Origin of the sequence: Candidatus Pantoea formicae, from assembly GCF_011752625.1 — a bacterium.
Taxonomy (GTDB): domain Bacteria; phylum Pseudomonadota; class Gammaproteobacteria; order Enterobacterales; family Enterobacteriaceae; genus Pantoea; species Pantoea formicae.
In genome coordinates this window covers 57,672-115,342 of the sequence record NZ_VWXD01000011.1, presented here as the reverse complement: position 1 = coordinate 115,342, position 57,671 = coordinate 57,672, and the positions used below count along the sequence as shown (strand labels likewise).

Genomic DNA, 57,671 nt, shown 5'->3' with positions numbered 1-57,671 from the left:
CCTTGAAGCGCTGCAACTCAGTGCTGCTGCACTAGCAGAGTTGGATGTGCTGGCAAACCTCGCGGAGAGGGCTTGGACATTAAATTATTGCCGTCCTGTATTGCAGGAAAAAGCTGGAATCCGCATTACGGCTGGGCGCCATCCGGTGGTAGAGCAGGTGTTAAAAGAACCGTTCATTGCCAACCCATTGTCGCTTTCGCAACAGCGTCGCATGCTGATCATTACTGGTCCTAACATGGGCGGTAAAAGTACCTATATGCGCCAAACTGCGCTCATCGCGCTTATGGCATGGATTGGCAGTTATGTGCCAGCAGAAGAGACGGTGATTGGCCCCATTGACCGTATTTTCACGCGCGTGGGCGCGGCCGATGACCTGGCTTCTGGACGTTCAACCTTTATGGTTGAGATGACGGAAACGGCCAATATTCTGCATAACGCCACTGAAAATAGTCTGGTGTTGATGGATGAGATTGGACGCGGTACGTCAACCTATGACGGCCTCTCGCTGGCATGGGCCTGTGCGGAAAGCTTGGCCAATCGCATCAAAGCCATGACGCTGTTTGCTACCCATTACTTCGAACTCACCACTCTGCCAGAGAAAATGGAAGGCGTGGTGAATGTTCATCTGGATGCCGTCGAACATGGCGACACCATTGCCTTTATGCACAGCGTACAAGATGGTGCAGCCAGCAAGAGTTACGGCCTGGCTGTCGCTGCACTGGCGGGGGTGCCAAAGGATGTCATCAAGCGTGCGCGTAATAAGCTGAAGGAATTGGAGGCATTGTCTGGCAGCTCTGCCGCTTCCACCGTGGAAGGCTCGCAAATGCAGCTGTTGGTTGCAGAGACCTCACCCGCGGTTGATGCGCTGGAAGCGCTTGACCCAGATAGCCTGACGCCAAAACAAGCCCTGGAATGGATTTACCGCCTTAAAACATTGGTCTAGTTCAGTACTGATGAGCGGCGGGCTATGATGCCGCTCATTAGCGCAACAACCAGATAACGCACATAAAAAAACGGTGACCCAAGGGCCACCGTTTTTTTATTGCCGGTTAAGGCTTATTCACGAAACAGTGCTTCAATATTGAGGCCCTGAGTCTGCAAAATCTCACGCAGACGACGCAGACCTTCAACCTGAATCTGACGGACACGTTCACGGGTCAACCCGATTTCACGGCCTACATCTTCCAGCGTTGCCGCTTCATAGCCTAACAGGCCGAAACGACGCGCCAGCACTTCACGCTGCTTGGCATTCAATTCAAACAACCACTTAACGATGCTTTGTTTCATATCATCGTCCTGCGTGGTGTCTTCCGGGCCGTTGTCTTTCTCATCGGCCAGGATATCCAGCAGCGCTTTTTCGGAATCTCCACCCAGCGGTGTATCAACCGAGGTAATACGCTCGTTGAGACGCAGCATACGGCTAACGTCATCAACCGGCTTGTCTAACTGCTCAGCGATCTCTTCCGCACTAGGCTCATGGTCAAGCTTGTGTGAAAGCTCACGCGCGGTACGCAGGTAAACATTCAACTCTTTAACGATGTGGATAGGCAGACGAATGGTTCGGGTTTGATTCATGATCGCCCGTTCAATCGTTTGACGAATCCACCAGGTAGCATAAGTCGAGAAACGGAACCCACGTTCTGGGTCAAACTTCTCCACGGCACGAATCAGGCCGAGATTACCCTCTTCAATCAGATCCAGCAGTGCCAGACCACGATTGCTGTAGCGGCGGGCAATCTTTACTACCAAGCGTAAATTACTTTCAATCATGCGGCGGCGAGAAGGAATATCACCACGTAGTGCACGACGAGCGAAGAACACTTCTTCTTCCGCCGTCAGTAGTGGAGAGTAACCGATCTCACCAAGGTAAAGCTGCGTCGCATCCAAAACGCGTTGCGTCGCACCCTGTGACAACAGCTCTTCTTCAGCTACTTCGCTATCACTAGGTTCGTTCTCAACGAGAGCCTTCTCATCAAAAACCTCAGCTCCGTTCTCCTCGAATTCCGCATCTTCATGTAACTCGTTAACTTTCAGCGTATTCTGGTTCATAAGCGGCTCCTACCCGTGATCCAAGGGCAGAACACCAAGGTTCTGCCGGATTATCGCTGCGGTAAATAACGCAACGGGTTTACGGATTTCCCCTTGTAACGAATTTCAAAATGTAATCTTACCGAACTGGTTCCGGTACTACCCATGGTAGCGATTTTTTGCCCCGCCTTAACTTCCTGTTGTTCCCGGACCAGCATGGAATCGTTATGGGCGTAAGCACTCAGGTAATCATCATTGTGTTTGATGATGATTAAATTACCGTACCCACGGAGCGCGTTGCCTGCGTATACCACCCTTCCTGAAGCAGTGGCGACAACAGGTTGTCCACGCGAACCGGCGATATCGATCCCTTTGTTTCCGCCTTCCGCAGCGGAGAAGTTATCGATGATCTTCCCATCAGTCGGCCAACGCCAGCTTCCCACTGGGGTTGTGCTGTTAGTCGTGCTGCTGACTGTAGGCGGTGCGGTAACCGGAGCTGTGGTCGTTGCCACATTATTTGCCCCTTTCGACGGCAGCATTTTACCGCCTGTCGAACCCGAATCATCAGAATACGTAATAACAGGTTGCTGTGCAACAGGGGCAGATTTAATTTGCGTTTGGTTGGAGGCAACTGGCACTCCGCCCTGCGTGGCGTCCGCTGCGGTTATCGCATTACCGCCGGTGATAGTCTGGCCATTTCCATTACCCACCTGCAGGGTTTGCCCAGCCTCCAAGGAATACGGGGCCGCAATATTATTGCGTTGGGCTAAATCACGGAAGTCATTACCTGTAATCCAGGCAATGTAGAAGAGCGTATCACCGCGTTTAACGGTGTAAGTTTCACCACCGTAACTGCCTTTAGGAATATTCCCATAATTGCGGTTGTACACGATGCGACCATTTTGCGTGACAACATTATTATTGCCACTAACCATTCCACCGGAGGGGGCAGACGATGGTGTACCACCGCTTAACATTCCTCCGTGCGGCATGGCTGGCACCGTGCTGTTCTGCGAAGAAAGCATGCCGCCACTCGGCGCAGAAGGTATACCGCCACCTGACGCGGAAGACATACCACTGTCCGAACCGCCGCCAATCTGGCTGATGGGAGCCTGTGTGTTGTCGCCTGAGCTACAACCCGCCAGCCAAAAACCTACCAGTGAAAGTGCCGCCAAACGGCGTAATTGAAATACTGTGCTTCCCGTGCTCATTGATCCCCCGTTATGGCAATCCTGGATAAAACTGTATGACCGCGATAACCGCATTTTTCACTACTTCGGACGTAGAAAGCGGTCTTTCGCATTGATTAACAAGGATAGTAACAATATCAACTGCGCCGTGCCATGTAACAGTTGTGAAGATTTACGTAGCAACGGCTCAGGCCAGATCGCCCTGAACTAAAGGCACAAAGCGGACGGGTTCAATGATTTCTTCAATACATTCATTACCCTGACGACGCAGGCGTTTTAAAACCTGCTGATCTTCCCCCACTGGCAGCACCATTCTGCCACCCTCTTTCAATTGCGCTATCAGCGCAGTCGGAATTTCAGGAGGAGCAGCAGTGACAATAATAGCGTCGAATGGGCCACGTGCAGCCCATCCTTGCCATCCGTCACCATGACGAGTGGAGATATTATGCAGATCGAGTTGTTTAAGCCGGCGCTTAGCCTGCCACTGCAACCCTTTGATACGCTCAACGGAATAAACGTGGTTAACAAGATGCGCCAGAATGGCCGTTTGATAGCCAGAACCGGTGCCAATTTCCAGCACGCGCGATTCTGGGTTCAACTCCAATAGAGCGGTCATTCGGGCGACCATATAAGGCTGTGAAATCGTCTGCCCTTTGCCAATAGGCAGCGCAACGTTCTCCCAGGCTTTATGCTCAAACGCCTCATCGATAAAACGTTCGCGTGGCACATCGGCGATGGCTTTTAACAGATGCTCATCGTGGATGCCTTGCGCGCGCAGTTGCTCTAACAGCGTTTCGATGCGGCGATTCACCATGCCAAATTCACCTCTGCCTGGCTCAACCAGTCGTCCAGGACGTCCTGCGCCGGGTGTGCGGTGAGATCGACATGTAAAGCAGTGATTGAGACATAGCCGGCATCAACGGCGGCGAAATCGGTATCTGGACCCGCATCAAGTTTTTCCCCCGGTGGACCAATCCAGTAAAGAGTATGGCCACGTGGATCTTCGGTGCAGATCACCTTATCAGCAGGATGGCGGCTACCACAGCGGGTGACACGGAAGCCTTTGATTTCTGATAATGGTAAATCGGGCACGTTGATGTTGAGGATTCGCCCCGTGCGCAGGGGTGCCCGCGACAGCGCCCGTAATAACGTGCAGGTGACGACGGCGGCAGTAGCGTAGTGCTGATGGCCATTCAGAGAGACGGCGAGTGCGGGCAGCCCTAAATGGCGCCCTTCCATCGCTGCGGCAACGGTCCCAGAGTAAATGACATCATCCCCCAGATTCGGTCCGGCGTTGATGCCTGAAACCACAATATCCGGGCGCGGCTGCATCAGTTTGTTCACCCCAAGAAACACACAGTCCGTGGGAGTGCCCATCTGTACCGCGATATCGCCATTTTCATGGGTAAAGGTACGTAGCGGCGTTTCCAGCGTCAGAGAATTTGATGCCCCACTACGATTACGATCGGGCGCGACAACCTGCACATCAGCGAACTCACGCAGTGCGCGAGCTAACGTCTGAATACCGGGTGCATGAATTCCATCGTCGTTGCTGAGCAATATCCGCATCTGTTCCTGACCTTTGTTCATTCAACTGGCTCTCGCTCCACCCAGCAGCCATGCGTTCTGGTGCCTTTGAAAGGGAAACTGGCGAAACAAGGATCTTTGCATTCTAGCGGTGAGGCGCGGGAAGTGGTAGACGTAAATCACGGAACTTCCGGCGTTTGCCGCAACATTGCGCAGCCGAAGCGTGAGTTGACCCGGCGTTTAAGCCGGGTGATGAGGCGGTAAGAAAACTTATTCGTCACCGATGGGCGCAGCCGCGCCGTTGCTCAGCAGCTCACGCACGACGCTGGTGGCAAAGCTGCCAGCAGGTAGCCAGAATTGCATCTCCAGCGTGACGTCATCCCACCAATTCCAGTTCAGATCTTTTGGCACCACCAGCATGGCACGGCGGGCGGCATCAACGCGTTCTCGATCCAGTAACCCCAGCAGTTCTGCAGCCGGTGCCAACGTGCTTTGCTCAAACGCCAGTACCTCGCCCTGTGGGCCTAATTCGCCACGACCGGCCAGCGGAGCGGTAATGCGGAGGCCGTGATTATCCACGCGTTGCTGTAGTTCCGGCAGCTCTTCAGCCAGGGCGACAAACCAACTCCCCCGCCCGGCCAGCTGCAAGGCATCACCGACTTGTACGCGATCCAGCGCACCATCACGTTGTAAACGTGCACTGGTGACCTGATTAAACAGCTGACTGCGCGCTGCAGAGAGAAGAATGCCTTTCATGCTGCGATCGCGCGGGCGGAATTTTTCTTCGGCCCAGAGTTTCGCCTGCGTCAGGTTATTGCCACCACGACCAAAGCGCTGCTCACCAAAGTAGTTGGGAACGCCGCTTTGCTGGATGCGCTGCAAGCGCCCTTCCACTTCCGCGCGATCGGAGACCTGGCGCACAATTAAGCGAAACGCATTGCCCGCCAGCGCGCCGGTGCGCAATTTACGCTTGTGGCGAATCACCTGCAGGATTTCGACACCTTCCAGCTCAAAGCCAGCCAGATTCGGCATCGCGTTACCCGGCACGCGGAAACACAGCGTCTGCTCGGTCACAGCATGACGGTCTTTCATCCCGGCATAGCTCATATCGCGTTGATGCACGCCGAGGAATTTCGCGATAGCTTCAGCGACAAAGCGCGTATTGCAGCCGATCTTGCGGATGCGCACTAACAGCTGTTCGCCCTCGCCATCATAGGGATAGCCGAGGTCTTCAATCACCACGAAATCTTCGGGATTGGCCTTAATCACGCCGGTGGCACTCGGGACGCCGTGCAGGTAAAGCAGCTCACTCATACTTAATCGGCCTTCACCAGCAGCGCCACGGCTTCACAGGCAATGCCCTCACCACGACCGGTAAAGCCAAGTTTCTCCGTCGTGGTCGCTTTGACGTTGACATCATCCATATGGCAGCCCAAGTCTTCAGCGATGTTGACGCGCATCTGTGGCACATGTGGCAGCATTTTCGGCGCCTGCGCAATGATGGTGACGTCAACGTTGCCGATGCGATAACCTTTCTGCTGGATACGACGCCAGGCTTCACGCAGCAAGCCACGGCTGTCTGCCCCTTTGAAGGCGGGATCGGTGTCCGGGAACAGCTTGCCGATATCGCCCATCGCCACCGCACCGAGCAGTGCATCCGTTAATGCATGCAGCGCGACATCGCCATCTGAATGAGCAATAAAACCGTGTTCGAAGGGAATACGCACCCCACCAATCACTAACGGACCTTCGCCGCCAAAAGCGTGAACGTCAAAACCGTGACCGATACGCATCATGCGATCTCCTTTAACTGAATCTGGGTTAGATAGAAGGCCGCCAGCGCCAGATCTTCTGGCCGCGTCACCTTGATATTGTCACTGCGTCCGCTGACGAGTTCTGGATGATAGCCACAATATTCCAGCGCCGACGCTTCATCGGTAATGGTAGCGCCTTCATGGAGTGCACGCGTTAAACATGCCGTCAGCAGCTGATGCGGGAAAAATTGTGGCGTGAGTGCGTGCCAGAGATCTTCGCGTTCAACGGTATGCGCAATCGCCGTTTTGCCGGGTTCAGCACGCTTCATGGTGTCGCGAACCGGCGCCGCCAGAATGCCACCCACTTTACTGTGTTCACGAAGGGCTAATAGCCGCGCTAAATCGTCGGGATGCAGGCAAGGTCTTGCTGCATCGTGCACTAAGACCCAACCACTGTGGTTGATGGCCTGTAATCCGGCCAGCACCGACTCCGCGCGCGTCTCGCCGCCGGTGACGCGCAGCACACGCGGATCCTGCGCCAGGGGTAGCGAGTCAAACCAGCCGTCATCGAGGCTGATCGGCACGATCACCTGTTTCACCGCAGGATGAGCCAGCAAGCGCGCAACACTATGTTCAAGAAGGGTAAATTCGCCGATGGTGAGATATTGTTTCGGGCAGGCAGCCTGCATACGGCTGCCGACACCCGCGGCTGGCACCACGGCAATCACGTCCGCAAGGGAAGAGAGGTTGTTCATGGTTTATCGTTGTTGGTTTTGCGCAGCTTGTTGCGCGTTACGTTTGTTCTGGTCTGGCACCAGGCGATAGAAAGTCTCACCGGGCTTGATCATGCCCAGTTCATTACGTGCGCGTTCCTCGATCGCTTCTGAGCCGCCATTGAGGTCGTCAATTTCGGCAAATAGCTGATCGTTACGCGCTTTTAGTTTGGCGTTGTTCGCCTGTTGTGACGCGACGTCTTCGTTGACGCGCGTATAGTCATGGATACCGTTCTTACCCAGCCACAGAGAATATTGAAGCCATCCCAGCAGCACGAGCAACAGTAGCGTCAGTTTTCCCATCCCCGCCCCCTGAAAAACGGCCCAATCATCCCATAACTTCGCACAGGACTCCACAGTGACAGCGAAAATGCCGCGGACTGAGAATTGTCTGCACAAATAATGGCAGGATTCCGGGGGGAACGGCAGGTAAAGTTTTGTAACCTGCCGATGCGTTTGCACATCAGGTACGGGTTACCAACCAGAGAGAAATGAGAACAGCAGCCAGAACAGGCAGACAACAACAATCGCGGTGATCACCCCACTCCAGAACAATCGCCCACGAATCATTAAGCTCAGTACGATGCCAATCAGGACCGAAACCGGTAACAGCGCGAGGAAGAAAGGCCAGGTGTAGAGAAAGAAGAACAGCGTATTGGAGCCGTAGAGCATGAACGGAATCGCCAGCGCGCACCAGTACGAGAGAAAGCCAATCACGCCGCCCGGCAGTGATGAGCGGGACTCATCCGGGGTGCGTTCATCTTTGCGTGCCAGCATGGGGGTAACGTTCTGCATAGAGATCCTGTTGACGCTAAAAAGCGGCAAACCAAACGAGATTTGCCGCTGTCGGTTCAGGATCTGATGATATCGCGGTGACGCAGGAGGTCTAACAATTGGGCGGTCAAGTTTGTAACTAATTGTTCGCCATCTAAGTGAATTTCTGGCGCGTCTGGCGCCTCATAAACACTGTCGATACCGGTAAAATTGCGCAGCTCACCGGCACGCGCTTTTTTATACAAACCTTTGGGGTCACGCGCTTCACACACGGCCAGCGGCGTATCGACAAACACTTCGATAAACTGCCCGGTGCCGAGCAAATCACGCACCATCTGGCGTTCCGCGCGGTGCGGCGAGATAAAGGCGGTTAATACCACTAAACCGGCATCCACCATCAGTTTCGCCACTTCTCCTACGCGCCGGATGTTCTCTTTACGATCGTCATCGCTGAAGCCGAGGTCACGGCACAGGCCGTGACGCACGTTATCGCCATCCAGCAGATAGGTGCTGACGCCAGCGCGATGCAGCGCCTGCTCCAGCGCACCCGCCACTGTGGATTTTCCCGAGCCTGATAACCCAGTAAACCACAACACCACGCCTTGATGGCCGTGCTGCTGTTCCCGCTCTTCACGGGTGACCGGATGGTCATGCCACACCACGTTTTCGTCGTGTTGGGCCATTACTTGCCACCCAGCAGGTCGCGCGCATTCCAGTGTGGGAAATGACGACGCACCAGTGCATTCAACTCCAGCTCAAATTCACTGTATTGACCGGCTTGCCCACGCACGTCAGTCAGCGGTTGATTGATCATCCCCGCACCGACCGTAACATTGCTCAGGCGATCGATAAAGATCATGCCGCCCGTGACCGGGTTCTGGCGATACGCATCCAGGACCATCGGCTCATCAAAGGTGATTTCCACCAAACCGATGCCGTTCAGCGGCAGGCTTTCCACCGCACGTTTCTCCAGCGTGTTGATCTCCACCTGATGAATGACCTTCTCCACCCGGCCACGCGCTTTCTTACCGGCGATCTTCACTTCATAGCTCTGACCCGGCTGCAGTGGCTGTTCTGCCATCCACACCACGTCCACGGTGGCAGACTGTACCGCCTGCAATTCTGCAGCGGCATCGACCAGCAGATCGCCACGGCTGATGTCGATCTCATCTTTCAGCACCAGCGTGATGGCTTCACCCGCTGCGGCTTCCTGCAAATCGCCATCAAAGGTCACAATACGCGAAATCGTTGACTCGACGCCGGATGGCAGCACTTTCACGCGCTGTCCCACCTGCACGGTACCCGATGCCAGCGTACCGGCATAACCACGAAAATCGAGGTTTGGACGGTTCACATACTGCACCGGGAAGCGCATTGGCTGATGATCCACCACACGGTTCAGTTCCACGGTTTCCAGCACGTCGAGCAGCGTAGGGCCGCTGTACCATGGCATGGTCACACTTGGCGTCGCCACGTTATCGCCTTCCAGCGCAGACATCGGCACAAAGCGAATATCCAGATCTTCAGGGAGCTGGCCAGCAAAATCGAGGTAAGACTGTTTGATCTGTTCAAAAGTCTCTTGCTTGTAATCCACCAAATCCATCTTGTTGATGGCGACGACCAAATGCTTGATACCCAGCAGCGTAGAGATAAAGCTGTGACGACGCGTCTGATCCAGCACGCCTTTGCGCGCATCGATCAGCAGAATCGCCAGATCACAAGTGGATGCGCCAGTCGCCATGTTACGGGTGTACTGCTCATGTCCCGGCGTATCCGCGATGATAAATTTGCGTTTCTCGGTGGAGAAGTAGCGATATGCCACATCAATGGTGATGCCCTGCTCACGCTCGGCTTGCAGGCCATCCACCAGCAGTGCTAAATCCAGCTTCTCACCCTGGGTACCGTGACGCTTGCTGTCGTTGTGCAGCGAAGACAGCTGATCTTCATAAATCTGACGGGTGTCGTGCAGCAGGCGACCAATCAGCGTACTTTTGCCGTCGTCAACGCTACCGCAGGTCAGGAAACGCAGCAGGCTTTTGTGTTGTTGCGCGGTCAGCCAGGCTTCTACACCGCCCTGATCGGCAATCTGTTGTGCAATTACGGTATTCATCTGCGTCTCCTTAGAAATAACCCTGACGTTTCTTCATTTCCATCGAACCGGCCTGGTCGCGGTCAATCACGCGCCCCTGGCGTTCACTGGTGGTGGAGACCAGCATCTCTTCAATAATTTCCGGCAGCGTCTGCGCTTCGGATTCCACCGCACCGGTCAGCGGCCAGCAACCAAGGGTACGGAAACGCACCATGCGCTGTTTGATCACTTCACCGGGTTGCAGATCGATACGGTCGTCATCGATCATCATTAGCATGCCATCACGCTCCAGCACCGGACGTGGCGCGGCGAGATACAGTGGAACGATCTCGATGTTTTCCAGGAAGATGTACTGCCAGATATCCAGCTCGGTCCAGTTGGAGAGCGGGAACACGCGGATGCTTTCGCCTTTGTTGATCTGGCCGTTGTAGTTATGCCACAGCTCAGGACGCTGATTTTTCGGATCCCAACGATGGAAACGGTCGCGGAATGAGTAGATACGCTCTTTGGCACGTGACTTCTCTTCGTCACGACGTGCACCACCAAAGGCAGCATCAAAACCGTACTTATTCAGCGCCTGTTTCAGGCCCTCGGTTTTCATGATGTCGGTGTGCTTAGCACTACCGTGAACGAACGGGTTGATGCCCATCGCCACGCCTTCCGGATTGCGGTGTACCAGCAGCTCGGCACCCATGTTTTTCACCGTGCGATCGCGGAACTCGTACATTTCACGGAATTTCCAGCCGGTATCAACGTGCAGCAGCGGAAATGGCAGCGTGCCCGGATAGAAGGCTTTACGCGCCAGATGCAGCATCACCGAGGAGTCTTTACCAATGGAGTACATCATCACCGGATTGCTGAACTCGGCCGCCACCTCGCGGATGATATGGATACTCTCTGCCTCCAGTTGGCGCAGATGAGTAAGACGATTTTGGTCCATAATTTTTCCTCAAGCCAAATTGACAACGGCGGACTCGCGAGCCCCCTGCTGTGCCGAATGTTGGAACCAGGCTAATTGCCCATGTAAATTCACCACTTCGCCGATCACGATGAGTGCCGGCGTGGGCGCGGCCACTGCCAGCGCCTCAAGTTGATCTAATGTTCCGGTCAGCACTTGCTGATCCTGTCGCGTGCCACAGCCAATCACTGCCACTGGCGTTGAGGCCGCGCGTCCATGTTCAATAAGGCCCGCCGCGATTTCTGCCGCTTTCAACGTGCCCATATAAATCGCTAAGGTCTGACGCGCACGCGCCAGCGTTGGCCAGTCGATGCCTTCGCTATCACTGCGTAAGTGGCCGGTGACAAACAGCACGCTCTGCGCGTGATCGCGATGAGTTAACGGAATCCCGGCATAGGCGGTTGCACCCGCCGCTGCGGTAATGCCCGGCACCACCTGGAACGGAATGCCCGCCGCTTTCGCCGCCTGCAACTCTTCGCCGCCGCGGCCAAAGATAAAGGGATCGCCGCCTTTCAAACGCACCACGCGCTTGCCCTGCTGCGCCAGCTCGACCAGCATCGCATTGGTCTCTTCTTGGGACACGGAGTGTGCTCCAGCGCGTTTACCGACGCAGATGCGGTCAGCATCACGGCGCACCAGTTCCAACACTTCGTCACTCACCAGATGGTCATACAGCACCACATCCGCCAGTTGCATCACCTGCAGGCCACGTAACGTCAGTAAACCGCTGTCACCTGGACCGGCACCCACCAGCGTGATTTCACCCTGATTGTCGTTGCTGTTCTCTAACTCGCGATCCAGTGTGCGTTGTGCTTCATTGACGTTACCGGCTGACATCTGGCTGGCGAACAAACCGTTAAATGCCCGCTCCCAAAAACGACGACGTTCCGACATGCTGTGATAGCGCTGTTTAACCTTGTCACGCCACTGCCCCGCCACTTCAGCCATCTGGCCGAGATTGGCAGGTAACAGCGACTCAATTTTTTCACGCAGTAAGCGGGCCAACACCGGCGCCGTACCGCTAGAGGAGATCGCCACCACCAACGGAGAGCGATCGACAATTGAAGGGAAGATAAAACTGCACTTAGGCTGATCGTCGACGACGTTGACCAGCTTGTGGCGGGCATTTGCGGCGTCAAAGACTTGCGCATTGAGCGCGTTATCATCAGTGGCAGCGATGACTAAGAAGACGCCATCCAGCTGAGCCGGATCGAAGTGATGTGCAATCCACTCAATGGCGTCGATTTCCAGCAGCGCCTGCAACTCATGGCCGAGTTCGCGCGCTGCTACCCGCACGCGCGCACCGGCACGCCGCAGCAGTTCGATTTTACGCGCCGCGATTTCACCACCGCCAACAACCAGCACTGGACGGTTTTTGAGATCGGCAAAGAGAGGCAGATAATCCACGTTAACCTTGTTAGTTTTACAATAAGTTAACGCGACTATACTTTCCCACCTTCTGGCAGATGAAATTACGAATTGGCATTAGTAGTTACCGAATGGAATAACGCCCCAGGATTGCTGATAACAATTTGTGCTTAACAGATGATATTGCTGGTGTTTCGGAGCAATTCAAATTGTGCAATCGCGGTCACAGTTTCATACTAACTCGGAATTTTTTTAGCATCACGGGATGTCACAAAAGGACAATAACTATGTTTGCCACTCTCCGCCGCACCGTGCTGGCTGCACTGATCGCGGGCGGTTTGCCTCTCTTTGCCCATGGTGCGAGCGACGCGCCAGGGCATTTTGCCGAACAGCAGCTGCGCCACATCGCCACCTATTTCCCAGGCCGCATGAGCGGCAGCCCTGCTGAGCTGATGACGGCCGATTATTTGCAGCAGCAATTCACCGAGCTTGGCTACAAAAGTAATACCCGTCAGTTCAATACCAGCTACAACTGGTTAGAGCGCAAGGGTGAAACCCGTGCACGTAAAGTCTCTGCCACGTCGGTGATCGCCGCGCGCAGCGGCGCGGTGCCGCAAGAGATCCTGATCGTCACGCATCTCGATACCTGGACGCCTCTCAGCCACCATGAAGCGGATAACAATCTGGGCGGCCTGCGTTTACAAGGTGTGGACGACAATGCGTCCGGTCTGGGCGTGATGCTGGAACTGGCACAGCAGCTGAGTAAAACCCCACTGCATTACGGCGTGCGCTTTGTCGCGCTTAGCGCTGGTGAAGCCGGGCTGCACGGGATGGATGACTACCTGTCGCGCATGAGTGCGCAGGAGAAAAAGAACACGCTGCTGGTGATCGATCTCAACAGCCTGATCGTAGGCGATCACCTCTATTTTAACAGTGGCGCCAATACCCCTTCAGCAGTTCGCAAGCAGACCAGCGCACACGCCGTGCAGCTGGCGCATCGCTTCGGTATTTCTGCCACCAGCCACACGCTAACGGCACGCGACTATCCGGGCGTGAATCCCTTTGATAAAGCCGGCATGCCGCTGCTGGATGTCACCGCCGCCAACTGGGCGCTGGGTAATAAAGACGGACAGCAGCAGCGGGCGCGCAGTAGCCACTTCCCGGAGGGCAACGTACGCCACCAGACGGACCGCGATAACCTCAATTATCTTGATCGCTGGCTTCCGGGCCGGATTACGCAACGCACGCGTGATAGCGTGAAGATCTTACTGCCGCTGGTCACCGAGCTGGCTAACCCAACAACTTAAGGATTTGCTATGTACGTGGTGTATCTCAACTATTTCCGTCCGGCAGAAGAAGCCGATGCGCTGCTGGCGCCACACATTGAGTGGCTGGATCGTTACTTTGACAGCGGTGACTTTATTGCCGCAGGCCGTAAAGATCCGCGCACCGGCGGTATGGTGCTGGTGAAGGAGATGGATCGCGCCCGTTTGGATACTATCCTCGCGGAAGATCCCTTTGTCGCGGTGGCGCATTATGACGTGACCAAAGTGAACGTGACGCGTGCAGCGGGGGCGTTTGAAGGGTTAAAAGGGATTTAATAAAAAGGAGCGCATCAATGCGCTCCTTATGACAAGTCTGAAAGGTCGGCATTGATGCCGACCCGGTCAATCAACCTTCGTGCAATCCACACTCACGCTTCAGGCCAAAGAAGCGAGTTTCTTCTTCTGCCATGCCCGGTTCCCACTTCTTAGTGGTGTGCGTATCGCCAACCGACAGATAACCTTCGTCCCACAGAGGATGATACTTGAGGCCATGTTGCTTCAGATACTGATGCACCTGACGGTTGTCCCAGTCAATAATCGGTAGAATCTTGAACACGCCGCGCTGTACCGCCAGCACAGGCAAACTGGCACGACTGCCTGACTGGTCACGGCGCAGTCCGGCAAACCATGTCTGCGCCCCCAAGGTTTCGAGCGCACGGTTCATGGGTTCGACCTTGTTGATCTGGTTGTACTGCTCAATCCCCTCGACGCCCTGCTCCCACAGTTTGCCGTAGCGCGCTTCCTGCCATGCTGGAGAAGTCTCAGCACGGAAGATTTGCAGATTAAGATTGAGCTTCTCAGTCAACTCATCAATAAAGCGGTAAGTTTCCGGGAACAGATAGCCGGTATCGGTCAGGATCACCGGCGTATCCGGTTTCTGCTGCGTCACCATATGCAGCAGAACCGCCGCCTGAATACCAAAGCTGGAGGACAGCACAAACGCGCCCGGCATATTCTCCAGCGCCCAGCTCACGCGTTGCTCAGCGGAGAGTTTCTCCAGCTGCACGTTGCTTTCGGCCAATGCCATGATGCGATCGACTTTGCTGCCACTATTCAGTGCTGCGAGATCAAGTACCGTCATACTGCCTCCGAGTCCCAAAAATCACGGGCGGGATCCACCACGGCTTTGATGATGCCCGCGCGAATCACGAAGTCACCGAAGCCTTCATCGGCCTGACGCTCGGTTGCCCAGCGCGCCACCAGCTCATCGATGCTGGCCAGAATTTCGCCTTCGTTGATGTTTTCGCGGTACATGCGTGGAATGCGTGTACCCATGCGATTGCCGCCAATGTGTAAGTTGTAGCGGCCAGGTGCTTTACCCACCAGACCTAACTCCGCCAGCAAAGCACGGCCACAGCCGTTCGGGCAACCGGTAACGCGTAACACTATGTGCTCTTCACCGACGCCGTGCTTATGCATGATCTCTTCAACCTTGGTCACAAACGAAGGCAGGAAGCGTTCGGCTTCGGCCATCGCTAATGGGCAGGTTGGGAAGGCCACGCAGGCCATCGAGTTTTCACGCTGTGGCGTCACCGCTTCCATCAAACCGTGTTCACGGGCGATGGCTTCGATCTGCGCTTTTTGCTTCTCTGGCACACCGGCTACGATCAGGTTCTGGTTGGCGGTTAAACGGAAATCACCCTGATGGATTTTCGCGATTTCGGCGATGCCGCGCTTCAACGGACGTCCCGGATAATCCAGCAGACGACCATTTTCGATAAACAGCGTCAGGTGCCATTTTTTATCGATACCTTTCACCCAACCCACGCGATCGCCACGGGTCGTGAACGCATAAGGCCGAATCGGTTCAAACGTCAGGCCAGCACGCTTTTCCACTTCCGCTTTAAAGGTTTCGACGCCAACACGCTCCAGCGTGTATTTGGTTTTGGCGTTTTTACGATCGGTACGGTTACCCCAGTCGCGCTGGGTGGTCACTACCGCAGCCGCCACATCAAGGATCTTCTCTACCGGCAGGAAGCCAAACTCACTCGCAGTACGCGCATAAGTCGCTTTATTGCCGTGGTCGATCGACAACCCACCGCCAACCAACAGGTTAAAGCCAATCAGCTTGCCGTTCTCCGCAATGGCGATGAAGTTCAGATCGTTGGCGTGCAGATCGACATCGTTATGCGGCGGCACCACCACGGTGGTTTTGAATTTACGCGGCAGATAGGTTTCACCGAGGATCGGCTCTTTATCCGTGGTAGCAACCTTCTCTTTATCCCACCAGATTTCAGCGTAAGCGCGGGTTTGCGGCAGCAGGTGCTCAGAAAGCTTTTTCGCCCACTCGTAGGCTTCCTGGTGCAGTTCCGACTCGACTGGGTTCGAGGTACACAGCACGTTACGGTTTACGTCATTCGCCGTTGCTAATGCATCGAGGCCCACTTCATGCAGCATCTGGTGCGTTGGCTTCACGTTCTTTTTCAGAATGCCGTGAAACTGGAAGGTCTGACGGTTGGTCAGACGGATGCTGCCATAAATGGTTTTGTCGGTCGCAAACTTATCAATCGCCAGCCACTGGGTTGGCGTGATGATGCCGCCCGGCAAGCGGCAACGCAGCATCATTGCGTGGCGCGGTTCCAGTTTCTGCGCCGCACGCTCCGCACGAATATCGCGGTCGTCCTGCTGGTACATACCGTGGAAACGGATCAGCAGGAAGTTATCGCCGCTGAAGCCGCCGGTCAGGCCATCATCGAGATCTTCAAGGATGGTGCCGCGCAGGTAGTTACTCTGTTTTTTCAGACGCTCAGCGTCGACCAGCTTGCCTTCAACGACCAGCGGTCCAGGATGTTTTTCGCTCATTAGTAAACGTCTCGCTGATAACGGCGCTCAATGCGCAGCTCACTTAAAAATTCGTCAGCCGTTTCACGATCCATGCCGCCGTGTTCGACCACCACATCCAGTAATGCCTGCTCAACGTCTTTCGCCATGCGATTAGCGTCGCCGCAGACGTAAAGGTGTGCGCCTTCTTCAATCCAGCGCCACACTTCCGCCCCTTTGGCGCGGATTTTATCTTGTACGTATATTTTCTCAGCCTGGTCACGTGACCACGCTAAATCAATGTTGGTCAGCAAGCCGTCTTTGACGTATTTCTGCCATTCCACCTGATAGAGGAAATCATCGGTGAAGTGCGGGTTACCAAAGAACAGCCAGTTTTTGCCGCCTGCGCCATCATTATCACGCTGCTGCATAAAGGAGCGGAACGGCGCGATACCGGTGCCTGGGCCGACCATGATCACCGGAGTTTCCGGGTTAGCCGGCAAGCGGAAGTTGTCGTTGTGTTCGATGAACACGCGGATCTCGCCGTCTTCTTCGATGCGATCCGCCAGCCAGGTTGACGCACCGCCGCCGCGCTGGCGACCGTCAATCTCGTAACGTACCGCGCCAACGGTGATATGCACTTCAGTGTCGGTTTCCGCTTGTGATGATGCAATCGAATAGAGACGAGGTGTTAAAGGACGCAACAGGCCAGTAAGCTGCTCCGCGTTAAGTTCAGTGGGTGCCTGACGCACCATATCAACAATCGGGAAGCTCTGCGCATAGCTCTGCAACTTCGGCTTATCCCCCGACAGCGCCAGTAGTGCATCATTACGTGAAAGCGCAGCATACTGCTCTACGATCTGCGGCGTGTTCACCGTCAACTCATAATGCTTTTGCAAGGCTTCTGCGAGCGGCAGGTTTTCACCGTTAACATCAACCGGCTCGTCGCCTTTCAGCCACACCAGTTGCAGCAGTTCCTGCACCAGTTCGGCGTCATTCTCAAACCACACGCCCAGCGCATCGCCCGGCTGGTAACGCAGACCTGAATCACCCAAATCGATTTCGATGTGACGCACGTCTTTATCAGAATCGCGGCCAGTAATTTTCTGGTTCACCGCAAAGCTCGCCGTCAATGGGGCTTCTTTGGTGTAAGGGCTGCTGTGGATTTCGTTCACCACGCCAGCCGCCGTCACTGCCGCAACGGCAGAAGGCTCACTCGGCACGCGCGCTTTCAGAATCTCTGTCAGCTGTTGGCGCCAAGCCACGGCTTGCTCTTTGTATTCCACATCCGCATCAACGCGATCGAGCAGACGTTCCGCACCCAGTTCCGCCAGGCGCTCATCAAAATCTTTACCGGCTTTGCTGAAGAATTCGTAAGAGGTATCGCCGAGGCCAAATACCGCAAACGCGGAGCCAGCAGCAAATTTCGGCGCTTTTTTCGACAGCAGGAATTTGTGTAGTGCGACCGCTTCTTCCGGTGGCTCACCCTCACCCTGCGTGGACGTGACCACCACCAGCAGTTTTTCCTGGCCGATTTGTTTAAATTTATAGTCGCCAGCATTGACCAGATTAACACTCAACTTGGCGGCCAGCAGGTCGTCACGCAGCTGTTCAGCCAGGCGACGTGCGTTACCGGTCTGCGATGCGGAGATCAGCGTAATGGTCGGCACCTCGGCCTGAACCGGCGCAGGTGCAGCAACGGCACCCGGTGTCTGATTGACCATGCCCCAGAAGTAGCCGGAGAGCCAGGCCATCTGAGTGGTGTTGAAATCCGTGGTCGCCGCCTGTAAGCGCGCGAGTTGCTCCGGATTGAGCGGGAGCAGTGAACCTGGTGCCTGAGTCGTCATCGCGTTAAAAATTCCAGTGTATGAAGTCCGGACCAATATGTGGCGGAAGAGTGGGTAGGTTACCGGGCCGTATATTAACGATTAAATACGCCTTCGACATAATAAATAACCAAAATGACTAAGTGGTTTTTCGGGTAATGTTAATCGGCAAAAGTGGTAAACAAAAACTCAATTATTCAACGAGTTATAAATGCTTATTCGCTACAACAGTGCGCAAAATGCCCTTTTCATCGTAAGCGGGTGCGAAAAATCTGCGATTCAGGTAGAATTCGGCGGTTTTTAAGTCTGAGAGCTATTATGTCTACCACGCTGTTTAAAGAGTTCCAGTTCGAATCTGCCCACCGCTTACCGCATGTGCCTGAAGGCCATAAATGCGGTCGCTTGCATGGCCATTCTTTCCTGGTACGATTGGAAATCACCGGTGAAGTGGATGCGCATACCGGTTGGGTCATGGATTTTGCTGAACTGAAGGCGGCATTTATGCCGATTTATGATCGCCTCGATCATCACTATTTGAATGATATTCCGGGCCTGGAAAATCCGACCAGCGAAGTGCTGGCGAAATGGATTTGGGATCAGATGAAGCCGATCCTGCCGGAACTGAGTGCAGTGATGATCAAAGAAACCTGTACCGCTGGGTGTACTTATAAAGGTTAATCACTGTTCACGGGCTGCCGCTGTGCAGCCTGACTTTCCTGCTATACGCTTCTTTACGTTCACTTCATCTCGCTGTCATCTGCCCCCACTACGTTGTTGTCTCCTTCATTAAAGATCAAGAGAATCAACAATGAACTTCGTTAAACGCCTTTCTGTCATTGCTTTACTTGTTTCAGCCTCTGCTGCCGTTCAGGCGCAAAACGTACTGGATTTTCCGCAGCCGGATAAAGTCCCGGATGAGTTCTATGCCGTGACTGAGATTCCGGCAGGCGGGATGATCAAATATGAAACCGATGCGAAAACCGGTTTCATCGTTGCTGATCGTTTCCAGTCGATGCCGGTTGCCTACCCAGCAAACTACGGCTCACTGACCCAGTCACTGGGTGGTGATGGCGATCCATTGGATGTGATCTTCTACACTCGCGCGCCACTGCAACCGGGCACGCTGATCAAACTACGTCCGATTGGCGTGCTGAAGATGATTGATGGCGGCGAAGTGGACGACAAGATTGTTGCGGTTCCGACCAGCAAAATCGACCCAACCTATGATGACATCAAAGAGATGAAAGATTTGCCGAAGATGGAGCAAGAGCGTCTGGAAGCCTTCTTCCGCGTGTACAAGCAGTTGCCAGATGGCCGTAAGAAAGTTGAGCTGAATGGTTTTGAAGATGCGGCAAAAGCCAAGGCTGAAATCAAGCAGGCTTTCGACGCGTATAAAGCGAAGCATTAATACGCCAGGCTGCACCGGTGCGGTTTTGAACAGGGTCGCCATAAATGGCGTCTGCTACGGTGCGGTCTAGAACACGGTCGCCATAAATGGCGTCTGCTACGGTGCGGTCTCGAACAGGGTCGCCATAAATGGCGACCCTACAGTATTCGGTGCGGTTTTCGTAGGGTGCGCATTGATGCGCACCGAATTCATCAAGCGATATTCAAATACTTATGCGTCTGCATCGAAAGACGCCAGTTGCGCGCAATACAGGTCTCAATACACAGTTTGGTGGCCGCATCACCACGGCTGATCGGTTGCAATGCCACGATGCGCTTCTTGTCATCGTGCAAGCCTGCCAGCAGCCCATCCAAGGCTTCCACATCACGCTCACGCGCCACCGGATGTTTAATCTCATCGGCACGCTGCAACGCTTGCGGCAGCACATCGTAACCGCCACGCATATTCACCTTCGGTGAAACCGTCACCCAGGTGGCGTCCGAACAGTGCACTTCATGCGTACCGCTGGTCTCAATCTGACACTCAAAGCCGGCGGCTTCTAATGCTTCGGTTAACGGACGCAAATCAAAAATAGCCGGTTCGCCACCGGTGATCACCACATGGCGTGCAGTCCAGCCCTGACGTTGAATGGTCTCGATCAGCATCGCCGCATCGGCGCTGCCCCAGGCATCACTCTCCACGGTTTTCACCAGAATGTCGCCCAGCGAGGTCTCCCGATTGGCCAGTTTTTCCCACGTATGCTTGGTATCACACCAGCTACAGCCCACTGGACATCCCTGTAAGCGGATGAACAGCGCCGGAACACCGGTGTAAAATCCTTCGCCCTGTAGGGTCTGGAACATTTCGTTAATCGGGTAGAACATTTTTTACTCACGTCTAAAATTCGAGGCGCAGATTATGGCAGATTTTCACCGCCGGTTCACAGCTGCTTCGTGCCAAAAAAGCAAAAGCCCCGCACAAGGCGGAGCTTTATCAGCGATGATGCGGCCAATCAGGCCACATCAACAGACCCTTACTGGCCTTTAACTTCTTTCAGACCGTTGAACGGGGCTTTGTCGCCCAGCGCTTCTTCGATACGAATCAGTTGGTTGTACTTAGCAACACGGTCAGAACGGCTCATAGAACCGGTTTTGATCTGGCCTGCTGCAGTGCCGACCGCCAGGTCTGCGATGGTCGCATCTTCAGTTTCACCTGAACGGTGTGAAATCACCGCGGTGTAACCTGCATCTTTTGCCATCTTGATTGCAGCCAGAGTTTCGGTCAGAGAACCGATCTGGTTGAATTTGATCAGGATGGAGTTAGCGATGCCTTTATCAATGCCTTCTTTCAGGATCTTGGTGTTGGTCACGAACAGGTCGTCACCTACCAGCTGAATTTTGTCGCCCAGTACTTTGGTCTGGTAAGCGAAGCCCGCCCAGTCAGACTCGTCCAAACCGTCTTCGATAGACACGATTGGGTACTGTTTGGTCAGGTCTTCCAGGAAGTGCGTGAACTCTTCAGAGGTGAAGGCTTTGTTGCCTTCGCCAGCCAGCACATATTTGCCGTCTTTGTAGAATTCAGACGCTGCACAGTCCATCGCCAGGGTGATGTCTTTGCCCAGCTCGTAGCCTGCTGCTTTTACCGCTTCAGCGATAACAGCCAGTGCTTCGGCGTTAGAACCCAGGTTAGGCGCGTAGCCACCTTCGTCACCGACCGCAGTGCTCATGCCTTTGGCTTTCAGAACTTTTGCCAGGTTGTGGAAAACTTCAGAACCCATACGGATGGCTTCTTTCACGTTTTTCGCGCCAACAGGCTGAATCATGAATTCCTGGATATCAACGTTGTTATCCGCGTGCTCACCACCGTTGATGATGTTCATCATAGGCAGTGGCATAGAGAATTTGCCTGGGGTGCCGTTCAGTTCTGCGATGTGCGCATACAGTGGCAGACCTTTAGAGGCCGCAGCCGCTTTAGCCGCAGCCAGCGAAACCGCCAGAATGGCGTTAGCGCCGAAGTTGGATTTGTTCTCAGTACCGTCCAGCTCGATCATGATCTTATCGATGTTCGCCTGGTCTTTGGCATCTTTACCGGTTACCGCAGCAGCGATAGGACCGTTAACAGCGGCAACCGCTTTGGTCACGCCTTTGCCCAGGAAACGAGATTTGTCACCGTCACGCAGCTCCAGTGCTTCGCGAGAACCGGTTGAAGCACCTGATGGCGCAGCAGCCAGACCAACGAAACCGCCTTCCAGATGCACTTCTGCTTCTACAGTCGGGTTGCCACGGGAGTCGATGATTTCGCGACCGATGACTTTTACGATTTTGGACATTCGATTTTCCTCAGTACAAGTTAGTCAATCCTAAGACAAACAACGCGCGAAGAGTTCGCGCGCTGTTCGTTAAACTTTTACTTCGCTAACCGCTTCTGGTGCTCCTGCGCGGCTTTAACAAAGCCAGCGAACAGCGGATGACCATCACGCGGGGTCGACGTGAATTCCGGGTGGAACTGACAAGCTACAAACCACGGATGGTTCGGGAGTTCGATGATCTCCACCAGCTGGTCGTCACCGGAACGGCCCGCAATATGCAGACCCGCCGCTTCAATCGGCTTCAACAGCAGATTGTTGACTTCATAACGATGGCGGTGACGTTCGGTAATCACGTCAGAACCATACAGCTGGCGCACTTTGCTTTCTGGCGTCAACTGGCACTGCTGGCTACCCAGACGCATGGTGCCGCCCAGATCGCTCTGCTCACTACGTTGCTCAACGTTGCCTTCTTCATCACGCCATTCAGTGATCAGCGCGACCACTGGGTACTTACAGTCTGGCACAAATTCCGTTGAGTTGGCGTCTGCCATCCCTGCCACGTTGCGTGCGAATTCCATCAGCGCAACCTGCATACCCAGGCAGATACCGAGGTAAGGGATGTTGTTCTCACGAGCGTATTGCGCCGTCAGCATTTTGCCTTCCACACCACGGTAGCCGAAGCCGCCCGGGATCAGGATAGCATCCAGATCTTTCAGAATTTCGACACCGCGAGATTCCACATCCTGCGAATCAATCAGCTTGATGTTCACGGTTACACGATTTTTCAGGCCACCGTGCTTCAGCGCTTCAATCACCGATTTGTACGCATCTGGCAGTTCGACATATTTGCCGACCATACCAATGGTCACTTCGCCGCCCGGATTGGCTTCTTCATAGATAACCTGTTCCCATTCGGCCAGGTTCGCTTCCGGTGCGCTCAGATTGAAACGCTTGCAGATATAGTCATCCAGACCCTGTGATTTCAACAGGCCAGGAATCTTGTAGATGGAATCCACATCTTTCAGGGAAATAACCGCTTTCTCTGGCACGTTACAGAACAGGGCGATCTTCGCACGTTCGTTGGCCGGCACAGCACGGTCAGAACGGCAGATCAGCACATCAGGCTGGATACCGATTGACAGCAGCTCTTTCACTGAATGCTGGGTTGGCTTGGTTTTCACTTCGCCTGCAGCCGCCATATACGGCACCAGCGTCAGGTGCATGTACATGGTATGTTCGCGGCCCACATCAACCGCCATCTGGCGGATCGCTTCGAGGAACGGCAGGGATTCGATATCACCCACAGTACCGCCGATTTCCACCAGCACGACATCATGACCTTCGCCGCCTTCGATAATGCGTTCTTTGATGGCGTTGGTGATGTGTGGGATGACCTGAATCGTGGCGCCCAGATAGTCACCGCGACGCTCTTTGCGCAGCACTTCTGAGTAGATACGACCGGTCGTAAAGTTGTTGCGGCGCGACATTTTGGTACGGATGAAGCGCTCGTAGTGACCCAAGTCCAGATCGGTTTCGGCCCCATCATCGGTAACAAACACTTCACCGTGCTGCGTTGGGCTCATGGTACCCGGATCGACGTTGATGTACGGATCGAGTTTCATGATGGTCACATTCAGACCACGTGCTTCAAGGATGGCTGCGAGGGAGGCTGCGGCAATGCCTTTGCCCAGAGAGGATACGACCCCGCCGGTCACAAAAATATAATTCGTTGTCATGCTGAACCTGAGAGTTTAGGTTTAAAGACGGTGGAATAACCAAGACGGGAAAATAGTATACCCGAAGTCGTCCTAAGCCACAATTGATGAATCACATCACCCCCCACGCATTGTAGCCAGTAACATAGCGGATAGGCCGGGGGGAAATGTTGACGTGCGTCACAAAGTTGCCGCAAAGCTGAATCGAGTAAGCTTAAACGGCTAAAATATGCACTACGCAGGAATAATCGCCAATTTAAGGAATAATCGCTTAGTCTTTGTTCTCACTCACTTTCACCTGTTGCCAGGCCGCTTCCATTTGTTCCAACGTCGCATCGTTCATCGCCATCCCCTGCTCGCTGATAATCGTTTCAACCTGGCGGAAGCGGCGCTCAAATTTATCGTTGGCTTTCTGCAGCGCCACTTCCGCTTTGCTGCCCAAATGGCGGGAAAGATTGACCGTAGCGAACAGTAAATCGCCAATTTCCTCTTCCAGCTTGTCGCTGTCGATCACTGCCTGCTGCGCTTCGTGCATCACTTCATCGATCTCTTCATGCACTTTATCCAGCACCGGGCCAAGGCTATTCCAGTCAAAGCCTACGGTGTTACAGCGCTTCTGAATTTTATAGGCGCGCATCAGTGCAGGTAACGCTTTAGGAATGTCATCCAGCACCGAGTGTTGTGACTTCTCGGCACGCTCGCTGTGTTTGATCGCCTCCCAGTTCATCAGCACTTCCTGCGTGGTCTCAGCCGTGACATCACCGAAAATATGGGGATGGCGGCGCTCCAGTTTGTCACTGATGGCGTTGCAGATGTCATCGAAATTGAAACGCTGCTGCTCATCGGCCATTTGCGCATAGAACACCACCTGGAATAGCAGATCACCGAGTTCTCCGCGCAGATCGTCAAAGTCTTCACGCTGGATGGCATCAATCACTTCGTAAGTCTCTTCCAGCGTATAGGGGGCGATAGATGCGAAGGTCTGCTGCCGATCCCACGGGCAACCGCGCTCGGGGTCGCGCAGGGTTTGCATGATGGTGAGCAGACGGTTTAGGGCAGTCATGAGGAATCCTTATGGATTAAAATGGAAAAGGTCGCCATAAATGGCGACCCTGTGGCGCACCGACACCCTCTAAGGGCGCCATTTATGGCGACCTGGAATAATCAGTTCAATCGACGCGCGTCGATAATATCCGGCACCTGATTCAGGCGTGCCAGCACGCGGCCTAGCACCTGCTGGTTGTAGATTTCGATATCCATATCTATGGTTGCCAGCTGCTTTTTGGTGTCGCTGCGGCTGGATACGCCCAACACATTCACCTTCTCATTCGCCAGAATAGTGGTGATGTCACGCAGTAAACCGCTGCGATCGTTGGCGGTCACGCGCACCACCAGCGAATAACCGCTGGAATAATCTTCGCCCCATACGGCATCAACAATACGTTCTGGCGCATGAGAGATCAGTTCACTCAACTGGTCGCAATCAGCGCGATGGATTGAAATGCCCCGGCCTTGGGTGATAAAGCCGACGATATCGTCGCCCGGAATCGGCTGGCAGCAGCGTGCAATGTGGTGCAGCAAATTGCCCACCCCTTCCACCACCACGCGTCCGCTCTCTTTACGCGGCGATGGCGTGTAAGCTTTTTGCGTCAGTTGACGCAGCGCTTCGCGATCTTCCTCTTCGGCGCTGGGCTTATTGAGCTTGGCCTGCAGGAAGTTGACCATCTGATTGAGGCGAATATCGCCGCCGCCAATCATGGCTAACAGTTCATCCTGTGAGCTGACGTTGTAACGCGGCAGCAGAATTTTTTCTGCATCGCGGAAACTGATATCCAGCTGGCTCAACTCACTTTCAAGAATCTGGCGGCCAGCCAGAATGTTCTTGTCGCGATCCTGTTTGCGGAACCAGGCGTGAATTTTTGAACGGCCACGGCTAGTGGTGATATAGCCAAGGTTCGGGTTCAGCCAGTCGCGGCTCGGATTCGGCTGCTTCTGGGTGATCACTTCAATCTGATCGCCCATCTGCAACTGATAGGTAAAGGGCACAATGCGGCCGCTGATTTTGGCACCAATGCAGCGATGCCCAATATCACTGTGAATGTGATACGCGAAGTCGAGCGGCGTCGAACCCGAAGGTAAATCGACGACGTCACCTTTCGGGGTAAAGACATATACGCGGTCATCAAACACCTGGCTGCGCACCTCTTCCAGCATCTCGCCAGAGTCGGACATCTCTTCCTGCCAGGTGATCAGCTTACGCAGCCATGCAATGCGCTCTTCATGGCCCGCCGCTCCACGCGCGTTGCTGGACGTTGGGCCTTCTTTGTATTTCCAATGCGCCGCCACACCCAATTCCGCATCTTCATGCATCTGGCGGGTACGGATCTGGATTTCTACCGTTTTGCCTTGTGGACCCAGCACCACGGTATGAATCGATTGATAGCCGTTCGGTTTCGGGTTGGCGACATAATCATCAAATTCACTTGGCAAGTGGCGATACAGCGTGTGCACCGTACCCAGCGCACCGTAGCAATCCTGCAAACGCTCCGCGACGATGCGCACCGCACGCACATCGAACAGCTCGTCGAACGCCAGCGACTTCTTCTGCATCTTGCGCCAGATACTGTAGATGTGTTTCGGGCGGCCATACACTTCAGCACGTACGCCTTCTTTCTGCATCTCAGTACGCAGGTTCTGTACGAAGTCATCGATATAGCTTTCACGATCGATACGGCGCTCATGCAGCAGTTTCGCGATGCGCTTATATTCATCAGGATGCAGATAACGGAAGCAGTAATCTTCCAGCTCCCATTTGAGCTGGCCGATACCGAGGCGGTTAGCCAGCGGCGCATAGATGTTGGTGCTCTCTTTCGCTGCCAGTACGCGCTCATCTTCTGGCGCGTCCTTCATCTCACGCAGGTGAGCGATACGCTCCGCCAACTTGATGACCACACAGCGAAAATCTTCCACCATGGCCAATAACATGCGGCGCACGTTATCCACCTGTTCAGAGGCCATGGAGTCGTTATGGATCGCTTTAAGTTGGCGAATGGCGTCCATATCGCGTACGCCGTGTACCAGCGACACAATGCCTTTACCGAAGGCCTGTTCCAGGTCCTCTTCGCTCACCACATCGGCATTCGCCAGCGGGAACAACAAGGCGGCACGTAAGCTGTCGATGTCCATACTAAGCATGGTGAGGATTTCCACCATTTCAATACCGCGCCACAGCAGCAGAGCCTGATCTGGATGGTCGTGCGTTTCGGCTTCACAGTAGCGCCACGCATCCGCCAGTCGCTGGCAAGATTGCGGATTATGAATACTCAAACTGGCGATCCACTGGTCCAGGGCGAACTCCCCTGCCGTATTTAAATGCGCACTTCTAACCGCAACCATATCCTCTCCTGCCATAACGACGAAGTCGTCGCTTATGTTTTGCTGAACAGCACCATGGATTCGAGATGACTGGTATGTGGGAACATATCCAGCATCGCGACCCTTTCCAAATGGTAGCCCGCCGACAGTAATGCCTGACTGTCGCGCGCAAGTGTTGTTGGGTTACAGGAAACATAGACCACACGTTGCGGCGCAAGTTTAACGATGTGCGACATCACACCTGCTGCCCCAGCACGCGCTGGATCCAGTAACACCTTGTTAAATCCCTGTGCTGCCCACGGCTGGCGGGCAACGTCTTCCTCCAGGTTGTGCTGGAAAAAGCGGACATTTTTAAGATTATTCAGCTCAGCATTATACGCTGCCTGCTGGACTAATGCTGCAACACCCTCCACACCCACGGCATTTTGTACAAACTTTCCTATTGGCAAAGTAAAGTTGCCCATGCCGCAAAACAGATCCAGTACGCGATCCTCAGGTTGCAAATCCAGCCACTCAATGGCCTTTGCCACCATCTGCTGATTCACGCCATCGTTAACCTGAATAAAATCTTGTGGACTAAAAGTGAGTCTTAAATCAAAGGATTGGTAAAAGGGTGCGTAGTCACCCAACGGCTGCAAGTTGTCACTGCCGTCTGCCAGATAGCACATCAGCTGATGATCATGCGAAAAACGTTCCAGTTTTACGCGATCGGCAGCGGACAATGCATCAAGATGACGCAGTACCATCAGGGGGCCATTGTCAGCCAGAACCAATTCCAGATGTCCCAAACGCCTGACGGCCTGGAGCGAACTGAGGCACTGGTGCAACGGCTGGATTAGCGCCTCAAGCTGGGGCGCCAAAATAGTGCACTGCTTCAATTCAACCAAATCGTTACTGGCCGCCTGACGAAACCCCATCTGTAAGCGCTGCTGCTTAGGCTGCCACTGCAACCCCAAACGCGCACGACGGCGATAGCCCCAACTCTGACCACTGATAATCTCATCGACATGCACGGGCAAGGGGGCATCCTGACTAAGCAGGCGACTGAGCGCGCGCGCTTTACTGGCTTCCTGCAACGCTATGGCCGCATGCTGCTGCTGACAGCCACCACAGACTCCGAAGTGCACGCAGCGCGGTTTCTCACGCTGCGCGCTCGGGTTGATTATCTTCGTGGCTTTAGCGCGCGCATATTGACGTTTATCCTCAATGACCGTGACCTCTGCCTGTTCACCCGGCAGCGCACCACTCACAAACATCGCCTTTCCTTTATGGCGCGCAACACCTTGCCCAAAGGGATCAAGGTCTTCAATGGTGACGGTAATACGAAGCTTGGTCGTCACACGCTGTTTTGCGGAGTAAAATTGCGCCATAGTGTTGTGAATTCTCTATATTAATTGGGTGTGCCGCCGCTATCGGTTTGTGCACAGGGATAAAATGCCAGGAGTCGCCAGGCCACAATTATGACCAAATATAGCCTGCGGGCACGAATGATGATTTTGATACTGGCGCCAACGCTGATGATTGGCCTGCTGCTCAGTACCTTCTTCGTGGTTCACCGCTATAACGAGTTACAGCATCAGGTGCGCGACGCGGGTTCTAACATCATTGAACCGCTGGCAGTCTCGAGCGAATATGGCATGACCTGGCACAACCGCGATGCAATTCGCGAGCTGGTCAGTCTACTACATCGTCGTCATTCCGATATTGTCCGTGCCATTACCATTTTCGACAACAACAATCACATCTACGTCACCTCAAACAACAACCAAAACCTCGCGTTGTTGCAAAAAGAAGACATCTCGACCCTTGAAGATGGCGTATCGGTTGAGCGCCACGGCAATTTGATGGTGCTGCGCACCCCGATTATCTCAGAACGCTATTCCGTGGATGAACTGCCCGGTGAAGATGCCAAACCCGCGGGAAATCCGTTGGGTTATGTGGCGATTGAACTCGATCTGCAATCGGTGCGGCTGGAGCAGTACAAAGAGGTGTTTGTCGCCACTTTGCTGTTACTGTTCTGTTTGTGCATCGCCATGCTGTTTGCCTATCGCCTGATGCGCGACGTCACTGGGCCGATTCGTAACATGGTTTCCACCGTGGACCGAATTCGTCGCGGCCAACTCGACAGCCGCGTCGATGGCTACATGCTGGGCGAACTGAGTATTCTGAAAAACGGCATCAATGCCATGGCGATGTCACTCACCGCCTATCACGAAGAGATGCAGCAGAATATCGATCAGGCTACTTACGATCTGCGTGAAACGCTGGAACAGCTAGAGATTCAAAACGTCGAGTTGGATCTGGCGAAGAAGCGTGCCCAAGAGGCGGCGCGTATCAAATCTGAATTCCTTGCCAATATGTCACATGAGTTGCGCACACCGCTGAATGGCGTGATTGGCTTTACCCGTCAGATGCTAAAAACCGGACTCAGCACCAACCAGCGCGATTACATGAGCACCATTGAGCGTTCCGCCAATAATTTGTTGAGTATCATCAACGATGTTCTCGACTTCTCGAAGCTGGAAGCAGGCAAACTGGTGCTGGAGTCGATCCCCTTCCCGCTGCGCGCCACGCTGGATGAAACCCTCGTCCTACTGGCACCGTCCGCGCATGACAAAGGTCTGGAGATCACCGTCTGCCTGGAAAAACAGGTGCCGGACAATGTGATTGGTGACCCGCTGCGTCTGCAGCAGATCCTGATTAACCTGATTGGCAACGCCATTAAATTCACCGAGCGCGGTCACATCGATTTGCGTGTGGAGTTGCGTAATCTCAGCACCACCCGCGCTGAACTGGAAATCCAGGTGCATGATACCGGCATCGGTATTTCAGAACAGCAGCAGTCGCAGTTGTTCCAGGCATTCCGCCAAGCGGATGCCAGCATTTCTCGTCGCCACGGCGGCACCGGCTTGGGCTTGGTCATTACCCAGAAGCTGGTCAGTGAAATGGGCGGTGAGATAGCCTTCCACAGCCGTCAGAATCAGGGTTCAACCTTCTGGGTCCACATTCATCTGGATCTCAATCCGAATGCTCCTCCCATCCCACGCATGCTGGAGGATTTACGCGCCATCCCGCTTGCCTATATCGAGCCGCATGCTGCCGTTGCAAAGGCGGTAAAAGAGATGTTGAGCATTACGCCATTGCAGGTCCAGCACTATGCGACGCTGGAGGAGATGCCGGATACGTATTTCCCACTGCTTTTGATGGGGTTGCCCGTCAGCGATCCGCACCCTACCACGCTCTCCGATGCGCTGATTACGCGCCTGCGATCTCATGCGGACTCCGTACTGTTAGCCTTACCGAGCGAAATGATGCTGTTTGCAGACGATCTGCGTGCACGTGGCATTGCGGGCTGCATTGCGAAACCGGTCTCCTTAACGCGGTTGCTGCCGATGCTGTTGGATTTGCACAGTCGGCAAAGCGATGCGCGGCCCCGCAGTGCCCGTCAACCCTTAACGGTCATGGCCGTAGATGACAACCCTGCCAACCTGAAGTTGATTGGCGCGTTGCTGGAAGAAGAGGTGCAGCACATCATCTTGTGCGACAACGCTGAACAGGCGATTCGCCAGGCGAGGCTGCACAAGCTGGACGTGATACTGATGGACATTCAAATGCCGGATATTGATGGCATCCGCGCCAGTGAAATCATCCGCAACCTGCCGCTACATGCCAACACGCCGATTGTGGCTGTCACTGCTCATGCACTGGATGGTGAGCGTGAACAACTAATAGGTGCAGGCATGAACGACTATCTTGCCAAGCCGATTGATGAGGGCAAGCTCAGTCAATTGCTGCAACGCTACGCGCCGAAAAGGGCAACAGCGCCGGTGTTACAGCCAGACGTTGCGCCGTCTCTCGACTGGACGCTGGCTCTGCGCCAGGCGGCAAATAAACCCGATCTGGCGCGAGATTTGCTGCAAATGCTGCTGGATTTTCTGCCCGAAGTGGAAGATCGCGTGGAGAAATGCATCGCCAGCAATGATGTGGCCGGGCTGCGCGAAATCATCCACAAGCTGCACGGCAGTGCAAGCTACAGCGGCGTACCAAGGCTTAAACAGCTGTGCCTGCAGTTAGAGAAGAGTTTGCATCAGGAAAGCGATATTGAGGCGCTGGAACCCGAACTGCTGGAGATGAGCGACGAGATGGCGAATGTCGCCAGAGAGGCGCGCAAGGTGCTGGGCGTCATATGATTTCGTAAACAGAATGGTAGCGGCGAAAGTACCTCGCCTTGCCTGAAGCGGCACTGTGCCACATCGGGTCAACACGGGCGATAAATCGCGCCGCTACGCTTAGCACAGGGGGTTACAACCCCTGTCCTACCTTAATGGTCGCCGCGACATTCCGCGCCGTCAGCCGCACATTCTGCGCCGCATTCTTGAGCGCGTCCTCGAGCGTGCCAATACTGAACAGCACACTAAACACCGCATCCAGTCCGTGTTGATGCACAATTCCCACATCCGAGGTTAAGCTACCGGCAATACCCACCACAGGTTTGTTGAACTGCTTTGCGACCTTGGCCACACCGATTGGCACTTTACCATTGATGGTTTGGCTATCAATACGCCCTTCCCCGGTAATCACCAGGTCTGCATCTTTCACCTGTTCGGCAAGACCCAGGGCTTCCGTGACAATCTCAATGCCTCGGCGCAATTCGGCATGGCAAAATGCGTGCAGCGCCGCGCCCATGCCCCCCGCTGCACCCCCACCCGCGATGTGCAGCACATCAATATCCAAATCGCGGTGAATGATGCCCGCGTAGTGTTCCAAAGCCTGATCCAACTGGCGAACCAGTTCCGGCGTCGCGCCCTTTTGTGGGCCAAAAATGGCCGAAGCGCCCTCTTCGCCGGTCAATGGGTTCGTCACATCGCAAGCCACTTCTATGCGGCACTGCTGAAGCCGTGCGTCCAGTTGGTCGATTTCAATGCGCGCCAACTGCGGCAACGCGCCGCCGCCGAACGCAATCTCATTGCCCTGTTTATCCAGCAAACGTGCGCCGAGCGCCTGCATCATGCCGGAGCCACCATCGTTGGTGGCACTGCCGCCGATGCCGATGATGATATGGTCAACACCGCGATCGAGCGCGTTTTTTATCAACTCACCGGTACCGAAAGAGTTGGTAATCAGGGGATCACGCCGTGCGACGGGCACTAACTCCAGCCCGCTGGCGGCGGCCATTTCGATAAAGGCCGTGCGCGCATCTCCGGATAGCCCATAAAAAGCGTCGACGGGGTCACCAAGCGGTCCTGTCACCGACAATCTGACAATACTTCCTTGTGTGGCCGCTACCATGGCTTCTACCGTGCCTTCGCCACCGTCGGCAAGCGGTATTTTCACGTATTCGGCTGCGGGGAAGATTTCACTGAATCCCGCTTCAATTGCCGAGGCCACTTCCAGGGCAGACAAACTCTCTTTATATGAATCCGGTGCGATGACAATTTTCATAGGCAATCCGAGCGCGGTGAGTGACGATTTTCCGTCCGGCAAAGGCAGTAAGCGGTCCGGCATCCAAGGACACCGGACAGGCGAACTACCGGGTGATCTCTACCTGAGCTAATTTTTCATAATAGCAAGCCAGCGCGCTATGGTCGGAAGTCCCCTTACCGTCCACCTTCAGCGCTTGCATCATTTCCATCACCGCAGCAGTCAGCGGCAGATGCGCGCCAATACCGTGCGAGGTATCCAGCGCATTAGCCAAATCTTTAATATGCAGGTCGATGCGGAAGCCCGGCTTAAAGTTACGATCCAGCACCATTGGCGCTTTGGCATCGAGTACGGTACTGCCTGCCAGCCCACCACGAATCGCCTGATAGACCAGTTCAGGGTTCACGCCTGCTTTGGTTGCCAGTGACAGTGCTTCTGACATCGCCGCGATATTCAGCGCCACAATCACCTGATTCGCCAGCTTGGTGACGTTACCTGCACCGATATCACCGGTATGCACCACCGATCCCGCCATCGCTTTCATGATGTCGTAGCACTGATCGAACACCGCTTTATCGCCACCCACCATCACTGACAGGGTGCCTTCAATCGCTTTCGGTTCGCCGCCACTGACCGGCGCATCCAACATCTTGATGCCTTTTTCTGCCAGCGCATCGTGTACTTCACGGCTAGCCAATGGCGCGATGGAGCTCATATCGATCACGATCAGGCCCGGTTTAGCCCCTTCGATGATCCCGTTGGCGCCGAGGCACACTTCTTTGACCTGTGGTGAGTTCGGCACCATGGTGATCACCACGTCTACCTGCTCGGCCACCTCTTTTGGCGTTTTCGCCACGGTGGCGCCCAACTCCACCAGCTCGGCTTCATTGCTGACGTTGTGGTCACGTACCACCAGTGAATAACCGGCTTTCACCAGGTTTTTACTCATCGGTTTGCCCATAATACCGAGGCCGATAAATCCAATTTTCATTGCCTTTCCTCTTCGTCAGTTATTTCTTAAATTTGTCGCACAGCGCCTGCGTGGCGTTGCGGAAAACACCTAAATCGCTGCCCACTGCCACAAAGGTGGCACCCCACTCAAGATAACGACGCGCGTCGGCTTCGACCGGCGCCAGAATGCCGCTTGGCTTGCCTGCCGCTTTGGCACGCTCAAAGATGTGCTTGATCACTTTCAGCACTTCAGGATGTGCAGGCTGACCGAGATAGCCAAGCGCGGCTGACAAATCACCCGGCCCGACAAAAATGCCATCCACGCCGTCAACGGCAGCGATCGCATCGATGTTATCCACGGCCTGCTGCGTTTCGATCTGCACCAGCACCGTGATGTTGTCATTGATGGTAGCGTTGTACTCCGGCAGCGTGCCGTACATGTTGCTGCGATGCGAAACTGACACGCCGCGAATGCCCGTTGGCGGATAGCGCGTGGACGCCACGGCGCGAATCGCCTCTTCCTCGGTTTCGACAAATGGCACCAGGAAGTTGTAGAAACCGATATCCAGTAAGCGCTTGATGATGATCGGCTCATTGCACGGCGGGCGCACCACCGGCGCACTGTGGCTGCCTTTCAGCGCCATCAACTGTGGGATAAAAGTGGTGATGTCGTTCGGCGCATGTTCCCCATCCAGCACCAGCCAGTCAAAACCCGCCAGGCCCAGCACTTCAGTAGAAATGGGGCTAGCAAGCGCGCACCAGCTACCAATCAGGGTTTCCCCTGCCAGTAAACGGCGACGAAAAGTGTTCGGCCAGGCATTGCTCATTGTGATTACTCCTGTCGGTTACAGCTGGCGCCCGCGCGGAGCGCCGGAAACGTTAGCGCACCAGGCACGGACGCTTGTTGTCAAAGGTCCAGTTCGGTACAAGGAATTGCATGGCTTGCGCATCATCGCGCGCGCCCAAACCGTGTTTCTGATACAGCGCGTTGGCCTGCATCACCTGATCCATATCCAGCTCGACGCCGAGACCCGGTTTTTGCGGCACCTGTACCATGCCGCCTTTAATCTGGAACGGCTCTTTGGTCAGGCGCTGGTTGCCCTCCTGCCAAATCCAGTGGGTATCGATGGCGGTAATTGCGCCCGGCGCAGCAGCGGCTACGTGGGTGAACATCGCCAGCGAAATATCAAAGTGGTTATTGGAGTGCGAACCCCAGGTCAGGCCGAAGTCATGACACATCTGCGCCACGCGCACTGAACCTTGCATGGTCCAGAAATGTGGATCCGCCAGCGGGATATCCACCGATTGCAGCGACAGCGTGTGGCCCATTTGGCGCCAGTCGGTGGCAATCATGTTGGTGGCCGTCGGCAAGCCGGTGGCGCGGCGGAATTCCGCCATCACTTCGCGGCCTGAGTAGCCCTGCTCAGCGCCACACGGATCTTCCGCATAAGCCAGCACGCCTTTGAGTTGTTTACCGAGCAGAATCGCTTCATTCAGCGACCAGGCACCGTTAGGATCGAGCGTCACGCGTGCCTGCGGGAAGCGTTTTGCCAGTGCAGTGACGGCTTCGGCCTCTTCACCACCGCGCAGCACGCCGCCTTTCAGTTTGAAATCGTTGAAGCCATATTTTTCATAGGCGGCTTCGGCCAGACGCAGCACCGTATCCGGCGTCAGCGCCTCTTCATGACGCAGGCGATACCAGTCACATTTCTCATCTTCCTGGCTCTGATACGGCAGTGAGGTTTTCTTACGATCGCCAACGTAGAACAGATAACCCAGCATCTCCACGCGATCGCGTTGCTGCCCATCTCCCAGCAGTGACGCGACGTTAACGCCGAGATGTTGGCCCAGCAGGTCCAGTAACGCCGCTTCAATGCCGGTCACCACGTGGATGGTGGTACGCAGGTCAAACGTCTGGTTACCACGGCCGCCCGAATCGCGATCCGCAAAGGTGCTGCGAACCAGATTGAGGATGTTTTTGTACTCACCCACGGATTTTTGCACCACCAGCGCCGCCGCATCTTCCAGCGTCTGACGAATCTTTTCGCCGCCCGGAATCTCCCCGACGCCGGTATGGCCTGAGTTATCTTTGATGATGACGATGTTGCGGGTAAAGAACGGCGAGTGTGCGCCGCTCAGATTGAGCAACATGCTATCGTGACCGGCCACCGGAATGACCTGCAACGATGTGATTTTCGGTGTCTGACTCATTTCCTGCTCCTTAAGCATGACGGCGTCCAAAAGCTGGACGCTTGCGGTCGAATGACCAACCGGGAACCAGATACTGCATCGCGGTGGCATCATTACGTGCGCCCGCTGGCAGTGATTTATAGAGGGCATTGGCCTGATGCAGGCGGTCCCAATCCAGCTCGACGCCGAGGCCCGGCTTATCCGGCACCGCGATCTTGCCGTTGCGGATTTGCAGCGGCTCTTTGGTCAAGCGCTGATCGCCCTCTTGCCAGATCCAGTGGGTATCGATAGCGGTGGGTTTGCCCGGTGCCGCTGCGCCAACGTGGGTGAACATTGCCAGTGAAATATCGAAGTGGTTGTTAGAGTGGCAACCCCAGGTTAAGCCCCAGTCGTCGCACAGTTGCGCCACGCGCACCGCACCGCTCAGCGTCCAGAAGTGCGGATCGGCCAGCGGGATATCGACTGAGTTGAGCATCACCGCGTGATTCATCTCGCGCCAGTTGGTGGCAATCATATTGGTGGCGACGGGTAATCCGGTGGCCCGGCGGAACTCCGCCATCACTTCGCGGCCAGAATAGCCCTGCTCGGCACCGCACGGATCTTCAGCGTAGGTCAGCACATCGCCCATGCCTTTGCACAGACGAATGGCTTCATCGAGCGTCCAGGCTCCATTGGGATCGACGGTGATGCGCGCCTCCGGGAAACGTTTTTTCAGGGCGGCCGCGGATTCCATCTCCTGCTCGCCCGGCAATACGCCGCCCTTCAGTTTGAAATCTTTGAAACCGTATTTGTCCTGTGCGGCTTCCGCCAGACGCACCACCGACTCTGGCGTCAGCGCTTCCTGATGGCGCAGGTGATACCAGTCATGGCTGGCTCCTTCGCCAGTCAAATAAGGCAGATCGGTTTTGCGGCGATCGCCGAGGTAAAACAGATAGCCCAGCACCGTGACTTCATCGCGCTGCTGGCCCGGACCGAGCAACTCGGCTACCGGTACGCCCAGACATTGACCCAGCAAATCCAGCAGTGCGGCTTCCAGCGCCGCCACTGCGTTGACGCGCAGTTCAAAGGTCCAGGCCCCTTTGCCGAAGGTATCGAAATCCGCCGACTGATTGCCCTTATGCACCTGCTGCACCAGGCGGTTCATGCGCGCCACCTGTTGGCCTTTGACTTGGGGAATCGCCTCTACCAGCGTTTGGTAAATGGTTTCGCCACCCGGTGCTTCACCTACGCCGGTGTGACCATCGCTGTCGGTCAACACCACAATGTTGCGGGTGAAGCAGGCGCTGTGTGCACCACCAATGTTCAATAGCATGCTGTCGTAACCGGCAACTGGAATCACCTGCATATCGGTAATTACCGGGGTACTTTGCGTATTCATACTCAGTCCTTATGCCCGATGTTTCAGTTCAATACGTTTGATATCACCCGTAATGAACAGGAAGCTAAATGCTGCGACAAAGGCGTGGATCCCGACATAAATCAGCGCACCTTCGAAAGAACCGGAAGCGGCGATGATGTAGCCGATAGCAATCGGCGTGACGATGCCGGAGAAGTTGCCGAACATGTTGAACAAGCCGCCGCTCAAACCGCTGATCTCTTTCGGTGCGGTATCCGCCATCACTGCCCAGCCCAGCGCACCAATGCCCTTGCCGAAGAACGCCAGTGCCATAAACAGCACCACAACCCACTCGGTTTCGGTGTAGTTACACATCACCATGCTGATGGAGAGCAGCATGCCGACCACAATCGGCGTCTTACGTGCAATGTTCAGTGAACCGGTTTTGCGCATCAGGTAATCTGAAATCACGCCACCCAACACGCCGCCCAGGAAGCCACAGATGGCGGGGATAGAGGCGATCATGCCCGCTTTCAGAATCGACATGCCGCGTGCCTGCACCAGATACACTGGGAACCAGGTGATAAAGAAGTAGGTCAGTGCGTTAACGCAATATTGTCCGAGGTAGATACCCCACATCATGCGAGTCGAAAGCAGCTGTTTGATTTGATACCACTTATCATCCCAGCTCACTTTGCGTTCAGACTTTTTGGCATCCATATTGATCAGCGCGCCGCCCTGCTCCATGTACTCCAACTCAGCCTTGTTCACACCCGGATGGTTGTTCGGATCGTGCATGAACTTCAGCCAGACGAAGCTGAGGATGATGCCCAGTCCGCCCATAAACCAGAACACATGCGCCCAGCCCACTTCGGCCACCAGCCAGCCCATGATCGGGGCGAAGATCACCGTGGCGAAATACTGCGCCGAGTTGAAAATGGCGACGGCGGTACCGCGCTCTTGTGCCGGGAACCAAGCTGCCACAATGCGGCTGTTACCCGGGAAGGAAGGTGCCTCCGCCAGACCGACCAGAAAGCGCAGCAGGAACAGTGAGATCACGATGCCGAAACCACTGAACAGGTCTACGAACCCTTGCAGCAGGGTAAACAGCGACCAGAGGAAAATACTCCAAAAGTAAACGCGTTTAGATCCAAAGCGGTCGAGCAGCCAGCCGCCGGGAATCTGTCCAATCACATACGCCCATGAGAAGGCCGAGAAGATATAGCCGAGACCGACCGAATCGAGGCCGATATCTTTAGACATGGCGGAACCGGCAATTGAAATGGTTGCACGGTCACCGTAGTTGAACGACGTGACGATAAATAACATCACCACAATCCAGTAACGGGCATTGGTGCGTTTCTGCACGGCTTCCGCTGTCTGGCTGAAACTATTCATGATGCACTCCTGAAATATAGCGAACGCTACATTCACTCTGACTGCATACACATCGCGTTGGGTATCAGAATGATGTCGGGTTAAACACGGCGATTGTTGTTATGGCAAACGATGATGCGTCGTGACGAATAACCAAACGTTGAAGAACGAGAATCAGTATAGGAACAGCCAGCAGGCGAGACATTGGAAGGAAGCACGACAATGAAGAGAGATTAGCGCCCATTTTATGGCAAATGCACATAACGCTGCGGCGTGGCTCACGGAACGGCATCTTTCACGACTAAATTGATGAATAAACAGCCTGATGGCACACACTTTGTGAGTCTCTTCACTTGTATTTGGTGAAACGAACCAAACTCAGGCAATAAAACGGCGCAAAGCCAGTCAGTTGCACAATGCGTTGGCCAATACCCCTGCATATACTGAGGCTGGCAAAAAATGATGACGTGACGGAAGCATTTACAACGCGCTGCCATGTACCGCGCGACGAACTGGAAGGTGAGCAATGAACCGACCGCTAACTGAGAAACCGCTCTATATAAAAGTGCACGACGCCGATAATGTGGCGATCGTGGTTAACAACCAGGGCTTACCGGCAGGCACGCGCTTTGATGACGGCTTGCAGCTGACTGAACATGTGCCGCAAGGGCATAAAGTGGCCTTAGTCGATATTCCTGAGCATGGCGCAATCCTGCGCTATGGTGAGGTGATTGGCACCGCGTTGCGCCCTATAGCGCAAGGTAGCTGGATTGAAGAATCTTTGGTGGCACTGCCCGAAGCGCCCCCGCTCAACAGCTTGCCATTGGCAAACAATGTCCCGCCTACACTGCCGCCGCTTGAGGGTTATACCTTTGAAGGCTATCGCAATGCCGATGGCAGTGTCGGGACTCGCAACCTGCTCGGTATCACCACCAGCGTGCACTGTGTTGCCGGTGTGGTGGATTATGTGGTGCAGATGATCGAACGCGATCTGCTGCCACGCTATCCTAACGTCGATGGCGTTGTGGCACTCAATCATCTTTATGGCTGTGGTGTGGCGATCAACGCGCCGGCTGCGGTGGTGCCGATTCGCACTATCCACAACCTCGCCCTCAACCCCAACTTTGGTGGCGAAGTGATGATTGTTAGCCTCGGCTGCGAGAAATTACAGCCGGAGCGTCTGTTGACCGGCACGCCGGATGTGCAGGCCATTTCGCTGGATGACAACGATATTGTGCGTTTGCAGGATGAGCGTCACGTCGGCTTCGGCGCGATGGTGGATGAAATTCTTCAGGTGGCTGAGCGCCATCTGAAAAAACTGAATCTGCGCCAACGCGAGACTTGCCCAGCATCAGAACTGGTGATTGGCACGCAATGCGGCGGCAGCGATGCGTTTTCCGGCGTGACGGCCAATCCGGCTGTCGGCTTTGCTTCTGATTTGCTGGTACGCTGTGGTGCCACCGTGATGTTCTCTGAGGTCACCGAAGTGCGCGATGCAATACATCTGCTGACGCCGCGCGTGGTCGATGAAAACGTCGGTCAACGCCTGCTGGAAGAGATGGCCTGGTATGATGATTACCTCAGCCAGGGCCAGACTGACCGTAGCGCTAATCCCTCACCCGGCAATAAAAAAGGGGGCCTGGCAAATGTGGTGGAGAAAGCGCTGGGATCGATTGCCAAATCAGGCCGCAGCCCGATTGTGGAAGTGTTGTCACCCGGCCAGCGCCCGACGAAGCGGGGGCTGATTTATGCGGCAACCCCCGCCAGTGATTTTGTTTGTGGTACACAGCAGATGGCGTCCGGTATTACCTTGCAGGTCTTCACCACGGGGCGCGGCACACCCTATGGCCTGGCGGCGATTCCGGTGATTAAAATGGCAACGCGCAATGCCTTGGCAGAACGCTGGCACGATTTGATGGATATTAACGCGGGCACCATTGCCACGGGCGAAGAGAGTATCGAGCAGGTGGGCTGGCGGTTGTTTGAATTGATTCTGGATATCGCCAGTGGTCGAAAACAAACCTGGTCCGATCGCTGGGGCATTCGCAATCAGTTGGCGGTGTTTAACCCGGCACCGGTGACCTGATAGCTATCCAACCCTCTCCCAACACGGGAGAGGGTGGCAATCTGGCGCTTTAAAAAATTATCACCTTATTTTTCAGAGCGTTCAGACGGCCGCCTGCCAAAGACGAAGCAAAGACAGAATTACAACAGCTTACCCCAGCTCTCAACCCACGGCGTGGTGACAGACTCAGGCTCTGGATCTTCCGTGGCATCCACTAATAGCACATCACCGATGCGTTTGGCGCTCTGCTCCTGCAAGGTGGCATCAAAGGTTTTACCCGCGCCGCAGAAGTTGTCATAGCTGCTGTCACCCAGCGCAATCACGCCGTAGCGGAGCTCTGGCTGATAACCCACTTCATCACGCACCTGCACATACAAACGCGCAATATTGTCCGGGAAGTCGCCCTGGCCAGTGGTAGAGGTGACAATCAGAATGACCTCTTGGCTATAAGCTTGCCAATCCGCCAGTGACGCATCCTCAAAAACTTTGACCTCGTGGCCCTGCTCTTCCAGTACCGGCTGTGCCTCTTCAGCCACCAACAGCGCATTGCCGTAAACCGTACCTGTAAAAATGCCAATCTTTGCCATCTTGCCGCTCCTTTATTCTGTTGCGTTATCCTGGACTGCCTCGTCGGCAAACTCAACCCTGGGAACGTCAGGGATCTGATCCTGCCAGCCAAACTGTTGCAGCATGCCTTGCCAGACGCGATCCAACCCGGCGCGGATCACCAAAGATTCTCCGGTTACCGGATGCGTCAGGCTCAGTGCACTGGCGTGCAGCATCAATCGATTCATACCAAAGTGCTCTGCAGCACCACGGTTTTGGCGCAGATCGCCATGCGCACTATCGCCAATAATAGGATGCCGCAAATGCACCATATGACGACGCAACTGATGCTTGCGGCCGGTGTGGGGTGACATTTCCACCAAGGTATAACGCGCGCTGTTGTAACGGCTGATCGCCACCGGCATTTCCACCTGAGCCAGTGAGCGATAATCCGTTACGGCAGGCTGCGCCGTGCGTTCCTGAGTCGCGAACTTATCGGCAATCTTATCCAGTTCTTCGACCAACGGATAGTCGAGCGTCGCGCTGCCATCCAGCCAACCGCGCACCACCGCGTGGTAGGTCTTCTGCATCTTATGCTGCTCGAACTGCTGGGACAGCAAATGCGCCACTTCGCTGGAGAGCGCCATTAACAGCACGCCGGAGGTGGGGCGATCGAGGCGATGTACGGTAAAAACGTGCTGACCAATTTGGTCACGTACCGTTTGCATCACCACCACTTTTTCATCGCGATCGAGCCAACTACGATGCACCAACCAACCGGACGGCTTATTAACGGCCACCAGCCATTCATCTTGATAAAGGATTTCCAGCATCAGGCAGTGGGTTCCTGAAACAGCGCATCAAAGTGGTTTAGTGTGAGAAGCAGTGCCGCATAGCCCGGCGTCGAATCTGGCAGCGCGACTTCATAGTAAGGCGCGATGGCAAAGTTCTGAGGTAGCGGTGCACCCGCTTCAATTAAGGCGTGAAAACGAGGAATCAGCACCCACTGTAGCCACTCTAATGGCTCAAGCGTATCGAGACAAAAAGGCTCGGTGCTAGTGAAGGCTTCCGCCTCAGGGGATTGAGTCTGCCAGTGATCGTGTTCGCGCATCACCGCTTCGACCTGCTGCAGCCGTTGAATAACCATTTGCGACGACATACGCCACCTCCAGAGAAAATTGGGCGGCAAGCATACCATTAGTCATTCAATGCGCAAAAAAGCCATAAAAAAGGGAGCACTGTTATTACAGTGCTCCCGGTTTCGTTTGCAGCATTCCCGCCACCGCAGTGCTCCCTGCTCATCCATGACAACTCTTCCTATGCTTTCCATTGCTTGTCATCGTGACATTTGTCCTTGGCATCCAGGCCCACCACATCCCCGCGGCTCTCATTCTCCATCCTGGAGGTGTCCCTTACTCAATCCTGAGTGTCCTGCTTCATCCTGAAGCCTTCCTTGTGACGTCAACTCCGTGACGTTCCTGCCTCCTGGCTGACATTCTCCTGAACGTCTCTTAATCCTTGGCTTCCTGCCAGTGGTGACTATTCTGTCAGAAACTATCGGAATAACAAGCTAGTAAGAAGCGTTAATGGATTAAGTCACATCTTGTTTTTAGGAGAGATGCCATAAGCTTATGATTCACAATATTTTTACATTCCGGACTTACGAAAGTCTGCAAAATGATCTAGCGATCTCTCACACTCCATGTGAGAGATCTCTTACATAGACTATATGTAAACTCTGCTAATCAGGCACTAACCGGTTGTAAAGCATTAAGAAAAGTCTGGATATCGCCAGCCAGTATCTGGCGATTTTTACTGCCAGGCTGTTCCAGAATAACTTCACCCGTTAAGTTACAGATCGCAATCACATCCTGCTCGGATTCCGTCGTCGCAATGAATAATGTCGGACTCTGTTTCAAGCGGCGCTTCATGACCAAGTGACCAATCAGGTTTTCCTGCAAGCGGGCAAAGTCTGATTCACTCCACACCTGTAACAAGGTTATCGGCTGCTGATCAAAGGTGGCCAGCATATCTCCAGCAAACTGTGAGGTATAAATGGCGCTAATTTCTGGTTGAAGCTGAATATCCAGTGCACGTTCAACCGCTTCAAGTGTCGCTGGCAATGTGAACGGCTGAGGCTGCCATAACACGCGATCGTCCAGCGTGGCGACGATACAAGGCGAAGGCACCCCCAATAAGTCTGCGCTAGCGGGTAGATGTCCAGATTGTTGCTGCCAGTGCTGAACATAACGGGCGGTAAAATCACGCAGAGCGTCTGCGGTTTGCTGCATCATTCATCTTCTCGCTTGTGATCGGTTACACTTAGCCACTTTGAAAGAATGTAGTGGTAACCGATATGTCTTCTGAAAACCGCGATCAGGCATTAAGCGGCCTGACGTTAGGTAAGCCCACGGCTTATGTTGATCGCTACGATAACACGCTGCTGCAATCTGTGCCGCGCAGCCTGAATCGTGAACCGCTTGGACTCTACCCCGATAATCTGCCCTTTCAGGGAGCAGATATCTGGACGTTGTACGAACTCTCCTGGCTTAACAGCAAAGGCGTGCCGCAGGTTGCGGTAGGCGAGGTTGTACTACGTGCTGACAGCGAAAACCTGATCGAGTCCAAGAGCTTCAAACTTTATCTTAACAGTTTTAATCAGACGGTTTTCGCGGACTGGGGTGAAGTGCGTCATACGCTGGAGCGCGATCTGCGCGCTTGCGCCAACGGCGAAGTGAGCGTCGCGTTGTTCCGTCTGAGTGAGGTAGAAGGCCAACCCATTGGCCATTTCGCCGGTGATGTGATTGACGAGCAGGACATTGAAATCCATGACTACGCTTTCAATGCCGATTACCTGGCCCAAGCGGCAGGCAGCGAAGTGGTTGAGGAAACGCTGGTCAGCCATTTGCTGAAATCCAACTGTTTGATTACCCATCAGCCGGATTGGGGTTCCGTCATGATTCGCTATAAGGGCCCGCGCATTGATCGTGAGGCGCTGCTGCGTTATCTGATCTCTTTCCGTCAGCACAATGAATTCCACGAGCAGTGTGTTGAGCGTATTTTCAATGATATTCAACGCTTTTGCCAACCAGAAACCCTGACGGTTTACGCTCGTTATACGCGCCGTGGTGGGCTGGATATCAATCCATGGCGCAGTAACGTGCCCTTCTCTCCAGGCTTCTCTCGCCTCGTTCGCCAGTAACAGATTGCGAGATGCCTCGCAGGCCGCTGCATGGATGCGCGGTTCCACTTGAGCATTGACGGCGGACAACGTTACTCTGTCCAAGGCGCGAGGGTTTTAACCTGCGTTTCCAGGGATTTTCGTCACTGCGCTCAGTCAGTTAAAGCGCAGCGTCATCAGTCACGCATTTGCGTGTGAAGGAGTGCTCTTGATTACACATATCAGCCCTTTAGGCTCAATGGATCTGCTTTCCCAGTTGGAAGTGGACATGCTGAAGCAAACGGCCAGCAGCGACCTCTACCAGCTATTTCGTAACTGCTCACTTGCAGTGCTCAACTCCGGCAGCCAGACCGACAGTAGTCATGAACTGCTTTCCCGCTTTGAAAACTTTGATATCAACGTGCTGCGTCGTGAACGTGGCGTGAAACTGGAACTGATCAATCCGCCAGAAGAAGCTTTCGTCGATGGGCGCATTATTCGCTCACTGCAAGCTAACCTGTTTGCCGTACTGCGCGACATTCTGTTTGTGAATGGCCAGCTTGAGCGTAGTGATAAGAAAAACGCTGACGATTCCGCGCATATCACCAACCAAGTGTTTTCCATTCTGCGTAATGCGCGCGCACTGCACATCGGCGAATACCCCAACACCGTGGTGTGCTGGGGCGGCCACTCGATTAACGCGGTGGAGTATCAGTATTGCCGAAATGTCGGCACCCAAATGGGCCTGCGTGAACTTAATATTTGCACCGGCTGTGGGCCAGGGGTCATGGAAGCGCCGATGAAAGGTGCTGCGGTTGGCCACGCGCAGCAGCGCTACCACGACAGCCGCTTTATTGGTCTGACAGAGCCTTCTATCATCGCGGCTGAACCACCGAACCCGCTGGTGAATGAGTTGATCATCATGCCGGACATTGAAAAACGTCTCGAAGCCTTCGTCCGTATCGCACACGGTATCGTGATCTTCCCAGGGGGTGTCGGCACAGCAGAAGAGTTGTTATACCTGCTGGGAATTTTGATGAACCCGCACAACAATGATCAAGTGCTGCCACTGATTCTGACCGGTCCTAAAGAGAGCGCCGACTATTTCCGCGTGTTGGATGATTTCATCGTCAATACTCTGGGCGAGACCGCACGTAAGCACTACAAAATCATCATTGATGATGCCGCCGAAGTCGCGCGCTTGATGAAAAAAGCCATGCCACAGGTGAAGGAGTATCGCCGTGAAACAGGTGATGCTTACAGCTTTAACTGGTCGATTCGTATCGCGCCAGAGTTACAGGTGCCGTTCGTGCCGACGCACGAAAATATGGCTAATCTGAAGCTGTTCCCTAACCAGCCAGCAGAAAAACTGGCTGCGGATCTGCGCCGTGCCTTCTCTGGCATTGTTGCCGGAAACGTTAAAGAGGTCGGTATTCGGGAAATTCGCGAGAAGGGTCCCTATCAGCTTCAGGGTGACGCAGACATCATGCATCGCATGGATGAACTGCTGCAGGGCTTTGTCGCACAACAACGCATGAAGCTGCCAGGCAGCGCCTACATTCCCTGCTACGAAATCATCAAATAACCTATCAGGAAGGCAGCCTACGGGCTGCCGCAATCACTATGCCGTTTCATCTTCTTATTATTGATGCGCTAAACCTGATCCGTCGTCTGCATGCGGTTCAAGGTTCGCCCTGCCGCGATGCCTGCGTTACGGCACTGCACCAGCTGTTAGGTCACACGCAGCCCACTCATGTCGTGGCAGTATTTGATAGCCATGAACGCCATCCCGGTTGGCGCCATCAGCTTTTGCCAGAGTACAAAGCCGGTCGTCCGCCGATGCCAGACGATTTGCAGTCAGAAATGCCCGCCATTCAACAAGCCTTTCAGGCCGTAGGCGTCAGCTGTTGGGTCGCCGATTTAGATGAAGCCGACGATCTCGCCGCCACGCTGGCGGTGAAGATGGCCGATGCAGGTCATCAAGCGACCATCGTTTCCACGGATAAAGGCTATTGCCAGCTGCTGGCCCCAAACATTCGCATTCGCGACTACTTTCAAAAACGCTGGTTGGATGTGCCCTTCATTGAGCAAGATTTTGGCGTCGCGCCCACACAGTTACCCGATTACTGGGGACTGTGCGGCATCAGCAGCAGCAAGATTCCTGGCGTTGCTGGCATCGGTCCCAAAAGCGCCCGCGAGTTGATGATGCAGTTCGGCACGCTGGAAGCCATCTATCAGCAGTTTGATCAGGTCCCCGAGAAGTGGCAAAAGAAACTGCGCGATCACCAAGAGATGGCAGAAATCTGCCGTCAGGTCTCAACGTTAAAACGCGATTTGGTGTTGCAGGGGAATTTGAATACGTTGCGGTATAAGGCGTAGAGACGTTTGCGGAATCACCCTGCCGCGCAAACTCGCGAATCTCTCGATATGCGATATGACAATAAATTGCGCCGCTAGCCGTATAGCCAGAGAGATCCTGCGAAATAATTTGTGCTACAGCAAGGCGGCAAGTGCGCGAGTCCCCGAGAGCATACTTTAGTATGTGACCGGGGTGAGCAAGCGCAGCCAACGCCGCTGTAGTGCAAAGTATGAAGCAGGATCGGCAAGTGCGTGAGTCCCCGAGACCATACATCAGTATGTGACCGGGGCGAGCAAGCGCAGCCAACGCACCTGTGGCGCGAAGTATGACGTAAGAGCAGGCCGAGTTAAAAAGTGCGCAGAATTTCCCTAAATAATTCGCGTCACAGGAAGGCGGCAAGCTTGAGAGTCCCCGGGAGCATACATCAGTATGTGACCGGGGCGAGCAAGCGCAGCCAACGCACCTGTGGCGCGAAGTATGACGGGAAATTAACGTTCGTCGCGACGGCCGCCTACTGCCGCCCACAGCCGGCGCACATGCACGGTAATCTCTTCACGGTCATGATAGAGCTGGCGCGCCTGAATCTGCGCATTCACGCCTTTCTCTTTCAACGCTGCATCCATCATCGCCAGGTTTTGCGTCACTTCCTCATAGCGCTTTTTCATCGGCAGCTTAAGGTTGAAAATCGCTTCACGGCACCAGCCGTTGACCAGCCACTCTGTCATCAGGCTCGCGACACGCACCGGTTTTTCCACCATGTCACACACTAACCAACTGATGTTGTTACGGTCTGGGCGATATTTGAAGCCATCTTCACGGCAGTGCGTGACTTGCCCGGTATCCATCAGGCTCGGCGCCATCGGACCGTTATCCACGGCATACACCCACATACTGCGTTTGACCAGTTGATAGGTCCAACCGCCGGGGCAAGCCCCCAGATCCACAGCATACATGCCGCTGCCCAAGCGTTCATCCCACTCATCTGCCGGAATGAAGACGTGAAAGGCTTCTTCCAGTTTCAGCGTCGAGCGGCTAGGCGCATCTGAAGGGAACTTGAGACGCGGAATCCCCATATAGAACGGGGAGTTGTTCTCTGGCAGCGAATAACCAACATAGCAGGTGCCCGGTGCGATAAAGAACACATGAACCACAGGACGCTTGGGTGATTCGTAGTTCAACAGAATCTTGCTGGCACGCAGGCTGGCACGCAGTGGCACGGTCAACTTGCGACAAAACTTGGTCAGTTCCTTCGCTTCATTGGTATCCGGCACTTCAACACGAAGATCACCGCCTTTCTCCACCACACCCGTCAGCATGCCGACAATCGGTGTAATGCGATCTTCGGGTGGCAGATCGCGCAGTAATTCACCCACCACTAACATTTGTCGAGCAAAGATCAGCTCAGCAAACGGCAGCGTTTTCATTAACCTTTCGGCATCTTCATGCTGGTAGCATTCAAACAGCACGTAGCCGGAATCATCTTTCACACGGGGGAAGCCGTAAATCTCGCGTTCTGCGGCTTTAGCACTGATCTCTGCCGCACACTCTTTCTCAAATCCCGGGCGGCAATAGAGTAAAACTTTATTCATGGCGATCTGCCTTTCGTTTCAGACGCAGCGCGCCAATCAACATCAAGAACCATCCAATCAGGAAGCACAAGCCTCCCACTGGCGTGACAAAAACCCAAAACTTCATATGCGACAGTGCTAAGCAATAAAGACTGCCGCTGAAAAGAACGGTGCCCAGAGCCAGTAAGGCGCTGCTCCAATAGAACCAGATATTGGCGCGGCGCAGCATCGCAGCCCCTAATCCAATCACGGCCAGCGTATGGTAGGCCTGATACTCCAATCCGGTATGGATCCACGCCATTTCGGCGGGGCCGAGCGACTTGCTCAGCACATGTGCTCCAAAAGCACCAAATGCCACCAGCAGAAATCCGCTGATGGCCGCAAACACAAACATGGCACGACTGGACATTCAATAATCCTCAAAGATGAAACCGCACATCACTGTGCAGCAATCAACGCATTAGTGATCGTAGCGAAAGCGGAATTTTTCTTGTTCATTTGCTGCTTTTTCCAGGATCCACTGACGAAAGGCGGCTATTTTACCCAGTTCTGCCTGACTGTCATGACAAACCAGATAAAAAGCGTTTTTACTGACTAAGACGTCATTGAAGGGGCAGACCAGGCGACCCGCTTCAATTTCACTCTGCGCCATCACATTGTTCGCCAACGCCACCCCCTGACCGTGAATCGCGGCCTGTAAAACCATGGCGCTGTGACTAAAAATCGGCCCCTGTTGCACATTAATGTGCTGCAAGCCTAGCTGGCGAATGTAGGATTGCCAGTCACGACGCGAAGCATCATGCAGCAGCGTAACGTTTGCCAAATCCGCGGTTGTTTTGAGCGGATGCTCACCGGTCAGCAACATTGGCGAACAGACCGGCAAAAGATATTCGGCATACAGTTTTTCAACACGGAGTCCCGGCCAGTTGCCTCGACCATAGAAAATGGCCACATCCACATCGTCGGCTAATTTCTCTTCGTCACGGTCCACAGCCTGGATACGAACATCAATGCCCGGATAAGCCATATTAAAGCTGGAAAGGCGTGGCACCAGCCATTGAATAGCGAAGCTAGGCAACAGGCTGACGGTCAATGCCCCCTTCGCGCTACGCGCCTGAAGTTTACGCGTCGCATCGTTAATAGCAGAGAAGATCTCCTTGATGTCCAGATAGTAGCTTTGACCTTCTTCTGTCAGTAAAAGCGAACGATTCCTCCGGCGAAATAGCTTTAGACCGAGGAAATCTTCCAGAGATTTAATCTGATGGCTGACAGCAGCCTGGGTAACAAACAGCTCTTCTGCGGCTTTTGTGAAGCTCAAATGGCGGGCAGCAGCATCAAAGACACGTAAAGCATTGAGCGGAGGAAGGCGTTTTGACATGGTTTTCCGTCTGCGGATTCACAAGGTAATAGTCCAACTTATACAAAGTCGCTACGTATTAGTTATTTTAATCCGAGACATTATAATTTGTCCGTTGAGGAAGCTCCAGCAAATACCTATAGTTGCCGCACTTCCTGAGCCGGAACGAAAAGATTTCTAGAAACGTGCGAGAGATCGCAGACATTTGGAGAGCTTTTGGCTTGTGGTCGTGATGTTGTGTTTGCAATTTTGATCTGACATTTGCAGATCAAGCTTTTAATTCCTGTAGATTTACCCTGTCTGTCCAAGTGATTTTATGTAGCACCGCAAATTGCGGTGCTTTTTTTTGTCTGCTGTTTACTGACCCATCTCTGCCATCTCTTTGACATCTGAGCGGTTAATCTGCTGCTTGTTGCCATTGGCATCTTTATAGCTGATCATACCGGTTTCATCGTCAACTTTTGGTTTGCCGCTCGCAACAATGGTGCGACCATCATTGGTATGCATAACGTAATTGCTCGAACAGGCAGCCAGGGTAAAGGCCATGGTGCACACGGCCAGCACTGCGGTAAGTTTTTTCATCTTCTATCTCCTTGCAGATTGATTGCATTAAACCACCCGCGCGCTGACCAGAGGCAGCAAAAGTGAAATCGACTACAAATCGTCGATTCGTTATGCGGGTTTCGGTTCAAACCTTGCAATAATTAGCATAACGCGCTTTTCCAGCTTTGCCAGGCAACTGACAGGCTTTCAGCCTGGTCCTAAATTCAAAACAGTGGGTTGAGCATGACCATTTTTTCCCCAACCGCCTTCCGCGAACAGTTTCCCGCACTCAGTGATGCAGGGGTTTACCTCGACAGCGCCGCTACCGCGCTGAAGCCGCAAGCGGTGATAGAGGCAACGGCACAGTTCTATTCGTTAAGCGCTGGCACGGTGCATCGCAGCCAGTTCAAAGCCGCTCGTCTACTGACAGAGAAATACGAGCAGGCACGCGGCCAGGTTGCCCGTTGGATTCATGCCGCTGACGATCGTCAGATTATCTGGACGCGGGGCACCACTGAAGCCATCAACCTGGTGGCCAATAGCTGGCTGATGCCGCGCTTGCAGCCAGGCGATGAGATTGTGGTGAGCGAAGCGGAGCATCATGCCAATCTGGTGCCGTGGTTAATGGCAGCACAGGCCAAAGGTGCGAAAGTGGTGAAATGGCCAATTGGTGCCGATCGCCTGCCGGATATCAATCTGCTACCCCCGTTACTCAACGCGCGTACCCGGTTGCTGGCGATCGGTCAGATGTCGAATGTGACCGGCGGCTGCCCAGACCTGGCCCAGGCGATTGCACTGGCACATGCGGCTGGTGCCAAAGTGATGGTGGATGGCGCGCAAGGTGTGGTGCATGCCCCACCCGATGTGCAAGCGCTGGATATCGATTTTTATGCGTTCTCTGCCCATAAACTCTATGGGCCAATGGGCATCGGTGCGCTCTACGGCAAAGCCGAGCTACTGGAAGAAATGGATGCCTGGCAAGGCGGCGGCAAAATGTTAACCCAGGTCGATTTCAATGGGTTCACTCAGCAGCCCGTGCCGTGGCGCTTTGAAGCAGGCACGCCCAACGTAGCGGGTGTGGTTGGCTTAAGCGCTGCGCTGGAGTGGCTGTCGCAGCATCACGCTGAAAAAGCAGAGATGTGGAGCCAGCAGCTCGCCAGCCTGGCCGAAGAACAGTTGAGTGAGATCCCCGGTTTTCGCAGTTTTCGCTGCGGTCAGGCCAGCCTGCTCGCCTTTGATATCCAAGGGATCCATCACAGCGATATCGTGACGCTACTGGCGGAACAAGGCATTGCACTTCGCGCCGGACAACACTGCGCACAGCCCTTAATGGCAGCGCTCGGCGTTAGCGGCACATTGCGCGTGTCGTTTGCACCCTATAATAATTTGCACGACGTGGATGCGCTGGTGCGCGCCATGCTTCATGCCGTCGATTTACTGAGCGAATAACCTAATGACCACCTTAATTGGCCCACATCCGTTTGGCGATGTCATCACCGAAGCCAGCCTGAAAGAGAAATTTGCCCATTTTCATCAATGGGAAGATCGCTATCGCCAGCTGATTCAGCTCAGTCGCCAATTGCCTGCGCTGTCAGAGACATTGAAAACAGCAGAGATTGAACTCAGCGGCTGTGAGAATCGGGTATGGTTGAGTAGCCAAACGCTGCCAAACGGCACCCTGCATTTTTACGGCGACAGCGAAGGCCGTATCGTGCGCGGTCTGTTAGCCGTGTTATTGACAGCGGTGGAAGGAAAAACGCCAGCGGATCTGTTAGCACAAGATCCGCTGGCGTTGTTTGACACTTTAGGTTTGCGAGCGCAGCTTAGCGCCTCACGGAGCAGCGGTTTAAAAGCGTTAGCGGACGCTATTCTCCATGTCGCGCGCGCGCATCAGGCAGGCTGACGCGCCGCACGGGCAAGGAATTTCTTCAACGCGTGTGAAACCGCAATAAAGCCGAACGTAGCGGTCACCATGGTGGCCGCGCCAAATCCCGCCGCGCAATCCATACGTTTTGGCCCCTCTGCGGTGCTCTTCGAGGTGCAAACGCTGCCATCCAACTGCGGATAGACCAGCGCTTCTGTCGAAAACACGCAATCGATCCCCAATTTTCCCTTGCTGTTCTTCACGATTTTAAAGTCGCTTTTTAAGCGTTCTCGCAGTTTTGCCGCTAACGGATCCTGGATCGTTTTTGCCAGATCGCTGACCTGAATTTGCGTAGGATCGATTTGTCCGCCCGCACCGCCGGTGGTAATCAGAGGGATTTTATTACGACGACACCAGGCTATCAGTGCAGCCTTGGGGCGCACGCTATCAATCGCATCAATCACATAGTCAAATCCCGCGGAGAGCAACTCGGCGGTGTTATCCGGCGAGATGAAATCATCAATGCAGATCACCTCGCATTCTGGGTTAATTGCCCGGATGCGCTCTGCCATCACTTCCGTTTTAGCCTGCCCCACTTTGCCCTGCAGTGCATGTATCTGGCGATTGGTGTTGGTGATACAAACATCGTCCATATCAATCAGCGTAATTTTGCCAATCCCGGTGCGTGCCAGCGCCTCAGCGGACCACGATCCCACGCCGCCAATGCCAATCACACAAAAATGGGCGTTGGCAAAGCGCTGAAGTGCGTCTTCCCCATACAAACGCCCGGTGCCGCCAAAACGTTGCCGCCAGGCGTCGCTGACTTCTTTCATATCTAACCTTTTAATGCGGTGCGCAGAAATGCGCACGCTTTAGAATGCATGAGGTGTAGCGGCATGATGGCTCGCGTCGCTACACACAACAATCTTGTGCTGGGGAAAATCCAAATGCAGCCTGATTTTATGCGGCTACGATATCAATTTGCCCCGATAATCAGTGAACCATTATTGCCATTTTGCGGATTACTGAACAGCGGTTGCCCAGCACCCGGTGCCGCTTTCAACACCCAGACGCGGCCATAATGGTTATAGAATCCGGCCAGGTGCGCCGCATCCGGCCCTACGCCCTGATAGATGTCGAAGTGCTGACCTTTGATCGCGCCACCGACATCCAATGCCACCATCAGACGCATTTCATATTTGCCGTTGAATTTGCCCTTCTCGTTCAACTGCGGCACTTCAGCGAGCAACGCCGTACCGGCTGGGATTAATGAACGATCCGATGCCACCGAGGCTTTGGCAATCAGTGGCACCGCACTGGCACCGCGCACTGGCACGTAATCTTCGGGTTTAAAGAACACAAAGGATTGGTTGGTTTCCAGCACATCACGCACCTGCTCCGGCGAATGCTCCTGCGCCCACTGGCGGATCGCCTGCATCGACATATCTTCGCGCTTCACTTCACCCCGGTCGATCAGCTCTTTGCCGACGCTATGATAAGCCCAGCCATTCTTGCCACCGTAACCAAAGAAACGCAGTGGACGACCGTCACCGAAATCGACGTAACCGCTGCCCTGCACATCCATCATAAAGTTATCAATCAGCGAGTTGCTCCAGGCAATCACGTAACGATCATCGAGTCCGCCATTATATATAGAAGCACGGCTCGGCAGTTTCTGACCACGCGGGCGCGGCGGCATGCGATAAATCGGATACTGGAATTCACCCTGGCGGGTATAGCGTGCTTCCACCACAGGTGTGTAGTAGCCAGTAAACTGCACGTTGCCGTAGTTATCGGTCCCTTCCATTTGGTAAGCATTCAGACCGAACTGGCTCAACTGACGGGTATCGGCACCGGAAAGCAGCCAGTTCTGAATCGCACTGTAGGTGCTGGTATTACGGCTGTATAAGCCGCTGGAGGCAGTTTGAATCTGCTGTATTTGAACACCAAAATCTCTGCCGTTCACCGGACGCCCTTTGGCATTCGGTTCATTGACCAGCCCGAGCGGTTGCTCCAGCTTGCCATCAATATATTGCTGACCACGGTCGGTCGGCTTGGAACTACAACCTGCTAACAGCGCGAGAAACGCGCCAGTCAGTGCATACTTCGCCCAATGTCCTTTCATCACTTTCTCTTTTTCTCGGTTGTTTGCACCGCGACGATAGCAAAGGGGCAGAGAGAATGAAATCCGCCGCAGAGCACCGCGCTCACATCTGTACAATTAATCGCCCAATGGCACTAATATTCATCAACTGGCTGTAAATTTAAGGCTTTAACACAAAAAGAGGTTGCATCGGCGCGCGTCGAGAGTATAGTGCGCATCCACGGACGCGGGGTGGAGCAGCCTGGTAGCTCGTCGGGCTCATAACCCGAAGGTCGTCGGTTCGAATCCGGCCCCCGCAACCAATTCTTCTTAAATGAAGAGACAATTTGAAAGTCGTGTAACGCGTCAGACGGACGCGGGGTGGAGCAGCCTGGTAGCTCGTCGGGCTCATAACCCGAAGGTCGTCGGTTCGAATCCGGCCCCCGCAACCAATTGTCTAAAGAAGAATACAATGTGAAAAGTCGCTAACGCGGCAGACGGACGCGGGGTGGAGCAGCCTGGTAGCTCGTCGGGCTCATAACCCGAAGGTCGTCGGTTCGAATCCGGCCCCCGCAACCAATTACAAATAAGCACCTTAACGGGTGTTTTTTTGTTTTTGGCTTCCGCTAAAAAGCGGCACTGTGGCCGCCCACTTCTCAGCGATGCGCCAGCACCGCCCCCTTATCGAAATACGCCTTGATCCCATGCAGAATCGCCTCAGCCACCTGATGCTGATAACGCGGTGTGCGTAACTTGCGTTCCTCCTCCACATTACTGATAAACGCGGTTTCTACCAAAATCGACGGAATATCCGGCGCCTTCAGCACCGCAAAGCCGGCCTGATCCACGGTGCGTTTATGCAGATGGTTGATGTGTCCCATGCGTGATAACACCTCTCTGCCGAATTTCAGGCTGTCACTGATGGTCTGACGCTGCACCATGTCGAACATGGTGTGATCGAGATAGCGGTCACCGCTCATGCTGACGCCGCCAATCAAGTCAGACTCGTTCTGGGTTTGTGCCAGGAAACGTGCGGCCGCAGACGTCGCGCCACTGGTCGACAGGGCAAATACCGATGAACCGCGAGCAGCGCGACTGGTAAAGGCATCAGCGTGAATCGACACGAACAGATCGGCACGCTGCTTGCGCGCCTTAGCCACACGCACGCGCAGTGGGATGAACACATCCTCGTTTCGCGTCATGTAGGCCTTCATGTTGCGCTCTTTATCGATCAACGCTTTCAAATAGCGGCCGATCTTCAGCACGATATCTTTTTCCCGCGTTTTGTATTTACCGTGCGCACCGGGATCTTCACCGCCATGACCAGGATCGATCATGATGATAATCGGACGATCGCGCCCTGCCTTGCCCGGTAACGGTGCCTGCGCAGGTTGGTCGCGTTCCAGTTCGCCTTGGTTGTAATCGTTCAGTAACGCCAGTAGCGGATCCTCTTCCAGCGACGGCTGGCTTGGATAGAGATCGACCACTAAGCGATGTTTGATGCCTGCAACCGGTGCCAGCGTGAAGATCTTCGGCGCGACATGGCGCTTGAGTTCCAGCACAACACGCACCGTGTTGGCATCAAACTGACCGACGCGCGCATTTTTGATATAGGGATCGTCAACGCGCACTTGCTTATCCACCCCTCTCAGGACCGGATTGATATGCAGGTTATCGATGTCGATCACCAGGCGATCGGGGTTGCTCAAGGTGAACTGTTTATACTTGAGGGGAACATTCGACTCTAGCGTCACACGGGAGTAGGTCGATGAAGGCCAGATGCGCACCGCCACAATATGCTGGCTGGCTGCAACCCCGGAACGTGTGACGCTTAGCAGGAATAGCGCGCCTGCGCCCTGTAATAATCGTCGTCGTGTAAAAGCTTCGGACATGCCGCTCCAACTGCTGTGTAGTGTCTAAAATATCGTCAATCGACGAGAGGAAGGCGAAAACTTTGCTTAGCAAGCTGTGTCATGTTTTGCCAGAAAAACCAGATAATGCAGGCTGTTAGCGAGGGTTGCATCAGGAAAATCGTAAAGTAACGTCAGGTCCGGCGCTTGCAATGGCAGGCAAAAGAGCATAAAAATACAGAAATTACGAATAAACATTCACAGAGGGTTTGCCGTGAAGGAACGTAGTACTGAATTGGTTCAGGGTTTTCGCCACACCGTTCCCTATATAAATGCCCATCGTGACAAGACCTTTGTCATTATGCTGGGTGGTGAGGCCATCGAGCATGAGAACTTTTCCAGTATCGTTAACGACATTGGCTTGTTGCATAGCCTCGGCATTCGCCTGGTGGTTGTCTATGGTGCCCGCCCACAAATTGATGCCAGCATGGCACAGCAACAGCTGGAACCGATTTACCATAAACATACTCGTGTTACCGATGCGCAATCACTGGAGCTGGTGAAGCAGGCGGCTGGTCGCTTGCAGCTGGATATCACCGCACGCCTGTCGATGAGCCTGAACAACACGCCGCTGCAAGGTGCGCACATCAACGTTGTCAGCGGTAACTTTATTATCGCCCAACCGCTGGGTGTCGATGATGGTGTGGATTACTGCCACAGTGGTCGTATTCGCCGTATTGATGAAGAGGCGATTCACCGTCAGCTGGATAATGATGCCATTGTACTGCTCGGTCCGGTTGCCGTCTCAGTGACAGGCGAAAGCTTCAACCTGACGTCGGAAGAAGTCGCCACGCAGCTGGCGATTAAGCTGAAAGCTGAAAAGATGATTGGCTTCTGCTCCGAGCAGGGCGTGACCAACCGCGAAGGCACCATTATCTCCGAGCTGTTCCCTAATGAAGCACAAGCGCGTATTGATGAAATGGAAAGTGACGGGGATTTCCTGTCCGGCACCGTGCGTTTTCTGCGTGGCGCAGTCAAAGCCTGCCGCAGCGGTGTGCGTCGTAGCCACCTAATCAGTTATCAGGAAGATGGCGCATTGATTCAAGAGCTGTTCTCGCGTGATGGTATCGGTACGCAGATTGTGATGGAGTCCGCTGAGCAGATTCGTCGCGCCACCATCAACGATATTGGTGGTATTCTCGAATTGATTCGCCCGCTGGAACAGCAAGGGATTCTGGTGCGCCGTTCACGCGAGCAGCTGGAAATGGAAATCGACAAATTTACCATTATTCAGCGCGACAGCCTGACCATCGCCTGTGCCGCGCTCTATCCCTTCCCGGATGAGCAGATTGGCGAAATGGCCTGCGTGGCAGTGCATCCTGATTATCGCAGCTCTTCACGCGGTGAGCTGTTGCTGGAGCGCGTGGCGCTGCAAGCCCGCCAGATGGGGTTGAAGAAGTTGTTCGTACTGACCACCCGCAGTATTCACTGGTTCCAGGAACGCGGCTTTACGCCGGTTGATATTGAATCACTGCCGGAGAGTAAGAAGCAGATGTATAACTATCAGCGCCGTTCGAAAGTGCTGATGGCGGATTTACGCTAGAGCAAGGGAAGCGGCGCGATAGTTCGCGCCCCTTCCAAAACACGTTATTTTTCCCCGCCCAAGCGATCCAGTAATCCACTACGGCGCTGAGTGCGAAGCTGCACTGCGCGACGAAAAACGCCTTCATCGCTGTATAAGGTAAGCTGCTTACGGGCACGGGTAATCGCGGTATAGATCAACTCACGCGTCAATACAGGTAAGAACTGCGCAGGCAGCACCAGCGCGGTATGCTCAAACTCCG

At 54.3% G+C, this 57,671-nt stretch carries 53 protein-coding genes and 3 tRNA genes (2 of these 56 cut by a window edge); 16 read left to right on the top strand and 40 right to left on the bottom strand.

Annotated features, from left to right (window positions below; genetic code table 11):
- A protein-coding gene (gene mutS, locus F3J38_RS23015; protein ID WP_370661736.1) for a DNA mismatch repair protein MutS crosses the window boundary here: on the top strand, positions 1-943 show its end. The gene continues 1,619 nt to the left of window position 1, outside the view; 943 of the gene's 2,562 nt are visible here — the last part of the coding sequence; its start codon lies beyond the left edge, outside the window; the stop codon is at positions 941-943.
- Positions 944-1,056: 113 nt separating this feature from the next.
- On the opposite strand, the gene rpoS is transcribed toward mutS, so the two are convergent.
- The 13 genes from rpoS to cysG form a co-directional block, all read right to left on the bottom strand.
- The gene (rpoS, locus tag F3J38_RS23010) at positions 1,057-2,049 is read right to left on the bottom strand and encodes an RNA polymerase sigma factor RpoS (protein WP_084936414.1); all 993 of its coding nucleotides are present in this window, start codon (positions 2,047-2,049) and stop codon (positions 1,057-1,059) included.
- 50 nt (positions 2,050-2,099) lie between these two features.
- The gene (gene nlpD, locus F3J38_RS23005; protein WP_167142524.1) at positions 2,100-3,239 is read right to left on the bottom strand and encodes a murein hydrolase activator NlpD; all 1,140 of its coding nucleotides are present in this window, start codon (positions 3,237-3,239) and stop codon (positions 2,100-2,102) included.
- Between the two features lie 166 nt (positions 3,240-3,405).
- The gene (locus F3J38_RS23000) at positions 3,406-4,032 is read right to left on the bottom strand and encodes a protein-L-isoaspartate(D-aspartate) O-methyltransferase (protein WP_167142521.1); all 627 of its coding nucleotides are present in this window, start codon (positions 4,030-4,032) and stop codon (positions 3,406-3,408) included.
- Entirely contained in the window at positions 4,026-4,787 is a 762-nt protein-coding gene (gene surE, locus F3J38_RS22995; RefSeq protein WP_167142555.1) for a 5'/3'-nucleotidase SurE, read from the bottom strand. Before surE ends, F3J38_RS23000 begins: the two co-directional genes overlap by 7 nt.
- Positions 4,788-5,015: 228 nt before the next feature.
- Entirely contained in the window at positions 5,016-6,059 is a 1,044-nt protein-coding gene (gene truD, locus F3J38_RS22990; protein ID WP_167142518.1) for a tRNA pseudouridine(13) synthase TruD, read from the bottom strand.
- A gap of 2 nt (positions 6,060-6,061) precedes the next feature.
- A complete protein-coding gene (ispF, locus tag F3J38_RS22985; protein ID WP_045816453.1) occupies positions 6,062-6,538 on the bottom strand; it encodes a 2-C-methyl-D-erythritol 2,4-cyclodiphosphate synthase in 477 nt (158 codons plus the stop codon).
- Positions 6,538-7,254, bottom strand: coding sequence for a 2-C-methyl-D-erythritol 4-phosphate cytidylyltransferase (gene ispD, locus F3J38_RS22980; protein ID WP_167142515.1), 717 nt, complete (start codon positions 7,252-7,254; stop codon positions 6,538-6,540). The genes ispF and ispD overlap by 1 nt, the downstream gene beginning before the upstream one ends.
- A 3-nt stretch (positions 7,255-7,257) precedes the next feature.
- Positions 7,258-7,575 carry a cell division protein FtsB gene (gene ftsB, locus F3J38_RS22975; protein WP_007893240.1) on the bottom strand — a complete coding sequence of 106 codons (318 nt, stop codon included), beginning with the start codon at positions 7,573-7,575 and terminating at the stop codon, positions 7,258-7,260.
- Positions 7,576-7,746: 171 nt separating this feature from the next.
- Positions 7,747-8,067 (bottom strand): DUF3561 family protein, encoded by a 321-nt coding sequence (locus F3J38_RS22970; RefSeq protein WP_058961495.1) that lies wholly within the window; start codon positions 8,065-8,067, stop codon positions 7,747-7,749.
- A gap of 56 nt (positions 8,068-8,123) precedes the next feature.
- On the bottom strand, positions 8,124-8,729 hold the full coding sequence (gene cysC / locus F3J38_RS22965; RefSeq protein ID WP_167142512.1) for an adenylyl-sulfate kinase: 606 nt from the start codon (positions 8,727-8,729) through the stop codon (positions 8,124-8,126).
- Entirely contained in the window at positions 8,729-10,156 is a 1,428-nt protein-coding gene (gene cysN, locus F3J38_RS22960) for a sulfate adenylyltransferase subunit CysN (protein ID WP_167142509.1), read from the bottom strand. Before cysN ends, cysC begins: the two co-directional genes overlap by 1 nt.
- A gap of 10 nt (positions 10,157-10,166) precedes the next feature.
- The gene (gene cysD, locus F3J38_RS22955; protein ID WP_034823008.1) at positions 10,167-11,075 is read right to left on the bottom strand and encodes a sulfate adenylyltransferase subunit CysD; all 909 of its coding nucleotides are present in this window, start codon (positions 11,073-11,075) and stop codon (positions 10,167-10,169) included.
- A gap of 9 nt (positions 11,076-11,084) precedes the next feature.
- A complete protein-coding gene (gene cysG, locus F3J38_RS22950) occupies positions 11,085-12,500 on the bottom strand; it encodes a siroheme synthase CysG (RefSeq protein WP_167142506.1) in 1,416 nt (471 codons plus the stop codon).
- 248 nt (positions 12,501-12,748) lie between these two features.
- Between cysG and F3J38_RS22945 the strand changes: the two genes are divergently transcribed.
- Both F3J38_RS22945 and F3J38_RS22940 read left to right on the top strand, forming a co-directional pair.
- A complete protein-coding gene (locus F3J38_RS22945; RefSeq protein ID WP_167142503.1) occupies positions 12,749-13,768 on the top strand; it encodes an aminopeptidase in 1,020 nt (339 codons plus the stop codon).
- Positions 13,769-13,777: 9 nt separating this feature from the next.
- On the top strand, positions 13,778-14,062 hold the full coding sequence (locus tag F3J38_RS22940; RefSeq protein ID WP_167142501.1) for a YciI family protein: 285 nt from the start codon (positions 13,778-13,780) through the stop codon (positions 14,060-14,062).
- 70 nt (positions 14,063-14,132) lie between these two features.
- On the opposite strand, the gene F3J38_RS22935 is transcribed toward F3J38_RS22940, so the two are convergent.
- The 3 genes from F3J38_RS22935 to cysJ are packed head-to-tail and all read right to left on the bottom strand — an operon-like array spanning position 14,133 to position 18,393.
- Positions 14,133-14,867 carry a phosphoadenylyl-sulfate reductase gene (locus F3J38_RS22935; protein ID WP_038645152.1) on the bottom strand — a complete coding sequence of 245 codons (735 nt, stop codon included), beginning with the start codon at positions 14,865-14,867 and terminating at the stop codon, positions 14,133-14,135.
- Complete coding sequence (cysI, locus tag F3J38_RS22930; protein ID WP_167142497.1) at positions 14,864-16,588, bottom strand: assimilatory sulfite reductase (NADPH) hemoprotein subunit; 1,725 nt, start codon at positions 16,586-16,588, stop codon at positions 14,864-14,866. The genes F3J38_RS22935 and cysI overlap by 4 nt, the downstream gene beginning before the upstream one ends.
- Positions 16,588-18,393 carry an NADPH-dependent assimilatory sulfite reductase flavoprotein subunit gene (cysJ, locus tag F3J38_RS22925; RefSeq protein WP_167142493.1) on the bottom strand — a complete coding sequence of 602 codons (1,806 nt, stop codon included), beginning with the start codon at positions 18,391-18,393 and terminating at the stop codon, positions 16,588-16,590. Before cysJ ends, cysI begins: the two co-directional genes overlap by 1 nt.
- A 294-nt stretch (positions 18,394-18,687) precedes the next feature.
- On the opposite strand from cysJ, the gene queD reads away from it, so the two are divergent.
- Positions 18,688-19,050: a 6-carboxytetrahydropterin synthase QueD gene (gene queD / locus F3J38_RS22920; RefSeq protein ID WP_176505758.1), complete on the top strand. Its 363-nt coding sequence runs from the start codon at positions 18,688-18,690 to the stop codon at positions 19,048-19,050.
- Positions 19,051-19,180: 130 nt separating this feature from the next.
- Complete coding sequence (locus F3J38_RS22915; RefSeq protein WP_167142492.1) at positions 19,181-19,780, top strand: inorganic diphosphatase; 600 nt, start codon at positions 19,181-19,183, stop codon at positions 19,778-19,780.
- Between the two features lie 191 nt (positions 19,781-19,971).
- Here the strand turns inward: F3J38_RS22915 and queE are convergent, their stop codons facing one another.
- From queE to rlmD, 6 genes are all read right to left on the bottom strand, one after another.
- Positions 19,972-20,643 (bottom strand): 7-carboxy-7-deazaguanine synthase QueE, encoded by a 672-nt coding sequence (gene queE / locus F3J38_RS22910; RefSeq protein WP_167142489.1) that lies wholly within the window; start codon positions 20,641-20,643, stop codon positions 19,972-19,974.
- 149 nt (positions 20,644-20,792) lie between these two features.
- On the bottom strand, positions 20,793-22,088 hold the full coding sequence (eno, locus tag F3J38_RS22905) for a phosphopyruvate hydratase (RefSeq protein ID WP_034823037.1): 1,296 nt from the start codon (positions 22,086-22,088) through the stop codon (positions 20,793-20,795).
- Between the two features lie 77 nt (positions 22,089-22,165).
- Positions 22,166-23,803: a glutamine hydrolyzing CTP synthase gene (gene pyrG, locus F3J38_RS22900; protein ID WP_167142486.1), complete on the bottom strand. Its 1,638-nt coding sequence runs from the start codon at positions 23,801-23,803 to the stop codon at positions 22,166-22,168.
- Between the two features lie 250 nt (positions 23,804-24,053).
- Entirely contained in the window at positions 24,054-24,845 is a 792-nt protein-coding gene (mazG, locus tag F3J38_RS22895) for a nucleoside triphosphate pyrophosphohydrolase (protein ID WP_167142483.1), read from the bottom strand.
- 101 nt (positions 24,846-24,946) lie between these two features.
- Complete coding sequence (gene relA, locus F3J38_RS22890) at positions 24,947-27,178, bottom strand: GTP diphosphokinase (RefSeq protein WP_167142480.1); 2,232 nt, start codon at positions 27,176-27,178, stop codon at positions 24,947-24,949.
- Positions 27,179-27,210: 32 nt separating this feature from the next.
- Positions 27,211-28,527, bottom strand: a complete 1,317-nt coding sequence (rlmD, locus tag F3J38_RS22885) for a 23S rRNA (uracil(1939)-C(5))-methyltransferase RlmD (RefSeq protein ID WP_167142476.1) — start codon at positions 28,525-28,527, stop codon at positions 27,211-27,213.
- 90 nt (positions 28,528-28,617) lie between these two features.
- Between rlmD and barA the strand changes: the two genes are divergently transcribed.
- Positions 28,618-31,347 carry a two-component sensor histidine kinase BarA gene (gene barA, locus F3J38_RS22880; protein WP_167142473.1) on the top strand — a complete coding sequence of 910 codons (2,730 nt, stop codon included), beginning with the start codon at positions 28,618-28,620 and terminating at the stop codon, positions 31,345-31,347.
- Between the two features lie 112 nt (positions 31,348-31,459).
- On the opposite strand, the gene F3J38_RS22875 is transcribed toward barA, so the two are convergent.
- The 6 genes from F3J38_RS22875 to F3J38_RS22850 all read right to left on the bottom strand — a co-directional run bounded on the left by F3J38_RS22875 (position 31,460) and on the right by F3J38_RS22850 (position 38,453).
- Entirely contained in the window at positions 31,460-32,599 is a 1,140-nt protein-coding gene (locus F3J38_RS22875) for a glycerate kinase (RefSeq protein WP_167142470.1), read from the bottom strand.
- A gap of 85 nt (positions 32,600-32,684) precedes the next feature.
- Entirely contained in the window at positions 32,685-33,569 is an 885-nt protein-coding gene (gene garR, locus F3J38_RS22870) for a 2-hydroxy-3-oxopropionate reductase (protein ID WP_034823058.1), read from the bottom strand.
- Positions 33,570-33,588: 19 nt separating this feature from the next.
- Positions 33,589-34,356, bottom strand: coding sequence for a 2-dehydro-3-deoxyglucarate aldolase (gene garL, locus F3J38_RS22865; RefSeq protein ID WP_167142466.1), 768 nt, complete (start codon positions 34,354-34,356; stop codon positions 33,589-33,591).
- A 52-nt stretch (positions 34,357-34,408) separates the two neighbouring features.
- Positions 34,409-35,740, bottom strand: a complete 1,332-nt coding sequence (gene gudD, locus F3J38_RS22860) for a glucarate dehydratase (RefSeq protein WP_167142463.1) — start codon at positions 35,738-35,740, stop codon at positions 34,409-34,411.
- 10 nt (positions 35,741-35,750) lie between these two features.
- Positions 35,751-37,097 (bottom strand): enolase C-terminal domain-like protein, encoded by a 1,347-nt coding sequence (locus F3J38_RS22855; protein WP_167142460.1) that lies wholly within the window; start codon positions 37,095-37,097, stop codon positions 35,751-35,753.
- A 9-nt stretch (positions 37,098-37,106) separates the two neighbouring features.
- Positions 37,107-38,453, bottom strand: a complete 1,347-nt coding sequence (locus tag F3J38_RS22850) for an MFS transporter (RefSeq protein WP_167142457.1) — start codon at positions 38,451-38,453, stop codon at positions 37,107-37,109.
- 505 nt (positions 38,454-38,958) lie between these two features.
- Here F3J38_RS22850 and garD point away from each other — a divergent pair.
- Entirely contained in the window at positions 38,959-40,518 is a 1,560-nt protein-coding gene (gene garD / locus F3J38_RS22845) for a galactarate dehydratase (RefSeq protein WP_167142454.1), read from the top strand.
- 119 nt (positions 40,519-40,637) lie between these two features.
- Here garD and F3J38_RS22840 read toward each other — a convergent pair whose 3' ends face one another.
- The 4 genes from F3J38_RS22840 to syd form a co-directional block, all read right to left on the bottom strand.
- Positions 40,638-41,084, bottom strand: coding sequence for a flavodoxin (locus tag F3J38_RS22840; RefSeq protein ID WP_167142451.1), 447 nt, complete (start codon positions 41,082-41,084; stop codon positions 40,638-40,640).
- Between the two features lie 12 nt (positions 41,085-41,096).
- Positions 41,097-41,876: a tRNA pseudouridine(65) synthase TruC gene (gene truC, locus F3J38_RS22835; RefSeq protein ID WP_167142447.1), complete on the bottom strand. Its 780-nt coding sequence runs from the start codon at positions 41,874-41,876 to the stop codon at positions 41,097-41,099.
- Entirely contained in the window at positions 41,876-42,202 is a 327-nt protein-coding gene (locus F3J38_RS22830; protein WP_167142444.1) for a YqcC family protein, read from the bottom strand. The genes truC and F3J38_RS22830 overlap by 1 nt, the downstream gene beginning before the upstream one ends.
- A gap of 586 nt (positions 42,203-42,788) precedes the next feature.
- Entirely contained in the window at positions 42,789-43,337 is a 549-nt protein-coding gene (gene syd / locus F3J38_RS22825) for a SecY-interacting protein (RefSeq protein WP_167142441.1), read from the bottom strand.
- Positions 43,338-43,399: 62 nt separating this feature from the next.
- Between syd and queF the strand changes: the two genes are divergently transcribed.
- The 3 genes from queF to xni all read left to right on the top strand — a co-directional run bounded on the left by queF (position 43,400) and on the right by xni (position 46,582).
- Positions 43,400-44,245, top strand: a complete 846-nt coding sequence (gene queF, locus F3J38_RS22820; RefSeq protein WP_167142438.1) for an NADPH-dependent 7-cyano-7-deazaguanine reductase QueF — start codon at positions 43,400-43,402, stop codon at positions 44,243-44,245.
- A 187-nt stretch (positions 44,246-44,432) separates the two neighbouring features.
- Positions 44,433-45,788 carry a nucleotide 5'-monophosphate nucleosidase PpnN gene (gene ppnN, locus F3J38_RS22815; protein ID WP_167142435.1) on the top strand — a complete coding sequence of 452 codons (1,356 nt, stop codon included), beginning with the start codon at positions 44,433-44,435 and terminating at the stop codon, positions 45,786-45,788.
- Between the two features lie 38 nt (positions 45,789-45,826).
- Entirely contained in the window at positions 45,827-46,582 is a 756-nt protein-coding gene (gene xni / locus F3J38_RS22810; RefSeq protein ID WP_167142432.1) for a flap endonuclease Xni, read from the top strand.
- Between the two features lie 468 nt (positions 46,583-47,050).
- Here the strand turns inward: xni and rlmM are convergent, their stop codons facing one another.
- The 4 genes from rlmM to F3J38_RS22790 all read right to left on the bottom strand — a co-directional run bounded on the left by rlmM (position 47,051) and on the right by F3J38_RS22790 (position 50,069).
- Positions 47,051-48,151 (bottom strand): 23S rRNA (cytidine(2498)-2'-O)-methyltransferase RlmM, encoded by a 1,101-nt coding sequence (gene rlmM / locus F3J38_RS22805; protein WP_167142430.1) that lies wholly within the window; start codon positions 48,149-48,151, stop codon positions 47,051-47,053.
- The gene (locus F3J38_RS22800) at positions 48,144-48,539 is read right to left on the bottom strand and encodes a DUF423 domain-containing protein (RefSeq protein WP_039330690.1); all 396 of its coding nucleotides are present in this window, start codon (positions 48,537-48,539) and stop codon (positions 48,144-48,146) included. Before F3J38_RS22800 ends, rlmM begins: the two co-directional genes overlap by 8 nt.
- Positions 48,540-48,590: 51 nt before the next feature.
- On the bottom strand, positions 48,591-49,508 hold the full coding sequence (locus F3J38_RS22795) for a transcriptional regulator GcvA (RefSeq protein WP_167142426.1): 918 nt from the start codon (positions 49,506-49,508) through the stop codon (positions 48,591-48,593).
- Positions 49,509-49,844: 336 nt separating this feature from the next.
- Positions 49,845-50,069: a YgdI/YgdR family lipoprotein gene (locus F3J38_RS22790; RefSeq protein WP_084936377.1), complete on the bottom strand. Its 225-nt coding sequence runs from the start codon at positions 50,067-50,069 to the stop codon at positions 49,845-49,847.
- Between the two features lie 204 nt (positions 50,070-50,273).
- Here F3J38_RS22790 and csdA point away from each other — a divergent pair, with 204 nt between their 5' ends.
- Positions 50,274-51,479, top strand: a complete 1,206-nt coding sequence (gene csdA / locus F3J38_RS22785) for a cysteine desulfurase CsdA (RefSeq protein WP_167142423.1) — start codon at positions 50,274-50,276, stop codon at positions 51,477-51,479.
- Positions 51,480-51,483: 4 nt separating this feature from the next.
- Positions 51,484-51,933, top strand: coding sequence for a cysteine desulfurase sulfur acceptor subunit CsdE (csdE, locus tag F3J38_RS22780; RefSeq protein ID WP_167142420.1), 450 nt, complete (start codon positions 51,484-51,486; stop codon positions 51,931-51,933).
- On the opposite strand, the gene tcdA is transcribed toward csdE, so the two are convergent.
- Both tcdA and mltA read right to left on the bottom strand, forming a co-directional pair.
- On the bottom strand, positions 51,921-52,727 hold the full coding sequence (tcdA, locus tag F3J38_RS22775) for a tRNA cyclic N6-threonylcarbamoyladenosine(37) synthase TcdA (protein WP_167142417.1): 807 nt from the start codon (positions 52,725-52,727) through the stop codon (positions 51,921-51,923). The two genes, csdE and tcdA, sit on opposite strands and share 13 nt — an antisense overlap.
- A 143-nt stretch (positions 52,728-52,870) precedes the next feature.
- Entirely contained in the window at positions 52,871-54,019 is a 1,149-nt protein-coding gene (gene mltA / locus F3J38_RS22770) for a murein transglycosylase A (RefSeq protein ID WP_167142414.1), read from the bottom strand.
- A 204-nt stretch (positions 54,020-54,223) separates the two neighbouring features.
- Here mltA and F3J38_RS22765 point away from each other — a divergent pair.
- From F3J38_RS22765 to F3J38_RS22755, 3 genes are all read left to right on the top strand, one after another.
- Positions 54,224-54,300, top strand: a tRNA-Met gene (locus F3J38_RS22765).
- 52 nt (positions 54,301-54,352) lie between these two features.
- A tRNA-Met gene (locus F3J38_RS22760) sits at positions 54,353-54,429 on the top strand.
- Between the two features lie 50 nt (positions 54,430-54,479).
- Positions 54,480-54,556: transfer RNA gene (locus F3J38_RS22755), tRNA-Met, on the top strand.
- Positions 54,557-54,633: 77 nt separating this feature from the next.
- On the opposite strand, the gene amiC is transcribed toward F3J38_RS22755, so the two are convergent.
- Entirely contained in the window at positions 54,634-55,869 is a 1,236-nt protein-coding gene (gene amiC, locus F3J38_RS22750) for an N-acetylmuramoyl-L-alanine amidase AmiC (RefSeq protein WP_167142412.1), read from the bottom strand.
- A gap of 232 nt (positions 55,870-56,101) precedes the next feature.
- Between amiC and argA the strand changes: the two genes are divergently transcribed.
- Positions 56,102-57,430: an amino-acid N-acetyltransferase gene (gene argA, locus F3J38_RS22745; protein ID WP_167142409.1), complete on the top strand. Its 1,329-nt coding sequence runs from the start codon at positions 56,102-56,104 to the stop codon at positions 57,428-57,430.
- 44 nt (positions 57,431-57,474) lie between these two features.
- On the opposite strand, the gene recD is transcribed toward argA, so the two are convergent.
- A protein-coding gene (gene recD / locus F3J38_RS22740; RefSeq protein WP_167142406.1) for an exodeoxyribonuclease V subunit alpha crosses the window boundary here: on the bottom strand, positions 57,475-57,671 show its 3' end. It continues 1,645 nt past the right edge of the window; 197 of the gene's 1,842 nt are visible here — the last part of the coding sequence; the start codon falls outside the window, past its right edge; the stop codon is at positions 57,475-57,477.

Coding starts and splice junctions, on each gene's coding strand:
- rpoS (WP_084936414.1), bottom strand. CDS start 2,049: ATGAACCAGAATACGCTGAAAGTTAACGAGTTACATGAAGATGCGGAA.
- nlpD (WP_167142524.1), bottom strand. CDS start 3,239: ATGAGCACGGGAAGCACAGTATTTCAATTACGCCGTTTGGCGGCACTT.
- F3J38_RS23000 (WP_167142521.1), bottom strand. CDS start 4,032: ATGGTGAATCGCCGCATCGAAACGCTGTTAGAGCAACTGCGCGCGCAA.
- surE (WP_167142555.1), bottom strand. CDS start 4,787: ATGCGGATATTGCTCAGCAACGACGATGGAATTCATGCACCCGGTATT.
- truD (WP_167142518.1), bottom strand. CDS start 6,059: ATGAGTGAGCTGCTTTACCTGCACGGCGTCCCGAGTGCCACCGGCGTG.
- ispF (WP_045816453.1), bottom strand. CDS start 6,538: ATGCGTATCGGTCACGGTTTTGACGTTCACGCTTTTGGCGGCGAAGGT.
- ispD (WP_167142515.1), bottom strand. CDS start 7,254: ATGAACAACCTCTCTTCCCTTGCGGACGTGATTGCCGTGGTGCCAGCC.
- ftsB (WP_007893240.1), bottom strand. CDS start 7,575: ATGGGAAAACTGACGCTACTGTTGCTCGTGCTGCTGGGATGGCTTCAA.
- F3J38_RS22970 (WP_058961495.1), bottom strand. CDS start 8,067: ATGCAGAACGTTACCCCCATGCTGGCACGCAAAGATGAACGCACCCCG.
- cysC (WP_167142512.1), bottom strand. CDS start 8,729: ATGGCCCAACACGACGAAAACGTGGTGTGGCATGACCATCCGGTCACC.
- cysN (WP_167142509.1), bottom strand. CDS start 10,156: ATGAATACCGTAATTGCACAACAGATTGCCGATCAGGGCGGTGTAGAA.
- cysD (WP_034823008.1), bottom strand. CDS start 11,075: ATGGACCAAAATCGTCTTACTCATCTGCGCCAACTGGAGGCAGAGAGT.
- F3J38_RS22945 (WP_167142503.1), top strand. CDS start 12,749: ATGTTTGCCACTCTCCGCCGCACCGTGCTGGCTGCACTGATCGCGGGC.
- F3J38_RS22940 (WP_167142501.1), top strand. CDS start 13,778: ATGTACGTGGTGTATCTCAACTATTTCCGTCCGGCAGAAGAAGCCGAT.
- F3J38_RS22935 (WP_038645152.1), bottom strand. CDS start 14,867: ATGACGGTACTTGATCTCGCAGCACTGAATAGTGGCAGCAAAGTCGAT.
- cysI (WP_167142497.1), bottom strand. CDS start 16,588: ATGAGCGAAAAACATCCTGGACCGCTGGTCGTTGAAGGCAAGCTGGTC.
- cysJ (WP_167142493.1), bottom strand. CDS start 18,393: ATGACGACTCAGGCACCAGGTTCACTGCTCCCGCTCAATCCGGAGCAA.
- F3J38_RS22915 (WP_167142492.1), top strand. CDS start 19,181: ATGAACTTCGTTAAACGCCTTTCTGTCATTGCTTTACTTGTTTCAGCC.
- queE (WP_167142489.1), bottom strand. CDS start 20,643: ATGTTCTACCCGATTAACGAAATGTTCCAGACCCTACAGGGCGAAGGA.
- eno (WP_034823037.1), bottom strand. CDS start 22,088: ATGTCCAAAATCGTAAAAGTCATCGGTCGCGAAATCATCGACTCCCGT.
- pyrG (WP_167142486.1), bottom strand. CDS start 23,803: ATGACAACGAATTATATTTTTGTGACCGGCGGGGTCGTATCCTCTCTG.
- mazG (WP_167142483.1), bottom strand. CDS start 24,845: ATGACTGCCCTAAACCGTCTGCTCACCATCATGCAAACCCTGCGCGAC.
- relA (WP_167142480.1), bottom strand. CDS start 27,178: ATGGTTGCGGTTAGAAGTGCGCATTTAAATACGGCAGGGGAGTTCGCC.
- rlmD (WP_167142476.1), bottom strand. CDS start 28,527: ATGGCGCAATTTTACTCCGCAAAACAGCGTGTGACGACCAAGCTTCGT.
- barA (WP_167142473.1), top strand. CDS start 28,618: ATGACCAAATATAGCCTGCGGGCACGAATGATGATTTTGATACTGGCG.
- F3J38_RS22875 (WP_167142470.1), bottom strand. CDS start 32,599: ATGAAAATTGTCATCGCACCGGATTCATATAAAGAGAGTTTGTCTGCC.
- garR (WP_034823058.1), bottom strand. CDS start 33,569: ATGAAAATTGGATTTATCGGCCTCGGTATTATGGGCAAACCGATGAGT.
- garL (WP_167142466.1), bottom strand. CDS start 34,356: ATGAGCAATGCCTGGCCGAACACTTTTCGTCGCCGTTTACTGGCAGGG.
- gudD (WP_167142463.1), bottom strand. CDS start 35,740: ATGAGTCAGACACCGAAAATCACATCGTTGCAGGTCATTCCGGTGGCC.
- F3J38_RS22855 (WP_167142460.1), bottom strand. CDS start 37,097: ATGAATACGCAAAGTACCCCGGTAATTACCGATATGCAGGTGATTCCA.
- F3J38_RS22850 (WP_167142457.1), bottom strand. CDS start 38,453: ATGAATAGTTTCAGCCAGACAGCGGAAGCCGTGCAGAAACGCACCAAT.
- garD (WP_167142454.1), top strand. CDS start 38,959: ATGAACCGACCGCTAACTGAGAAACCGCTCTATATAAAAGTGCACGAC.
- F3J38_RS22840 (WP_167142451.1), bottom strand. CDS start 41,084: ATGGCAAAGATTGGCATTTTTACAGGTACGGTTTACGGCAATGCGCTG.
- truC (WP_167142447.1), bottom strand. CDS start 41,876: ATGCTGGAAATCCTTTATCAAGATGAATGGCTGGTGGCCGTTAATAAG.
- F3J38_RS22830 (WP_167142444.1), bottom strand. CDS start 42,202: ATGTCGTCGCAAATGGTTATTCAACGGCTGCAGCAGGTCGAAGCGGTG.
- syd (WP_167142441.1), bottom strand. CDS start 43,337: ATGATGCAGCAAACCGCAGACGCTCTGCGTGATTTTACCGCCCGTTAT.
- queF (WP_167142438.1), top strand. CDS start 43,400: ATGTCTTCTGAAAACCGCGATCAGGCATTAAGCGGCCTGACGTTAGGT.
- xni (WP_167142432.1), top strand. CDS start 45,827: ATGCCGTTTCATCTTCTTATTATTGATGCGCTAAACCTGATCCGTCGT.
- rlmM (WP_167142430.1), bottom strand. CDS start 48,151: ATGAATAAAGTTTTACTCTATTGCCGCCCGGGATTTGAGAAAGAGTGT.
- F3J38_RS22800 (WP_039330690.1), bottom strand. CDS start 48,539: ATGTCCAGTCGTGCCATGTTTGTGTTTGCGGCCATCAGCGGATTTCTG.
- F3J38_RS22795 (WP_167142426.1), bottom strand. CDS start 49,508: ATGTCAAAACGCCTTCCTCCGCTCAATGCTTTACGTGTCTTTGATGCT.
- F3J38_RS22790 (WP_084936377.1), bottom strand. CDS start 50,069: ATGAAAAAACTTACCGCAGTGCTGGCCGTGTGCACCATGGCCTTTACC.
- csdA (WP_167142423.1), top strand. CDS start 50,274: ATGACCATTTTTTCCCCAACCGCCTTCCGCGAACAGTTTCCCGCACTC.
- csdE (WP_167142420.1), top strand. CDS start 51,484: ATGACCACCTTAATTGGCCCACATCCGTTTGGCGATGTCATCACCGAA.
- tcdA (WP_167142417.1), bottom strand. CDS start 52,727: ATGAAAGAAGTCAGCGACGCCTGGCGGCAACGTTTTGGCGGCACCGGG.
- mltA (WP_167142414.1), bottom strand. CDS start 54,019: ATGAAAGGACATTGGGCGAAGTATGCACTGACTGGCGCGTTTCTCGCG.
- amiC (WP_167142412.1), bottom strand. CDS start 55,869: ATGTCCGAAGCTTTTACACGACGACGATTATTACAGGGCGCAGGCGCG.